We start from the raw sequence: 57,671 nt of genomic DNA, 5'->3' as shown, positions 1-57,671 counted from the left end.
TAAACATCACGACCACGGCAGAAAGCAGCGTGAAAAGCGTCAAGCCCACACCCCACGAGAGTACAACAATAATATCCATCATTTTAATATCTATCATTTTCTCCGCCCCTTCATGCGCTGTTTTGTTGAGAAGCGGTTTTTCTCCGCTTCCAGATTGCTTGCTCCAACATATCGACCTTTTCTTTCAACAGAACCGTGAAAATGATACGAACCACAAAGGCAACAGGGATGAACAAAAAAATAAACCATGATATAAGCCACATGATTAACGAGAGAGCTGCCACGACATCCCCTTCCCACTCCGCCAACTTCCACCCAAGCAACATGGGTACGAAGCGAAGAGCCGTTCTTAAAGCTGCCACAATGAAAGCAATACAAAAGATGACTTTATAATTTTTGCGTGTCAGAAACGCTTCTTCAAGCGCAAAAGACCGTAATTCTTCATCCAATGGTGCATTTTTTCCATTGCCCCTCATTTTTTACCCCTCATTTGTCTCAATTTCTAAGCCATTTTCATGAACCGAAGCTTTCGTCCTCACAATGAATGAGGGTTCAATCAATATCAAGCGCTTGTATCCCTCATCTTTTATAAAGACAATATCAGCGGTGCATTTTTTTCCATCACCTTCAAACATCATGTTTTCATCACTCACAGTGTACCCCCTATTGTCTTAAGGCTTCTCTTTTCTCCTCGATCAAATTTTCATAAAAATATCTTCTTCTATTGCACAAATTTGGGTCTATGGTTCTAAAATTCTAAGTGCTCTTTTTATTTTCAGGAAGATAAGCTGCTTTCCAAAGAAGAAGCAAACGAGTGCAAGAAAATCGTAACGAAGTTGCTTTGTCTTTATGACGATTTGAATCATCTAGCAAAACCGGCCCAAATAGATTTTTTCGATATTTTTTTTCAAAGCCCAAACTTTCATCTTCCATAAAGTTTTTATGAGAAAGCTGCCAAATGTTAACATCAGCCCTCAATACCAAAGCCCCAAGGGTGTGCAAGTAAAGAAGAAGCCACTTGAGAGATAGCACAATTTCCTTTTCCCAAGGAAGGGTGTTCTATTGAAAGCCAAGCACGCAGACAAGATCAACCTCAGTCCCAGATCAACCTCATTCATTGCCCTCATCAAAAACTTCCTCAAGTACACAGCATAAATGCCTTACGCTTACCTCTTCCTCAAGAAATTTCAATCCCTTTGCCTTAAAATCTACCCCTTTGCCTCAATGCCTCGTTGTCAATCTGGCCCCCCCCAAAATGATAAAGCCCTAAAATGATAAGGATTAATCATTTGGCAAGCCGCCGCATGAATACCAGCGCCTCTCACAATTCCATAACCAAATTGCACAAAACCTTTTTCATCCAGAGAGAGAAACTGTCCTTCACGGTCTCGTAAATAAATAGATGTCCCTCTTTTCTTTCAATTTTCTCCCTCCACCCCAAGCTCTTTAAAAGCACTGTTACACTTTCTATGGAGCAAAACGTGTGCTTTTGGCTCACCTTCTCTATGCGTCTTGCCTCTCCACCTGCAAAAAATGGGCTTTTCTTCCCCAAACACCAGAATATCTTTTGCTTTAAGTATAGATTTTTCGCTCTCAATATCGCTTGGTAAGACACATTTTTATGCTTGATAAAAAGAAAATAAGTTACAAGATTTTCTCTCTTTAAGAGAACAGAAACAGCAAGTGAAACCCAAGAGCAGCCTCTCTTCACTTTCCCCTCAGCACTCAAGCAAGAATCCTACTCAAGCAAGAGCCTCAATTCTTTTCAAAACACGACACAAATATAAAAAGGCATAAAACGAGAAGTGTCCCCCATGCTCCTTAATGAACAAGTCAAAAGCAAGGCTCAACAAAAGCCTCTCTTCACTTTTTCCCCTCGCTCACATCGTATAATATGACGGGAGCTCCTTTCTGCTCAACCTCTTCTTCTAATTGCCGTATCATTTTGTTCAACTGACGGGTCACGATAAAACGCATAATAAAAACAATCGGTAAGAATAAAAAAGTACAGGCAAGCAGCCATGCCAGTGGCTCGAATACGACAAGAGAAACAAAGTCCTGCCCTCTCCATATCTTAACGACAACAGTTATAACTATTGGAGCAGTCGCCATGACCGTAGAAAGATAGAATATTTTTTTATAGTCTTGCCAAACAAGAGAAAGCTGCTTTTTATCAAACATTCTGCTGCTTTTATTTTGGGGAGTTCTGTTTTAAGGCGATATCGCGTTCATTCAGCACGCATTTCAGTTCCTTTTTCACGCGACAATAAAGCCGCGCACGCTTGATAAACAGGTAATAAATGACAACGATTGGCGCCCATATTAAAACATTTAAGAGCGTAAAACACAGGAAAGAAATGGCTATTAATGTTATAAGACTACTCGTCATTTTGTCCCCCTTCCACATTCTGCATACGCATTGCCTGATCGCGTTGTTGTATCGCTTCTTCCAATTGTGGAAGTATTTTGTTCAATTTTCTCGTTAATTTTATGCACATGATCCCAATGATCGGAAAAAAGAGAAGAACCCCTAACCATAGAAGGCCATAAATAATGCGACCTATTGAAAACCGCGGTACTATAAAACTGACCATACTATCCTTCCACCATACCAAATGTACGATAGAGAAAGCAAATTGCAAAACGGTAAAGAGGATAAAAATAAAAAGAATTATTTTACATTCTTTTGAATAAAGAGGCAGAGATTCTTTAAAGTTAAGAAAGCGTATTTTCGCATCAAGTGTCTTATGCGCGAGATTGTGTCTTTTCATTTCTCCCAGATCGTTGCGCAACTGTTGTATGGCTTGCTTTTGTTGCGTCGTACTCTTTTTCACGTCTTGAGCGAGTTTAAAAGACAACTTCATATGCTTGATCAACAGGTAAGGAAGCCTGATCATAACCATAAACATTAAAATGGCAATGATAATGAACCCTAAAAAAGCCAAATGTTGTAGTATTATAATGCTCACTTTTTTCCCCTATCACATTGATGTGAAATTATCATTTTCATTCTCTTCTCAAACAAATGTTTCTAATCTCTTTGCTGTTTTTTTCACGCCATAATGAAGGAAACTATGGAGAATTAAAATAACAGGCAAAGTGATAGCACTACAGACCAAAATAAACAAAAACGGCAGCGCAATAATCAATAACAAAAAAAACAACGGATCATTGTGTGAAACAGTCGCATATCGTGCAATAAAGGACAAAAAAAGCGTAGCCCATATAAAAAGCGCAACTGCAATGAAAGCCATCCAAGAGATTATTTTATAGTCCTTTTTTGAGAGAAGCAAAGATTCTTGAAAAGAAAAGGCACTGAACTGTGTTGCAAGAACTGTATTCTGTCCTCTACCCTCTGCCTGATTATGCCTCAAATTCTGCGCTGTACCCTTTTTTAATTTCCTTCGCATCTTACATAACAGTACTGCCCGTTTTATCAAAGAATAATAAATGGACAAGATGATCTTCACGGTAGAAAAGAGTATCATGCTCCACGCAGAATAAATAACGATAACTATCCCTAAGGAGATCAATAATGTAGTTATTAAAAGAGGCATTATAGAAGTGATCACTTTTCCCCCCTATCATATTTTGTTGAGAGATTGGTTGTCTAGCTGTTGCTGCTCTGGCAATGTTTCCCACAGCTTCATCATTTCCTTCGCATCCCGTTTAGAAATGGCGTTAAAAATAGAAAAGAGCGGAAACAACACGAAAAGGACGCCAAAAATTATTTGCGGTAAGAGACATAAAAAAGCCCAAACACCATTCCACCCGAAGTTACGAAGAAATTCGATCGCAGGAATCTGTATAAAACTCTGACTCATTTCTTGAAAATCTTCTTGTTTCATTTTTCCCAGTGCTTGGAGCTGTTCTTTGGACATAATGTGAAAAAACTCCAAAGGATTCATATAGGCAGACGCGGAAAAAAGCACAAACAAGAGGATAGCCAAACAACAAATGATGATATAATCGCCTGTTGAAAGCATCATCCATTTTTTGAAAGCTTCTGATTGATCCAACACTGGCTGCGATACAAAAGCCTTATCTCCCTTATGGGCAGATTGGTGTTGTGATTTATCTTCGATCATACGGATACTCCCCCACTTCTAAAATTCCCACTCTTCAATATTTGATAGCACGCCACCAGCGCGGTAAATTCGCTTAGCACCCTTCTCAGAGTAATGCAAGCACTATAATCTCCCTTCTAAATATTTTATTCATTGCCCTATACGCGCTTATACATGCGCGCTTACAAGCCAAAACACCCCTTTTCCCAAGGAAGGGTGTTCTATTGAAAGCCAAGCACGCGGCCAAGATCAACCTCAGTCCCAAATCAACCTTAGTCATTGGCTCTTCTCAAGCTTTCTCGAGTGCACAACGTAATCACTGGACGGCTTACCTTTTCCTCAAAAATTTCCAATCCCTTTGCCTTAAAGCCTCGTTGTCAATCTGGCAAAGCCCTAAAATGATAAGGATTAATTATTTGGCACGCCGCCGCATGAATACCAGCGCCTCTCACAATTCCATAATTAAATTGCACAAAATCTTTTTCATCCAGAGAGAGAAACTGTCCTTCACGGTCTCGTAAATAAATAGATGTCCCTCTTCTCTTTCAATTTTCCCCCTCCACCCCAAGGTCTTTAAAAGCATTGTTGCCCTTTCTCTATAGAGTAAAACGTCTTGATCAAGAGGACTGGCAAAATGTGTGATGCTACGGACTTTCTTCTTCACAAGCGTAAAAATGGAAGTGTGCAATAGATTTTATATTATTCAAACTTTATATGGATTTCATTGGGGACTTTATCGTTATACCCTTCATGAGCACCCTTGAAAAATGGGCAAAAGAGAGCCCTAAGACATGGCTCTTTAAAAAGCAACACAAAACAAAGTCAAACAAGCAATCGATTATCCAGTATGAAAAACGTGCGACAAACAACCTTAATCCTCATTTGAAAGCTTCTTAATCAAAAAGGCTTCATTTTAAAAATTCTTCATTAAAGATGAAATATCTCACAGCCCCTACATTCATCAAGGCATCTCCTATAAAAGCATCTTTTTATAAAGGCATTTTCCACTTATAAAAACAGCTTCTTTCGATAATGCATTCCGTCCTTTAAACGACATCCCCTCGTCTTATGATGAGATCCATTAAAACGGAGATTTTTATACGCTATAAAGGATACACCAAACAAAATAGCGAGATCATTCACAGTTTATTTTAAGCCGATAAACGATATTTTATTTGAAAATATAGGGCATCTTATGCTATTATAATAGAATGTAGAGGTTTGCTTTTTGCCGCTCTCTGCCACTCAACAGAAGACAATATATCTCCTATAAAGGATAAAAGTATGCTTAACAGCGTGATGTATATCAAATATCTTGGGAAAGCGCCCAACAACAAAAAAATAAGAGAACCCAAATAAAAAGCTTCCAACTTAAGAAAACAATGACCTTTCAAAAGTGGAATTGAAAAATTTCCACAAAGCGCTCGTGAAAAAAGAGACAAATAATCCCATTAGAAAAAACTTCCTATTAGAAAGACGATGACATGCCCTTGAAATCCATTGTTATTTTTTCATTCACATTTGACAAAAATTTTCCTTCAATCTCTCAAGAACAGTTAAGAAATATTTAAAAAGCAAATAATCCGCTAGCAATAAAAAAATAAGCATGACAGGGGCGGAAGATAAGACTGATAGGGATAAGATAAAAAAGGTAAGAAACCACCTTAAAGATGATTTTTTCGCCCCACACCGTTGCTTTTCTTTGCATTTAAAACGCCTTTAGTATCGTTTGTTTTTTGATCTGCAACGGCTGATATTTCCCAGTATTTGCTCACTCCCCCAGTATTTTCCTCTTTTTAAGTATTTTCCCCCTCTTAAGTATTTGCTCCCCCCAATATTTGCGCCAAGTGCTTTTTACATCACTGTCCCCCATCAACAGACAGTTTCTTTTTCATTCAAATGGTTAAGTTCATGAAAATACGTAAAAAACGCAGTAGATCGAAAATAACAGGAAAGCGAGAGCCCAATAGCTGTATTTCACGTGCCCAAAATTCCAGCGAATCTGCGCTTCAATCTGCGATTGAAATGCGTGCAAAACACTTTGGTTTAAGCTTCGAAGAAGCAAAAAATCCGCTTGTCGGAACCTATATTGGGCGTCTTTGTTTGCTTGGCTATAAAGAGGCTTCATCAGGCATCAGTAAAGAGCAATATGACACGGCGCAACAATACTTGCAAATTAGAAACGACTATTTATGTGCAAAAGGTTTACCAAACGGTTATTATGATGGTTTTACGCACAGCGCATCAGATGAGAAAGCAAAAAAGCAATGGGTCCAAAGAGCAACCGAACACTATGAAGCTATGCAAGAAGCGATTAAAGAAGCACAATATCTACATCGTCAACACAACTTTCATGCGGCATTACACTATCTTGTTATAGAAGATCAACCGCTGCCTAATCTTGTTGGTTCGTTGCGTATTATTCTTGATGCCCTTTATAAACATTTTGACAGTTCTACCCAAAAGAGCCTTGGCTAAAACACCCATCATTTCCTCCTCCTCACAGGATAAAGATTCTCCCCCTCCTTTTATAACATGCCTCTTTATAACCAGCGCCTTTATAAAGTCCCCCTTTGGCAAGTGACACTTGAGATCCACTGAGCATGCCCTTTCATAAAATTTCATGGGTTAACAAGCTTAAAGCGCACAACAAACAAGCTTAAAAATATCCACCACGCCCTTTAAAAAAATACTTCAACTGTCAAAGAGACTTAACCTTATATCTACCCATACCTCACTTAATCCATGCCTCAAAGGACAATATTTCACAGCATATTCACGGCATGGACAGGATAAATATTGCCCCCTCTTTAAAACAGCAACATTCTTCCCTCTACCCCCATTGTAACAAACCACCCTCATCATACACTTCACCCAATATCGCGACATCCTTAGCTCTTCAGACAATTCATTATCGTCATTTTACGTCTTTTCTTGTACAATTCTATATGGCTCTTCTGATCTTATGACGGACAAGAGCTATGGCTTTTATTTCAGCATAATCTGGGTTTCTCATTCAAGATAAATAACGATAAAATATCCACTATAAATAAATAGCTTATCATTAAAACAACCCGTTGATTTTTGACACAATTAAAAGCATCATCCCTTAAACGAAAGAAAAAGCCCCTACCAACAATCTCCTCCCTCATCAACAACTGCACCGATAACCCTCCCCCCCATCACATCACCACTAATACGACAGCCAGCATAGCCCCAATTCACCCGCACAAATCGCCAACACCTAAAGCTTTGCCCCGCAAACACCATCCAGCCACCGCCTTCCCAATTTCATCAATAAAATACCACGGATTTCAAAACCACAATTCTCCCTTCATCTTGTCCCCTCCTTTCTCAAAGGAGAAAAAGCATTTACTCAATAAATCTTTATACAGAAATCTTTAGAGACCCCAACAGCCACTCGAAGGGCCATCACCCTCTAAGCACCCACGAGCCCCCCACCTCGTCATCCCCCTCGGAACACCCCCTGCGCAATACCTAAAGCTTTGCCCCCGCAATACCTTCCAACCACCGCCTTCCCAATTCCATCAATAAAATACCACGGATTTCAAAACCACAATTCTCCCTTCATCTTGTCCCCTCCTTTCTCAAAGGAGAAAATGTTTTTTGCCACATCAAAAACTTTTCCATTAAAACAAGATATTTTGCTGCATAGCCAATGAATGAGCTTTTTTCTGTAGATTTTTCCCGCGATAAAGGAGGAAAAATAATCGTTTTGCGGTTGACAGAATCTGAAAAATCGTATTTAATGACGGGTGCGGTAAGGGGTTTTCTGTGTCCAGATTTCATCATAAAATTTTCGCATTATTATAGGCTATTATAAGTTATTATAGACTGTTATAAAACAGTGTGTCTTGCGACAATGTTTAAAACTTTACGGTTTGAAGGTATCTTTCGTCTTTTTCTGACTGTTTTCTTTTGCATCACCAACAACTCTATAATTTTGAGATTTTCAAAACAAGCCGTATTCACGGGCTCCCAATAGAACGCCCTAATAATCCCCCCATAAAATACCAATATAATACATCACAGCAATGATGAGCAATACACGCATAAAAATATGAAAACGGCATCATTATGCTCTCATCGCCTCACCTTTCAAGATGCAAAGGCTTGTTTTTCAAAACATTGTTTAGCCAAAATTGAAGAAGATAATACCACCTATCGATCATCAACATAGAGGCTAAGATTATGAAGCCACAAGATTCTCCCCCACCTCATTCCTCACAAACACCAGAAGGAGCAAGCGCACCTGAAGGAGCGCATGCAAATGCATCATTAGACACTCTTACTGCACATTTAGAACGGCTTAACATTGAAAAAATAAAAAACACCCCTTTCAACCGTGCCGAGTTAAAAGATATTGTTGCTGGTTTAGAACAGCATAATGCCGATGGCAGTTGGATCAAAAATTATTATGATATTTTAGATCTTTACATGATGCCAGCCTTGGTCGATCAAGCAAATCGTAAATATCCAGAGATGAATCTCAAACTTACAAGCCCCCCTGACGGCTTTGCCCTTGCACTCAAAGAAACGCTCGAAAAGGGCATAAAATCTTCTAGGCTGATCGTTAACGCACAAGATAGGGGAATTCATTTTGCGGTTGTCGATCATCAAACCATTGATAATAAAACATCTTTGATCTTTTTTGAACCGACCTTACTGCGTGACACGCTTCCCGCATTACTTGCATTAAGGACGCGACAATCCATTGAACATCACCAATTGCCTAATATTCATTTTGCCATGGTAGAAATGGATATTCAACGAAGCTCCTCTGAATGTGGGATGTTCAGCTTAAGCCTTGCCAAAAAGCTTTATCTCGAAGCTCAAAAATTAGAAAGACTACACAAAGATAATATTAAGGGTGTGTTATGTGAACCAGACACGCCTTTACCTGCTGAAAAATTAGATCCATATCTTCCAGCTCGTTTATACAAACACGTGCAAGGCAGAAGACGTCTTGGGGAATATCTAAAAGCCAATCCAGACGCGGCACATGAAAAAGTAAACAAAAAAGGCGAAACCCTAAACGAGAGGTTTGAGAGAAGCCTGGTGACAACAGAGACAAAAACTGTTTCTGTTTCACAACACAGAAAAAGAGCCACAGAATACAAATCTCTAATGATGTAATAAGCGTTTTGGCCATAGCCATATTCCACATCCACAAAGAATGAAGCTCTGTAGCTTTACGGTAAGGCATAAATTGCTGTTAGCAAATCTTCTTTTCCCTTTGAAAGAGGTAAAGATGCAAACAGTAAGCGACGTGATCTCTTAAAAGATAAAAAGATACCTTACCTTTGACTCTGAAAAGCGTGGGGTTTTATCTTTCGTAATTTAAATAAAGATGATTTCATCTCTTTGTTTTTTCTAGCTAAAAATCTTTCCTGCAAACATTGTTTAGCCAGAATTGAAGAAGATAATATCACCTATCGATTATCAATATGGAGGCTAATAGTATGAAGCCACAAGATTCTTCCCTCCCTCATTCCTCACAAACACCAGAAGAGGCAAGTGCACCTGAAAGGGCGCATGCAAATGCATCGTTAGACACTCTTACTGCACATTTAGAACAATCCAGTAGTGAAAAAGGCAAAAATATCCCATTCAATCGTGAAGAATTAAAAGATATTGTTGCCCGTTTAGAGGATGATATCTCAACGGGTCGTTGGTTCACAGCTGATTATGCAAGTACAGACCTTAAGCTAATGCCAGCCTTGGTAGATCAGGCAAATCGTAAATATCCCGACATGCGTCTTCAATTGGCAGCGTCATCTCACGACTTTGCCCTTGCACTCAAAGAAGCCATCGAAAACGGCGTTCAATCTTCTAGATTTATCATTCACACAAAGGATAGGGGAATTCATTTTGCGCTCATTGATCATCAAACCATAGAGGACAAAACATCGGTGATATTTTTTGAACCTACAACATTTAACAATATGAAACCAGCAGTACTCGCATTAAGGACGCAATTGGCCCTTAAAGCGCATGAATTGCCCAACTGTTCTTTTGCCATGGCAGAAATGGACATTCAACGCAGTTCCTCTGAATGTGGAATGTTTTGTTTAGCGCTCGCTAAAAAGCTTCATACCGAATCTGCTAAATTAGAAAGACTGCACAAAGATAATATTAAAGGTGTCTTATGTGAACCAGACACGCCTTTACCTGCTGAAAAATTGGATCCATATCTTCCGACCACTTTTTACAAACACGTGCAAGGAAGAAGACGTCTTGGGGAATATCTAAAAGCCAATCCAGACGCGGCACATGAAAAAGTAAACAAAAAAGGCGAAACCCTAAACGAGAGGTTTGAGAGAAGCCTGGTGACAACAGAGACAAAAACTGTTTCTGTTTCACAACACAGAAAAAGAGCCACAGAATACAAATCTCTAATGATGTAATAAGCGTTTTGGCCATAGCCATATTCCACATCCACAAAGAATGAAGCTCTGTAGCTTTACGGTAAGGCATAAATTGCTGTTAGCAAATCTTCTTTTCCCTTTGAAAGAGGTAAAGATGCAAACAGTAAGCAACGTGATCTCTTAAAAGATAAAAAGATACCTTACCTTTGACTCTGAAAAGCGTGGGATTTTGTCTTTCGTAACAAATTTTTTTAAATAAAGATGATTTCATCTCTTTGTTTTTTTTAGTTAAAAATCTTTCCTGCAAACATTGTTTAGCCAGAATTGAAGAAATAATATCATTTATCGATTATCAATATGGAGGCTAAGATTATGAAGCCACAAGATTCTTCCCTCCCTCATTCCTCACAAACACCAGAAGGAGCAAGTGCAAATGAATCTTTAGAAGACCTTATTGCACGTTTAATGCAAAGTTCCATCCAAACAGAAGAAGAACATGTTGCACCGAGTTCTGACGAATTAAAAGATATTATTACAGGCTTAGAAGATGATCTCGTCACCGGCCGTTGGATTAACGCTTATTATGAAAACACAGATATTAGATTGATGCCGGCTCTCGTAGAAAAAGCAAACAGCAAATATCCAGAAATGAATCTCAAATTGGCTCTTACAGCAGAAGAGTTTTCGCACGCCCTAAAAGAAGTCGTTGAGAGCGGCGCAAATTCTGCCCGATTTATAGTCAATTCGGGAAGCAAAATCCACTTTGCAGTCCTTGATTATCAAAAAGTTGATGACAAAATCTCTTTGATTATGCTTGAACCTACAACATTTCAGAATATCACGGCTTGCAAACTAGGGATAAAAATAAATCAAACCCTTCAATGTCTTCAACTGCCTCCTTATTCTTTTACCACGGCAGAAATGGATATTCAGCGAAGCTCTTCTGAATGCGGGATGTTCAGCTTAAGCCTTGCCAAAAAGCTTCATCTTGAATCTGATAAATTAGCAAGACTGCACAAAGATAATGTTAAGGGTGTATTATGTGAACCCAATTCATCTGTATATGCTGAAAAGTTAGATTCCTATCTTCCAACCACTTTTTATAAACACACACAAGGAAGAAGACGTCTAGAACACTATTTAAAAGCCAATCCCGATGCTGAACATGAAACAGTCAACAAAAAAGGTGAAACTCTGAGAGAGAGATTTGAAAAAAACTTAAGAGAAACAGAGGGAAAAACTGTTTCCGTTTCTTCCCACCAAAAAAGGCTCACTGAATACAAATCTTTAACGATGTAATTGAGGCTTTTTCCATATTCCTATTCATCAAAGAACGAAGAGAGGCTGCTTTACGGCTAAGATTTCTCTAAGCAAACCAGCTTTTGCGTTCATAAAACAAAAATAGCAAACAACTTTCCTCTTAAAGAAAAAACACCTTTGTCCTATAAAAACCAGCCCCTCTTAAAATTGTATCAAAATTCTACAGCTCTTGTTAGCCTAAAGCTCTGTGTAACAATGAGACTCTTTGGATAAGCAAAACGTTTGATACATAAAATATTTAATGCTTTCGTCTTCAGTAAAAGCATATGTCTTGTTTTTCTGAGAGTATCCACTTCGTATCTCAAACACCCCCACATCAATGCCATACGACCAAACAACCGCAATAGACCACACTTATCGTGCATCAACCAAACAACCGCCCGTACCCCAAGAAGGCTCCATCAAAAACACCAGGACAAGCTCTTAAAATCTACAACCTCTCTTAACGGAAAACACCAGCCCAACCATTATTCCACTTGACCAACCATTACCCCACTTGGCCAACCATTCCCCATTCCCTAAGATGTCACAACCAACCTTTTGATTTCATAAAAGTTTCACATCTCTTCTGTTTTTGAAGCGTGAAAAAATTCATTTTTAATCTGTCAACCAGCCTCACGTTACCGTGAGGCTTTATTTTATGGAGAAGCAAATGAGAAAAATATCAGCAGCAGGGCTTGCACTCATTAAACAATGGGAAGGATTGCGTTTACATGCCCATAAAGATGCCATCGGGGTGTGGACAATTGGCTATGGTCATACCAGCACGGCTGGCAAACCGTTCGTTCACAAGGGCATGATCATTACTGAAAAACAAGCAGAAGAAGTTCTTTCTCAAGATTTAAGACAATTTGAAAATACCGTTGAAAAACATGTGACGGTTTCTTTAACGGATGAACAATTCGCCGCGCTCGTATCGTTTTGCTATAATATAGGAACATCGGCTTTTTGTAATTCGACCCTGCTCAAAAAACTCAATAATGGCGAATATGAAGCCGTCCCTGCTGAGTTACAAAAGTGGACTAAAGCAGGAGGAAAACGTCTTCACGGTTTAGTGCACCGTCGTGCAGCAGAATCGGGATTATGGGCAAAAGGAGCTTATGTTTCTCCCAACTACCAAACTGTAGAAACGCAAGCTCCAATGGGATTTTTCAAAGCAGAAGCGCTTACACCGATTATTGGTTCTTTTTCTGGACTTGGGGGCTTATTGGCAGGCAATGGTCCCATCCAATGGGCATTAGCAACCATTATGGTTTTAGCCGCCTGCGTTGGCATTTTCTTTGTGGCAAAACGGTTTCGGGAGCAGAGCTTATGATGTGGTGGTTGAAAAAAAATCTGATGATAACAGGAGCGGCTCTGACCGCTTTTTTTATCGCTTTAGCAAAAGCTTTCACTCTTGGAAAGAAAGTTGAACAACAAAAGCAAATAGAAAAAACGCTAAAGTCATCAACAACACGGCTAGAGGTGGAAAATGAAATTAATCAAAAAAGTGATGCTGATGTACGCGCTTCTCTTACTCACTGGTTGCGCGATAAAAACAATCAATGAGCCTTTTTCTTGCGTTGGTTGGATGCCCATTTATTTAGACAAAAAAGATCTCAATATCATCAGTTCAAATCTCGCAAGAGATATTTTAAAGCATAACAAACAAGGGGAAGGCTTGTGTGGGTGGAAACATGGCTAGAAAAAAAACAGAAAAACAAACAGAGCTTACAGAAAAGGAAAAAGAAATCCTACAAGAAATCATCACAACGTATAAAAGTGTAAAAATGATGTCACGCTATACGAAGTGGATTATATTCATCATTTTCTTATTAGCACTTGATTTTTCACGGATCATAGATGTGCTGGGAAGTATTTTTACACAAAAATCGAATATTCAGCTCTAAAATAAATAAAAAACGTGAGACGTGTTAAATCTTTTAAAAAGATAAAAAGCCATTCGTTATTTTTTGAAAACATGGAGATTTTATTAATGATTTTTTCATGTCTCACGAGAATTTTTTACACGCCTCATAAACGTCGTGCTCTTCACAAACGCTTTCATGAAATGAATTTAGGGGTATGAAGAGAGATTTTTAACCAACGCGTAAATCAGCAACTTTGGTAACATAAGAAAAGGATCATACCAACATACATTTTTTTAATAATCTATTGATATCAAAATGATTTTATACTCTTCATAAATAGCATTGCCAAGAATTTGTATTAAAAGATATTTCTTTTAAAGAAGTGCATAAACAAGCAATGTAATGGTAGCCTTACATAAAGCCTCTCATCTTTACGTTGAATAAAAAAGCAAGCCGGCTCCTCCCACCCTCTCAATTCCCACCCCCAATTCCCTTATGTCCTATGCATAAAGGTCAAGTTGAAGAGAATATATGGAAAATCCTTGGCTCGAAAATATGAAAAGAAAGCATGAGGCTACAACAGAATTTCGCGTGCCTTTATCATCAGAAGCATTAAAAATTCTAACACAAGCGCGCCTATTGTCTCGTCATGATTTTTTCGGCTACCTGTCATGGTCCCCTTAGCTCAAAAATTGCTCCCCACTTAAGAATTTTCTGTCACAATATAGGCAACAAACAGAACTTGAGTATAACAACATGGGTTTGGCTCCAGTTTAGGTGATGAGCTTACCGAAAAAAAGATGAGAGCAAGGCGAAAAATTAGCTTTTATCTTTAAGCTTCTCAAATGGAGCAGTCTCCTCATTCCAAAAACTACCCAAACAGAAAAATGCTTGTCCCAGTATATAAAAGCCCTTTAACAGAGCAAACCCTTATTTTCTTCATACAAAAGCTTGAAATACCAGCATCTTATTCATAAAAAACAAACCAGCCCCATCATGCTCTTTTCAACTCTGTCTTTCCAACGCTCAATAGGTACTAACTCTTAACTACTGACTCTTCTTAACTACTGACTTTTAATGATTATGTTGGTTCATAAAAACCGTAGTGACCTCTCACCCTATGAAGCACAAACACAGGATTTTTTAACGGGGCATGCATAAACCTGAAATGAAAAAACAGAACTGTATTAGGAATAAATTATTATAAATCAAAGAGTTATATTTTTATTAGCACAATATTTTCAAAGGAAACCACGATCCCCGCACAATAGAAACATTTCATAAAAACAAGAGAAAAAGCCAAGAACCGAGAATGAGATTCATTCACAATAACGGTAGATCAACCAGAGGAGAATAGAACAATCCTATAAGATAAAGAAACTGTCATAAAAGGAAAAACTGTATGAAACGTGAAAAAGCATAAAAAAAACGGGCACAGAAGACCCGTTTCTTTATTATTTCTATGGAAAAGAGCTTAGAAATCCATTCCACCCATTCCGCCCATTCCACCAGCAGGCATCGGAGGCATTGGTGTATCTTTCTTTGGAACTTCAGCAACCATTGCTTCTGTTGTGATCAGAAGGCTCGCAATTGAAGCCGCATTCTGAAGAGCAGAACGCACAACTTTCACAGGATCAACAATTCCCAAAGCAATCAAATCACCGAATTCACCAGTTGCGGTATTGTAACCATAAGTGTCAGCATTATTTTCCAGCACTTTGCCCACAATAATAGCAGCTTCTTCACCAGCATTGCTTGCAATCTGGCGCGCTGGTGCTTGTAGAGCACGACGAACGATACTAATACCAGCTTCTTGGTCAGGATTACTTCCCTTAACGGTCAACGCATTTGCTGCACGCAACAATGCGGTACCACCACCAGCAACAATACCTTCTTCAACAGCAGCACGTGTTGCATTCAAAGCATCATCAACACGGTCTTTCTTTTCTTTCACTTCAACTTCTGTTGCACCACCCACACGGATAACAGCAACACCACCAGCGAGTTTAGCAAGTCTTTCTTGCAATTTTTCACGGTCATAGTCAGAAGTTGTTTCTTCAATCTGAGCCTTGATTTGATTGACGCGAGCAGTAATTTCGCTCTTTTGTCCAGCACCATCAATAATGGTGGTGTTTTCTTTAGAAATATTCACTTTCTTTGCACGTCCAAGCATATCCAAAGTGACATTTTCAAGTTTAATGCCCACATCTTCAGAAATAACCTGTCCGGATGTCAAGATAGCGATATCCTCTAACATTGCTTTACGACGGTCACCAAATCCAGGAGCTTTTACAGCAGCAATTTTCAAACCACCACGCAATTTGTTGACAACGAGCGTTGCCAAAGCTTCACCTTCCACATCTTCAGCGATAATGAGAAGTGGTTTTCCAGACTGAACAACAGCTTCAAGCACAGGAAGAAGAGATTGCAAATTAGACAATTTCTTTTCGTGAATGAGAATGTAAGGATCATCAAGATCAGCGACCATTTTCTCAGCATTTGTGACAAAATAAGGGGAAAGATACCCACGGTCAAATTGCATTCCTTCAACGACTTCTAATTCCGTTTCAGCAGTTTTAGCTTCTTCCACAGTAATGACGCCTTCATTGCCCACTTTTTCCATAGCATCAGCGATCATTTTACCGATTTCAGCAGCGCCATTAGCGGAAATTGTTCCCACCTGTGCAATTTCTGCTGAAGTTTGGATTTTTTTTGCTTTTTTGAAGAGGTTTGCCACCACTTCTTCAACAGCAGCATCAATCCCACGTTTAAGATCCATTGGGTTCATGCCCGCAGCAACAGCTTTAACACCTTCTTGCACAATAGCTTGTCCTAAAACAGTTGCTGTTGTTGTTCCATCACCAGCAATATCATTGGTTTTAGAAGCAACTTCGCGCAACATTTGTGCACCCATATTTTCGAACTTATCTTCCAGTTCGATTTCCTTTGCAACGGATACACCATCTTTTGTGATGCGAGGCGCACCGAATGATTTATCAATCACCACATTGCGACCTTTAGGGCCGAGTGTCACCTTAACAGCATTAGCAAGGATGTCGACACCGCGCAACAAACGCTCACGCGCTTCACGGCCAAATTTGACTTCTTTAGCAGCCATTTAATTTCTCCTTGGAGTTTTCTCAAAATAGTACACAATGAAAAATTAAGCGCTTCAATTAGCCCATAATTCCCATAATGTCAGATTCTTTCATAATGAGGAGGTCTTCCCCATTAATCTTGACTTCAGTTCCAGACCATTTTCCAAACAAAATACGATCTCCTGTTTTGACTTCTAAAGGCACGCGCTTTCCGTTATCATCGAGAGCGCCATTGCCAACAGCAATCACTTCGCCTTCTTGGGGTTTTTCTTTTGCTGTATCAGGGATGATAATCCCACCAGCCGTTTTATTTTCAGATTCAACCCGACGGACAACGACACGGTCGTGAAGTGGGCGGAATTGTATATTAGCCATGTTTTAAATCCTTAAAACTGAACATAATTGCATTAATCTTAAAAGTTCTTGCTAGCACTCTCAAACTACGAGTGCTAGCATGTGTTAGATATAAAATCGGCATCTCTCAATGTCAAGAATAGCCATAAAAATAATTTCTCTAAATGAAGCTTCAAAGTCTTGCCTCTTATTGCACTTTCGCGTTATCTATCTTTTTTGAGAACCCGTGAACAAAAAAGGATCTTATCATGGTTGAAACACGTCAGGAAACGGATAGCTTTGGAACGATTTCGGTACGTCAAGATCGTTATTGGGGCGCACAAACTGAACGTTCTCTGCATAATTTTAATATTGGCAGTGAAAAGCAGCCTCTTGCCATCATCTATGCTTTAGTCCTTATCAAAAAAGCAGCAGCGATTGTAAATATGGGCAAAGGAAAACTACCAGAAAATATTGGAAAAGCAATTATTGCCGCCGCTGATGAAGTGCTTGCTGGCGATTTTGATACACATTTCCCACTATCCGTCTGGCAAACAGGTTCTGGCACACAAAGCAATATGAATGTCAATGAAGTCATTGCTAATCGTGCTAGTAAGATTTTGGGAGGAAAACTTGGAAGCAAAAAACCAGTTCATCCCAATGACCATGTCAATATGAGCCAATCATCGAACGATTCCTTTCCCACGGCGCTTCACATTGCCACCACGTTGCAAACACGCCAACACTTACTGCCAATCCTTGAAGCTCTTATTGCGACATTAAAACAAAAAGAGCAAGAATTTGCAGATATCATTAAAATCGGCCGCACCCATACGCAAGATGCAACCCCTTTAACCTTAGGGCAAGAATTTTCAGGCTATCGTGCCGCATTAGAAGCCAATCTTCAGCGTATTGAAAATGCTCTAACCGATGTCCAAATGCTTGCTCAAGGTGGTACGGCTGTTGGCACAGGGCTGAATGCGCCAAAAGGTTTTGACGTTGCTTTTGCGCAAACAATGAGCACTCTCACAGGAATAACATTCCAAACTGCCAGCAATAAATTTGAAGCACTTGCCCATCATGGCGCCCTTGCGCATTTCCACGGAAGCTTGAATGCTCTCGCTGCTGATCTGTTTAAAATTGCCAATGACATTCGGTTTTTAGGCTCTGGTCCACGTTCCGGTTTAGGGGAACTCAGTCTTCCTGAAAATGAACCCGGATCTTCTATTATGCCCGGCAAAGTCAACCCCACGCAATGTGAAGCCTTAACCATGGTTGCATGCCAAGTTTTTGGTAATCACACCAGCGTAACCTTTGCCGCAAGCCAAGGACATTTTGAACTCAACGTTTATAAACCTGTTATTGGCTATAACGTTTTACAATCAATTACCCTTCTTGGTGATTGCATGCGTTCTTTTGATATGCATTGCATTCAAGGATTACGGGCCAATCGTGTTCATATTCACTCGCTCATGGAGCGCTCACTCATGTTAGTCACAGCTCTTGCACCAGAAATTGGCTACGAAAAAGCTGCTGAAATTGCCAAAGCAGCGCATAAAAATGATACAACTTTGCGCACCGAAGCATTAAAAGCAGGCGTTTTTGTAGAGGATTATGACCGATTAGTTGATCCCAAAAAGATGATTTCTCCCCAATAAACAACCCACTAAAAAAGATGCAAACATCTTAAAACAAATCTTTTTGTCAAAAGATCGGGGTGTTTACACCCCGATGATGACCGATAACAATTACCCACAGCGTTCATTTTAGGCTCTGATCCGCATTTATGCTATGGGTGGTTTTGTTGCTTATATTGTACTTAAAAGGCACAACGGTTTTGGAAAGGAATGGATAATCATGGCTCAACACCCAATGGCTATACTGGCAGAAAGTGATTTAAATGGATATGACCTTAAGGTGTTTTTCATTCTAGCTTCGCGTCTTGATTTTGAAAATCTATTAGCTAACAGCCAAACAGAATTAGCTCAAAAAAAATCGGTATTAATAGACATAATTTCAATCGAAGTATAAAAAGATTAATGAATTCATCGACGCTTTACAATGTTATCATTATTGATAACATTGGGTAGATAACTCTTATCTCAATGAGATAATGTGTTTATTTATAATGATAATCTAGCGTTATCCATATTGAATGAGAATCCTAAATACCGTAAGATTTTCTCATTTTAAATCGGTCTCATGTTACATCAATCAAAATCACTGACTTGCACATCACAAACGCAATGAATGTATGAATAGAAATTGTATCCGATAAGGACAAAAACACCTCTAATGAACCACCTCAAGTGCCAAGGACTGTCACAACGGACAAAGGGGTCTGTCACAACATTGTGGAGAGGACTGTCACAACACCCCACGAACTGGCAAATATAGTAATGGTACCGGCTTGCTCCTTTATGAAGCGTAAAAGAGATGCTCAATAGATTTATTATTATACCATTCACAATCGCTGTCATGAAATGGGTTTAGGAACATTGAGAAATGTCTCTTTTATGAAGCGTGAAGATGGGGGTGCTCAAAAGAGGAACAGCTGTTGGAACAAAATTCAATGCACCGAAAGGTTTTGACCTTTGCTGAAACAATCAGCTCTCTAACGGAAATATCCTTGGCAACTCGCAAGAAATTGGAGGCATTTGCCCATTATGGCGCCCTCACCCATTTCCACAAAAATCTGAGTGCACGCGCTAATCTGTTTAAAATTGCCAACGACTTTAAGTTTTTAGGCTCTCATCCACGTTCCGGCTTTAAGCGAACGAAAAGAAGAATTTATCGTTTACATGGTGCATGAGAAAACTCATAAAACTTTAAATTCTCGCACTTTTCTCCTTCTTATTCTTCGTATTCCATTCAATCAATCAAAACTATTCGCTTGGATTGTCATAAGCAAAAGTGGCATATAGATAAAAAAAGAAATAAAGTCGCTCATCCTCTCAAGTGCTCAAAAGGCTATCGCAATACAAAGCTACACAATATCAGAAACGAGCAACGAATATGATGGTGCCAATATGCATTTTTTACGATCAATTGAATATGTAAGCACATTGATGTCAATCATAATGGATAATACGTTTAATAACAAAAAGTGTTTTAATATGTATAAAATAATGTTTTTTAAATAAGTAAAAAGCTTATTTACTATACTATAATTTTTTCTAAAACACAGAGAATATTGAAAGAGTATAAAAAAAATCCTGAAAAACGCGGGATAATAGTACGAAAACAAGTTTTAAGAACGCTTTAATATGGTTAATTATAGATTTTATACGTATTTTAGTTTTCATAATGATATTAACTATAGATTTTTTTAACCAATTTATATATAATACGATTTGTATCTGAAATAAATTGGGGACGTTTTTATGAAAACAAAATGTTTAGTTGCACTATCTATTTTCACCTTCATTACCGCTTCAACAGCGCAAGCAGCAGATACGGTAATCTTTAAGCAATCAGAACCGAAGGTTTCATTGCAAGATGTTTCATCGTCACGTATTTCACCGGTTACTGTTTCTGCGCCTTTTTCTTGGTCTGGTTTTTATTTTGGAGGACAAATTGGATATTTTTCCAATAAAAATACTCTAAATTACGCACAAGAAGCTAGGGAAGGAAAATGGGCTTGGGTTGATAGAGATTTATCACCGAAACTATCAGGATTGAGAGCAGGTTTGTATGCAGGTTCTAATATTGATCTGGGAGATCTTGTTTTCGGTTTTGATACCGATATGGTCTGGTCTGGAAGGAAAAGCACCCAAACAGACAATGGAAAGAAAATTCTAGATGAATCAAACTCCATTAACATTGCCTTTAAAAAAGCTGGGATTCCTATCATAAAACCTGCAGCTCAGGGTGAAACGATATCCAACTATGGTGACATTGTTGTTAGCAGTGTAACATTGAAAGAAACGTGGTCTGGTGCCACGCGTGCGCGTATTGGTTTTGCTTCTCATCGTCTTATGCCTTATATTGCAGGGGGTATAGCCTATACACAGATGCAATATATCATGTCACTTTTATCAAAATCGCAAGAAGATTCGACAATTTTTGCTTCTGGCAATGTGTTAGATGAGACAAAAACAATGTTTGGTTACACTGTTGGTGGTGGTTTTGATCTTGCAATGACAGATAATATCATCATGCGTACAGAATATCGTTATTCAGATTTTTTTAAAAAGAAATTTGCAAACGATAACCTTAAAATCTCTTCTCAAACGCATGATGTTCGCTTTGGTATCGCTTATAAATTCTAAGTTTTGTAGAAAAATTGAACGATTAAAAAACCCTGTTAAAAACGGGGTTTTTTAATGCCCCTTTCCCCCTAAAAAGACGTAGATTCTAAAAACCTGTACTAAACTTTAAACAAATAGTCACGAAACAATAAAGCCTCTCCCTCTCTTAAAGCAAGCTCCTATCCTCTCTCCCCCTTTCATGTAATACATTTGGAATATAAAAGCTTTACCATCATACCATTGGGCGCCATCGTAAATAAATGAGAGCCGTTATTTAAGAGATATTTCTTTAAAATAAATATGGATATTGTGCATCAATTGCAGTTTTATAAGATAATGTTGACTTGGCCTCCCCGCTCTTAAAGGATAAAGATTCTGAAAACCCATTTTAAACACCCATTTTTAAACACCATGTCCGTTTATAAAAACACAAAAACCCTTGGGGACTCTTGGGGGATTTTAGCGGGTTTCTTTGGGCTCCTCCGCATGGAATGCCTTTAAACCTAAAGCAAGACAAACACATTTAAGAATATCCAACACACACCGAAAAAATACTGTAACGTTTCAAGGAAGTATGCCCTATATTACCACACTTCAAACAACAGTATTTTACCGCTATTGTATGCCAGAGTGGAAAGAGGATATTGCGGTTCTCTGTTTATGTAATTTCTGTAACGGGAAGACAGCTTCATTTAGGGAGCACATGAAGTTTTCAAGGTAAAAACCAATTTCCAATCTTACCATTTCCCTCTGCTTTACAACTTTCAAAAGCCTCTAAAGCACTGTCTTTTAAAGAGAGGAGATTACGCATTACCTCATGCTGGTGTTTCTCACGGATCTTTTTTGGATCACACCCCTCATGTCATACGACAACGCTTCAAACCAAACACACTCAAATTCAAGACACTTTGGTTGCCAATTCACATGCGTGTTTTAAAGAAACAGCTCTCAAAACCCTCAAGCCCATTTTGCGACAGCACCTACAAGAATATAAAATCTATAGAGCACCATCTCTACACTTCATAAAAGTGCAAGCAGGCACCCCCCCATCCATCATACACTTTACCTCCAATGATGCCCTTGAAACGGCATAAGAGGCATTTTTATTCATTTTTTGTAAAATTTCACTCCACGCGAGCTCATCTAGCTTGTAACGTACGAGCGACATGATTTTAGTTGATTTACTATAAGCAGACTTGAAATGAAAGAATCCTACGGTGTTCAATGTTTTTCATTCAACATGCAAAACATTGAACACGGTCTATAAATCCCACGTTTTATAACCCCCCATGTTTTATAAATCCCACGTTCTATAAAACAACGTGATGCGCCGTAACAGGATAAAGGAAAATATTTATGAAGTGGTGCGGGTGGTCGGACTCGAACCGACACTCCTCTCGGAACCAGATTTTGAGTCTGGCGCGTCTACCAGTTCCACCACACCCGCACACTGCTATAAAAGACAGGACTATAAAAGACAGACTTGTCGATTATTCCTTTGCACTATATGAAGAAGAACAGATTCGTCAACAGAAGACTTCTCATTTTTTAAGAATTCATATCATTTTCTTATCTATTTTATGAAATACTTTCTTTATTGGATTTCTCTACCGGATTTATAGCAATCTCATTTGTAAAGTCTTTACCTCTTAAATTTATAAAAAGCCTCATGATATTAAACAAATTAAAGCTTTGGACGATTTCTTTAGCAAATCGGCGTACAGCACCACATTGGCTTGGTTTCATTGCCTTTATTGAAAGTTCTGTTTTTCCAATTCCCATAGATGTTTTATATATTCCGATGCTGCTTATCCATCAAAAGCGGGTTTATCGCTATGCTTTGATTGCGACGATCTGTTCTGTATTAGGAGGCATTGCCGGTTGGTTTATCGGACATTTTGCCTATGATACCCTTGCCAAACCCATTTTAGAAATTTATGGTAAGGTTGAAAGTTTTGAATCTCTGAAAAATAGTGCAACCCTGCAATTTCTAATCATTTTACTGATAACATCAGGTTTTTTTCATCTTCCCCCCATCAAGATTGTCACAATTTTGGCCGGTGTTATGAGTGTGCGTCTTGAACTTTTCATACTTATTTGTATTTTTTCTAGAGGCGCTCGTTTTTATCTTCTCGCGTGGCTGATTAAACATTTTGGGCAAAAAGCAATGAATTTTCTAGTACAGCATTTCAAATGGATTGTTCTCATTGGTTGTGTTAGCCTCCTTTTAATTTATGGGATTTTCATAGCTTTTTTAAACAAAAAGCTTTTATAAGGAACAGACTTAATGGCATGCGTTTTGTCTTCTCACCCACTTTTACACAAACACCTTCATGTTGAACCCAGCAGAAAAGAACAAAGTTTATGGGCTTTTTTTCTCGCTTTTTGCTTGTCTGCCACAATAGGGATTGCCCTTGGTTTTGAATATTTCGGAGGATATCTTCCTTGCGATTTATGTCTCATAGAGCGTTTTCCCTATTATGGTGCCATACCATTTTTGCTCTTAGCAGGTTTTGGAGCATGTTTTTTTCGCATAACTGCTTGGATACAACTTTTATTTTTGTGTGTTTTTGTCTTAATGTGCATCAGCCTTGTTTTAGCCGTTTATCATGCGGGTGTTGAATATGGCTTTTGGACAGCTCCCCTCAGTTGTGGTTTAAGCGCAGTCAGAAAAACCTCAGACATTAACCAGCTGCTCAGCCAATTAAACAACATTCATCCTCCTTCTTGTTCTGAAGCATCCGCACGCTTTCTTTTTCTTTCATTTGCCGGTTGGAATGTCGTCTCAAGCCTATTTTTCTCCCTTATAAGCCTCTATATTACTTCAAAAGGGCTTCTTTCAGTCCATAAAAAACTCTAACCATAAAATAGAAACGAAACCGCGTGCACTCGTTCTCTCTAATCGCTTCCCCCTAACCAACAACCCTCCAGTCACCAATCCCCACCCAAAACCACCCACCGCCAAACCAACCCACCAACACCAACGAGTCACCAACATCCCTCCTCTAGCGTTGTACTCAAAAGACAAAAATGAGCAGATACATCCATTTTATGGTTTCACCTCTCTGTACTTATAAGCAACATTTTGATAAAAACTCGTGATAGAAAAGCCGTAAAATAATAAGTGAGGGGACCAATAAATATAAATGGTCTGCTATGGCTGAAGATAAGAACACAGAGCCTTCTACCCTATCACCTATTTCCTTAGATATAACCAAACTTGAAGAACCATGTGTTATGATGGAACATGATCATAATGCATGGCGTGAGCATATAAAAGAAAGAGATTTAAATGCGCCTTACGAAAAACCACCTCATATAAAACCACGAATCAAATCGGCACCACGCATCAGACAAGTTTTTTGGTGTGATTTTCCTCATGATTCGATACTCCCTGAATTTTGGAAAAAGCGGCCTGTTTTAGTGCTTTCTAAGAATGCAAAATTATATGGAAATGTGACAGTTTTACCTTTTTCAACGAAATCACAACCCAATAATCCCGCTGCGTATCCAATACAATCTCCTATAGAGAATAAAAAAGCATGGATTATCTGCAATTATGTCACAACAGTTTCTGTAAGTCGTTTAAGTTGCTCACGTACCGTTCCAAGATTATCCTGCGAAGATTTTCATAAAGTTGTAGCTCTGATGCTCAAATATTTACCGCATTTACAGTATTGACTTTTGAGAAAAATAAGTGTATCTATATCAGCATACACGGCATCAGTAATGGTGGCCGCTTCCCCGCAAGGGGAGATAGGAACGAAGGAGTGGGAAACCGCTCCTTTCGTCATTTTTGGTATTTTTTTGAAAACTGCCATTTTTTGCAACCTTCCCTAGAACATATCCAATATCCCTCCTCCACCGTTGTTGTTTTGAAATATCTGCGATTTGGGATAAGCAGAAGACAATATCCACACCTTGGATCCGGTAAAGTTTCCCACGGAGATTACCGAGATGTTGTACATACTTATCATTTCATTGCACAAAAAATCGTTCTGCCGTTGCTTAAACTTTATATGATTTTCCGCAATGGGAATATCTTTCCAAGATTGAAAAAAGCTTCGCTTTATATGACCACACCTCAAACGATCGTATTTTACGAGATAACAAAGAAAATTCTGTAGTAAAACAGAAATCAACACCCAACCGATTTCTATCTCTTCACCAATAACAATTGTTTATTGCCCTAACCGCATTATTTCACCTGTCACACGACCTAACATAGCTTTGCAGATAGACTTTCTTCCTCTTCTCCTAGAAACGATCTATGTTAAGCTATTTTGGGATTTACTGCTGAATTGCTTATGCTTGCACTTTGAATACCTTTTTCTCATTATACAAAAGGTAGATAAAAAAATAATTTCGTTTATCAGCTTTATTTTAAAGACACACCTATTTTTTACAGGATACGTTTTCCTTTCTATCAACCCTATCGCATTTAATACACTTGTCGTTTCTAAACATGAACAACCAAGCATCACAATGGAGCAATAGACTCTCATCACTTTCATGGGCACTTGCATTGACAAGAGATAAACAAGAGTATTGATCATCACACACGGAGCAAAAATCTATAGCGACTATGCCATAGACTTTCGCCACGCACGGGTTATTCTTAAAGCATATTTATGATGAGATAATCATTTATGACATCCTTTTTGTTGTGCCAAAGAACAGGTTTTGCTAACTAGTTTTACTATTGTGCAAATTTCTTAAGAAAAACTCTCACTCGCTCATAGATGACAAGATTTCTTTACCCAAGAAATGCACGATGCTCAACTTCGACTATTTGACAGTGATCATTTCAAATTTTAACCAACACGACAATACACCTACTCTAAACGATTTATGTACCACCTCATCCGCAACACATTGCCAAATATCCGTACATTTCCTCGAAAAATTTTCACACTTTTACGCATAGTAAAAAAAAGATTAACTTTAATCATGTTGCACTCCATTTTAATTGATTTGGATTTTAAAATGCCCAAAAAAATCAAACAAAAATAGAGAGGTAAGTTACGAAAACTACAGGGTAAATTTTACTGCCCCAAAATGTCTATTTTTCCCCGCCTGAACAGTCAGAGAAACACTATAAAAATTATTTTCATTGAAAAACAATTACTTATAATCTAGGGAAGAAAAGTAAAAATCTCCCCCAGAAAAAGAGATTATCTTCAGAATTATCAAAAAAAAACAGCACAATTTTAGTGATCTTTTTATTTTTTTTCTTTTGATAAAAGAGAGCTGGCAGGTGTCTTAGGCGCCCCTCCGGTAGGTTCCCAATTCGCAACAGCCGCTAATTCCTCAATAACATCCTTTTTTAACTTACCATTTTTCTTATTGTGTAAATCATATTGATCAGCATTCTGTTGCAACCATTTTGCAAGCGTTCCTTTAACAGTTTTACCACCCTCAACCTCACTCACCGCTTCCCATGCCGCAACAATAGCAGCAAGCTTTGGAGCATAACGTGGATGCGTTGGATCTTGAAACGCATATTTTTGGTCCTTAGTCTCAGCAGAATCATCCTCAGGGAAAAAAAATGGAGGGTACAGACCACGCGATGAAAGCCATTCTTTTAAATCATCAACGCGAACATATGAGGAATCTGCATCTATAAAATCCGAAAAATTATAGTACGACCATTCTATCTCTAATCGATTGCTTTTTCCCGCTTGAACGATAGCATGATAGGCTGCACGGAAATTAGCAGTTTTCTCTGATGATACGGAAAGGTTATCTTCGTAAATATCACTTTTTTCTGGTTCTAATTTGTTGACAAACAAATACTTTCCTGGATTTAATCCAACTATTAAAAGCGCTGCCTGCAGTATTGTTAGTTTTTCAGAAAGCCGCCAAAATTTCAAACCATCACTATTTTCCATATATGCTCCCTTTTTTTCTGCACAATTTCGCTCTTTTTTAAAAACATCAAAAACGTTTGTTAACGCGTAGAGATTATGCACTTTTCATATTTCAACTCATCCCATACTTTAAATAAAAACACAGCACCCACACCCCTCCTTGTGATACACAAGAAAATGATTTGAATTGCTTCAATATAAGAAGTTTTGAAGTGAGAGGAAACCTACTGAATTTTGGGCTTTCATACAAGATATCAGGCAAGTTACAAGGCGATAAATGCCCCTTCATAAAGCATAAATTTTTATGCGTGATCAAACAATTTGATATGATAATATCTCTTTCATTTATGCACTCCCACCCTTAAACCTGCCCCTGCAATTACAGCACAAAAGATAATTCATTACATCAAATCCACCTAAATGCAAAAGCTGTAACAACGCTCAATGCGCGTAAATATCATAAGAATACTGTCTTACACCTCCACAAGCAGAATGAGTGGCGTAAAACTGTACAATAAAATGCCATGCCTATAATGAACCGTTCTAAAGACTGTCGCAACACTGGGAGCTAAGGTGTATGATGATGCCGGCTTGCTCTTTTATAAAGCGTAAAGATTAAGAAGACTCAATGGAGTTTATATTATTTCATGGAAATTTTGCGGCTCTACCCTTCTATACTCTTCACGGGGACCACCCTCGCGAAATGGGCTTTTGTCCCTTGAAAAAGGTCTCTTTTAAAGAATCATCTCAAATTCCAAGAACTGTTACAGTCTTTTGAACGCATCAAATGAATGATAGAGTCGTCCTATTTTTTTCCATATATTCACAATACATTGAAATGCTCCATTCAAACATCCCTTTAGCAAAATAAAGCACATTGTCTCTTAAATTTTTTCACGCAATTATTTCTTTCATGCGCCCCTCTCGTCTCCATTTGATAAATTTCCTTGTACTTTCTCAGCATCCCATCACCTTTTTTCTCAGTGCAACCTTTTTGTAATTTGTCAGTTTTTAACTTTTAGATTGACTTTCGGTTTATTTTTCTTATGTTTTAGAATTATTCTAAAGTGCAGAGGAACAGAAAATGTTGAGATCGTTTTTTTCATTTGTACAACGTAAAGCTCTGTCCTTTCGTTCAGCACAAAACGTGATACTTAAAGCGCTCAAAATAAAAGAGCAACATGCGGCGCTCTATTTAAAATATGCAAAAGCTCTAGAACCTTATTCCTCTAAGGAAGCCGCGGTTTTTACCGCCATGGGGCTTCAAGAGCTTAAAAATTATAAGCAACTTTTGTGCCTTTCTTGCCATAATCGTGCAAACACTATCGGTTCATTATGTGACAAAACTTCTCTTGTGAAAGGCAAGAACCGCCATCCCTCCCAAAAAACAACAGCGGCAAATCACACCATAAAAAAAACTTCGAAAACGCAAAGACAAACACTTTTGACTTGGATTCAACCAGGTCTTGCAGGATTAATGGATGGCTCTGTCTCCACCCTTGCCCCCATTTTTGCCGCAGCTTTTGCCACGGGAGACACGCATCAAACTTTTTTGATAGGGCTCTCAGCTTCAATTGGTGCGGGACTTTCAATGGGTTTCACAGAAGCAGCCCATGATGACGGAAAATTATCAGGGCGTGGTTCGCCATTAAAAAGAGGTCTTGCCAGCGGCATTATGACAACATTAGGAGGACTAGGCCATACTCTTCCCTATTTGATCAGCTCTTTTTATGTAGCGACAATTATTGCTTTTATCATTGTTTTTTTCGAACTCGGCGCCATCGTCTGGATTCAGAACAAATACATGTCCACTCCCTTTTGGCGCGCCTCTTTACAGGTCATCATTGGTGGTGCTCTGGTTTTTGCCACGGGTATTCTTATCGGTAGTATCTAAAAATCTTATCTGTAACCATAATTTAGATCTCAAATAAGCGCATGCCCCTAGGCATAAGCCATCCTTGATGATGCCATTATTGAAAAATGCCATTGATAATGTTAGGTGGTGTTGTGGAATATTTTAAGTCAGTAAGAGATGATAAGCAAGCTCTGGGGACAACCTATATCCACACACCTTTATCGACTTGGTTTTATAGATATCTTTTGTTAAAGTATCATTTTCTTCTAGACCTCATATTTTGGAAATGCCTCAATCATGTCGCACACTGAAACCAACGCCCCTCTAAACAATCATCCTGTCTCTTCTCAATCTTCACATGCCCAGACTTTATTTGTTCAGCGTCTTGCACACGGACAAGGTTTAGAACTTCCTTGCTACGCGACAGCGGGTTCTGCGGGTCTTGATCTACGGGCAGCAATTGGAGAAGAAGAAACGCTTGTTCTTGCCCCTGGGCAGCGGGCACTTATTCCAACAGGTCTCATTTTTCATTTATCACTTGGGTTTGAAGCACAAATACGTCCACGCTCTGGCTTAGCCTTAAAACACGGCATCACATGCCTCAACACTCCAGGAACAATTGATAGTGACTACCGTGGTGAAGTCAAAGTCCTTCTTATCAATTTAGGACAAGAAGACTTTTCCATCCAACGGGGCATGCGCATTGCCCAAACAGTCATCGCCCCCGTATCCCAAGTTAATGTTTGCACCATTGAACCAGAGCAAAATACCCAAAGCCATATAGAGAGCCGTGGAACAGGAGGTTTTGGTTCAACGGGACACACTTAAGAAGCTCTGAAAAATCGCTACTCTCAAAATAACACACATACTTATTCCAACCACTCTTTCACTGGAAATTCTTTGAGCTTTTAAAATGCAGAGGAAATGCGCATTTGCTTTCAAAGTTTTTTCACTAAACGCACCTCTAAACAAGCATCTCTCAATTACGTCTCGTGCGCTATACAAAACTTCATTATCACCAGATACCCCTCCCCCATAACAAAAACATTGGCATTAAACATTGAGAGCTCACACACCGCTGGTAATGTCGACAATCTATACATCATATTGATTTATAATAATAATGAATTGTCTTGCAACTTAAATGAGAAATCTCAATACTGTAAGATTGTTTCATGGCAAGCCTATTTATATTAAATCAATCAAAAGCATGTTTCTCACATTCCAAACGTGGCTAGCATGCAGATAAAAACTGAAAAAATGCCTACAATAAATAGCACTATCACAACATTGGAAAAAAATATAAATACGATAATGGTGCTCGCTTGCTCTTTTGTTAAGCATAAAGATGGTGATGTTTGATAGGTTTTTTATTATGTTACGGGGGCTTTAACGTTGTACCATTTATGAACACCGCCGCAAAAAAGGCTTTAAGATGTATTAAGACACACAACAATCGCCCTTGGCTATTTTTCTTGATCGCACCTCTTGCGGCAAGATGAGTAGAGCTTAATCCTAAAAAAAACGATTCAATATATGAACCCCCTGCATAATATCAAACCCATGCGTATTTGGTTTAATAAATCCACGGAACCCTCATCAATTTCACTCTACGACTTTGAGTAATATGCTTTGCTTCCTGCAACAAAGGCTGTTTTTTTATCACTAATCAGAGACATCGGCTGGAATATTAGCGTTTCCCGCAGGGCTCGTTGTTACGGCATCCACACGCCCCACAACGTTACCACCCGCTCCATCGACAGCAGCATCCGCTACCCCTGTTGTTTTATTATTGATCTCACCTCTTGAGACAAGATTGGTAGAGTTTTGCAATCCTACAAGACCGATTTTATTATATCCAGCCATGCGTATTTGATTTAATAAATCGATGACAGTACCATAATCAATTTCGCTATCCGCTTTGATTAAAATTTTTGCCTCTAAATTTTGCGTAGTTTCCCTCAACAAAGCTTCTCTCAAAGCTGCTTGTTCTACAAGATGATCACCAATGTAAAGAGAACGATCTTTTTGCAACGTAACATAAAGAGGTTCATCAGACTGAACCACTGAAGGTGCTTGAGTTATAGAAGGAAGCTGAACGGAAATGACAGACGTTGCCAAAGGCGCTGCAACCATAAAAACAATAAGCAACACCAATACAACATCAATAAAAGGGGTCACATTGATTTCACTTTGCAACCCACTCTCGTCTATATCCCAATCATTATTAAGGCTTGCTTTCATTTTTTATGACTTTTCTGTTGTCTTTGTCTATCAAGTTCACGGCTCAAGAGCCTTTCAAGAGCAGCAGCGATATCGCCTAAATCACTGCGATAACCACTCAAAGCACGCATAAGGCTATTATACATAACAACGGCGGGAATAGCCACAAAAAGCCCAACAGCCGTTGCGAATAAAGCTTCAGCAATTCCAGGCGCCACCACATCAAGTCGCGTTGTTTGAGACTGAGCAATCCCAATAAAAGAGTTCATAATTCCCCAAACAGTTGCAAAAAGACCAACAAAAGGAGCAATTGCGCCAATAGTTGCAAGAACAGCACTTCCACATGCAACACGGCGTGTAGCAGCCAGCAAGCAGCGTGACAAAAGTGAATGAACCCTTTCTTTTAAACCTTCATGAACATCGCGAACCCTAGCATCACGAACATCGCGGGAAACATCTTCATATTGATTGCTCTCCTCATAAAAGAGAATATCTTCAATCGTTTGTGCCCTTTCCCCTGTACTGGTTTTTTCACCAGAGCTTTCGTTTATCCCTTCAGGAGCAGAAAAATGAACCTGTTGTGCAGAAAGATACACCTCTTTAAGGACTTCTTTGAGAAAAAATACACCAGCCCCTTTGCTTTCTTTCAAGCTAGCTGCCAAACGCGTAAGAGTCTGAGCATTTAGAACCAATTGAAGTTCATGACGTACTCTTCGTTTTACCAAAGTGATCTCAACAATTTTCACAAAAGCAATTGTCCAAGACACAAGTGAAGCAAGTAACAAAATAATGATAACCGCTTTCACCACCCAATCAGCAGCCATAAACATAGAAAGAGGAGAAAAATCATGCGTTGTCACTACAGCAGACATATTATCTAAAGGTACTGTTTCAGATTCCATTTTTATCTCACATTCTTGTGCTCTTATCTTTATTTATGAGCTGGGTCGTCACCCCGCATAGCATCACTGTTCCAAAATGCCACGACCCTTTTAACGTCACTTGTGTATTCCTCTTAAGAAAGAAAACTTGATAAATCAAGTATAGTTTTATTCCACAAGCTCTCTCTTAATTCTAAAGAAATCACTCAAGAAATTTTTCTCTAACAATTCAACAAGTTTATCTTACTCAATCAATTTATTGCATAAATTAGGCAAAATGATAAAGTTACAAGAAATATCGCATATAATATTTTCATTTATAAGAATAATTTATCATCATTCCTGTTAAATGAATTCCTCATATCGCAAAGCTTCTTTCATTTCAGCGGCTCTTTTAAATCCAACAAAATATTTGCTTACATGAAACAAGCAGCAAAAATATCATAAAATCCTCGGAGAAAAGGATATGCACTTCTCTAACAACCAGTGCACTAAAGTACCTTCTATCCAAATAAAAATATACCTTTTTTAAAAAAAGAACGATCGCAATATCTTAAACTGACCAAAAGTATAATGGGAGAGCGCGTGTTGCCCCCAAATACATAGAGAACAAAGAGCCACAATATCATTTCTTTTTCTTTGCTTCAAAAACATAAAAATGACATTATTTCTGCCGCAAACTCACAATAACCATGTTTTTTACCTGTCACAAGCCTAAAAAATAAACCTCAACACGCTTTTAAAAAACTTTTATAAAAACTGTGCCATGAGAAACTGAAGAATGGTGCTAAATTCTTGCAAAAGCATAAGACAATTCTCAACAGATGCGACCCTTTACAGACAGAGCATATCGTATAGGAAAGATTTATTTTATCAAAAACAGTTTTAAATTCGACAAAATGAAAGGAACCAAAAAAAGCTTTTGGCGTTACTCAAGCAGTGAAAATTTTCACTCCAATGCAAATGATCACTATGAACACACCAATACAAATATAATGAATCAAGAGGGAAAAATACCATGGCCCATAATAAAACAACACAGCACGATAAATCAGCCGTAGAAAAAGACCAACAAAAAGACCTACAAGGACAATTAGAAAAGTTACGCACTGAAATTTCAGGGATTACCTCAACCCTAACAGATCTTGGTGCAAACAAATTCAACGCCGCCAAAGACAAAGCAGAAAAACTATATCACTCAGCGAAAGAAAGTGGTGAAGACATGATGTCTCAAGCAAAAGATAAAATCAGTGATCTTGAACAAACCATGAATCAATGCGTTCGCAAAAATCCTGGCAAAAGCGTTTTGTTTGCCGCAGGGGTTGGTTTTATTCTTTCTCAATTACTACGTCGTTAAGCAATGCATAAGTTTATCGCTCCTCTTTTAAACCATCTTGTCGGTGGAGGGCTTAAAAGCACAGTCAAGCAAGTACGCCTTCAAGCAATTTTCTATGGGTTTATTGGCATTTCATTCTTCATGTCTTTGCTTTTTTTATGTACCATCGGTTTTATTGCGTTATGTTCTGTTATGAAGCCTCTTGCCGCCGCTAGTATCATGTTTTTAATTTGTCTTTCTCTTGCGGGATTAGGTCTTATTATCAGTCGCATTCTCAAAACTTATCAACGCTATGACCAACAAAAAAAGACAGAAGAACAACGCCATAAACTCATGACAGATGCGACCGTTTCCAGCCTTGCAGCTCTCAGTCAACATCTCCCTTTTGCCAAATTGAGTGTTCCCATACTCGGACTTGCAACTTATTTTCTGTGGAAAAAAGATAAAAAAGACCGCTTTTCAGAGTAAAATATGTAAAACTGTCATTCTAAATCCCCCCCCTCAATGTGCTTTCTTTTATAACAAAAGAAAGCACATTTTTTCCTCATAGTTTCTTTAGCTTCTTCAAGTTCCTGAAAAGAAATCCCCTTCATTTTGGTTAAAATTTCCATAGAACCGCTACACTCTCTTTCAGATTGCAACCCATGTTTCATGAACATAGCAACATGAGGCAAAGCTTGCATTAAAAGTTCTGGTTTGATTTGAAGCAATTGGTTGTTTTTTGAAGGCAAGGTATTTTCAGTTTTACCTTTTCTCTATTTTTTCATAAGCCTTTTTTCATGACCAAAGGTCACATCAGTAGTTTGCATGTGTTCATATTTTCTGAACACTCATGTTTGTTACAATGACTATTTTGTTTAGGGGAAGGAAACGCGCTCTCCCATAGCGCTGTAGTGAGCAACCTATATGCGTAAGCGAGCTTTAAACACAACAAATTTCCATAACGAACGTTGTCCACCAAGGAGTGCGTGGATTATAATTAACTTTTTTCTGATAAGATTTGCAGTAGAATATTGTCTTGATTTTTAAATAGCGCTTAAGAGGACGCTTTATCAATAATGGTCAATGGGATTATAGCTCCCATGATCTCTTCGCCAATCTTCTGGTTGTTGAAATTGGCTCGACCATAAACCGTTTTGTGCTTTTTGAGCAGCAGATTGTAGAATTTTATAGTCTGCTGGGGATGGAAAATGATGCTGATCTTTTGTCAACACCATCAACCCTTCTGCCAGCCCCAAACGTGCCAGATCAACCCCATCTACAAAACATTGTGCATAATGAACCTGTTGAATGACACGTGCTTGCCGACAAGTAACATTTTTATCGATTGTTTTTGAGACAAGCCAAGCAGTAACAAAAGCACCACATGGCCACTTAACTCCGTTGCGTAAGGCAAATTGCCTCATTTCACAGCTTTCCACACCATATAAGCGGATATCACGGATGATCTTTTTTCTCCACCCATCATCCACGAGCGTAATCATTTTAAAGGTCACACCACTTGTGACCTGTATAGCGCCGGAATAGACCGGCACATTTTCTTCATAAAATTGTGATGCGATTGGTTCTGAATGCAACACCACATTTTGTTGGCTTGCGTCTTGTTGGTTTGCATAATCTATCAATTGTGACTTCGGCTTTTGAACGGGGTTTTCTATTGTCTTTTCTGATCCTTTTAAAAAAGAATTTTGAGTAAGTTGTTCATTATTTTTAATTAAATAAAAGTATCCTAAAATAATAATACAAATTAAGACAATATATTTAGGCGCTGCTCGAAGATGTTTTAAAAGTATCATTTTGAATATTACTATATTTTTTGTTTATTAAATAATAAAAGATTAAATATTATTAATTTATCGATAGAAAAATTTATTTTTTTCATTTATATGATTCCCGATTAATATTTTGAATATTAATTTTTCTATCAACTTAAACATAAAGCGGGGAATTTTTCATGAAAAACATGAATAATTTGTTCAGTTGTGAACATACCTTACAAAAAACTACTCTATCCAACACACAAAAGAAATGGTTAACAGCAGCATTGATGCTGTTTATTGCCTTCATCGCACTGAGTGAGCCAGCATTTGCCGCAGGTGACTTTGGAAAAGTTGAAACTGCTCTTGATCAATTAGTCAAAGCTTTAACAAGAAACATTGCAAAATCGATTGCAACCATTGCGGTTGCTGGTATTGGGCTTGCATGGATTGCTGGTTATGTTGAAATGCGTAAAGCTTTTTTCGTTTGTGTTGGCATCGGCATTGTTTTTGGTGCATCGCAAATCGCATCAATGTTTATGTCTTAATTCGCTTAACTTTAGCCTTTCAAAGCCATGAAAGAGCACGACAAGCTAACAGAAGATACGTTATTTCTTGCTTGCACGCGCCCTGCAATGATTGCGGGCGTGACGGTGGAAGCTATGGGATTAAATGGGATAGGAACGATGATATTGTTCATTATGGCAGGCAATATTTTTTTTCTAACCTTTGGTGTGATGCTGCATTTCATATTCAAGGAAATCCTAAAGCATGACCATAACAAATTTCGTATTCTTCTGACATGGCAAAAGACATCTATTTTTGCCAGAAATTCGAGTCTATGGGGTGGGGGAAGTATTTCTCCATTACGATTAATTCGTAATTATGAGGAATTATAATGAATAGAACAGAGCGCAAACGTGAAAAGCAGCCAGAGGCGATCATTCCTTATGTGCGCCATGTCAATAAACACATCATTGCGCTGGATTCACGCGCTCTCATGAGCGTTATTAAACTTGAAGGGATTAACTTTGAGACAGCGGATATTATTGATCTGAATGTGCTTCACGAACAACTCAATAATCTTTTTAAAAACATAGCGGATGAACGGATAGCGCTTTATAGCCATATTATCAGAAAGCGTGAAACGATTTATCCGGATGGGACTTTCAGATCGGCATTTGCCAAGCAATTAGATGATAAATATCGCGAGCGGATGGTTTCACAGGAGCTTTATCGCAATGATCTTTATCTTTCGATTTTGTGGAATCCACACGTTGATCAAACGGATAAATTAGTGGAATTTTTCAAACGTTTAGGCAAAGCCAAGCAAGAAAAGACAGAAGTTGATGCAGAGTCCATTCGCAAGCTTGAAGATATTACCACAGATCTTATTCAAAATTTAGAGCGTTATGGTGCAAAAAGACTGAGCCTTTATGAACATGAAGGTAATATTTATTCGCAGCAAAGTGAGTTTATCCACCAATTGGTGGGAGGTCGTCGTGAACGGATCCCTCTCACATGGGGGACGATAGCTTCGACTGTTTACTCAGACCGTCTCATTTTTGGGAAAGAGATCATAGAAATACGCACCGAGGCGGCACAGCGGTTTGCGGGCATGTTTGGTTGGAAAGAATATCCAGCAAAAACCAGGGTAGGCATGGCGGATGGTTTGCTCACCCTTCCCTTTGAGTTTATTTTCACCCAATCTTTTGTTTTCAAGAGCAAAAACATTGCCAAGCAAATTATGGGGCGCAAACAAAACCAAATGGTCAATGCAGGAGACCGTGCGGGCTCACAAATTATGGAACTGGATGATGCGCTTGATGATCTTGAATCCAATCGTTTTGTTTTAGGGGAACATCATTTATCATTGGCAGTTTTTGCTGATACGCCGCAAGAATTAGCGGATAATCTTGCAAAAGCGCGTTCTCGTCTTACAGATGGTGGGGCTGTGATTGCGCGGGAAGATTTAGGGTTAGCGGCGGCTTGGTGGGCACAATTGCCTGGCAATTATGCTTATCGCACCCGCTCTGGTGCAATAACAAGCCGCAATTATGCAGCGCTTTCTCCATTTCATTCTTTTCCGGTTGGAAAAATAGATGGCAATGTGTGGGGACCAGCGGTAGCCTTGATGAAAACCTCTGCTGGTTCACCGTTTTATTTTAACTTTCACTTTGGTGATTTAGGCAATACGTTTGTTTGTGGTCCCTCTGGTTCTGGGAAAACGGTTATTGTCAATTTTCTTTTAGCGCAACTTCAAAAGCATGATCCCAATATGGTCTTTTTTGACAAAGATCGGGGTGCAGAACTTTTTGTCAGAGCGGGTGGCGGCACTTATATGCCCTTGAAGAATGGTAGACCGACAGGCATAGCACCGCTAAAAGGCTTAGACTATAACAATCCAGCAGATAGAGTTTTTTTACGCCAATGGATTATAAAGCTTGTTTCGTCTGAAGATCAAAAGATCAGTGAATCAGAAAGACAAGACATTACGGCGGCTGTTGACCAGCTTGCCTTGTTGCCAAAAGAACAACGGACGATCTCTGCCTTACAAATGTTTTTTGACACCACGCATAGGGAGGGGATAGCGGGTCGTTTAGAAAGATGGTGTAAAGGCAATGCCTTAGGGTGGGTTTTTGACAATCCTGATGACGACATTGGCATTGATGCAAAATTTATTGGTTATGACATGACGGATTTTTTAGACAATAATGAAATTCGTCCACCATTGATGATGTATCTTTTTCATAGAATTTTATCTCTGATTGATGGGCGTCGTATTATCATTGTCATTGATGAATTTTGGAAAGCCTTAGAGGATGATTCCTTTAAAGCCTTTGCGCAAGACAGGCTGAAAACTATCCGTAAACAAAATGGTTTGATGTTATTTGCAACGCAATCTCCCAAAGATGCGATCAATTCGACCATTGCCCACACCATTATAGAGCAATGCCCCACACAAATTTATTTTCCTAATCAAAAGGGCAATCATGGGGATTATGTAGAAGGGTTTAAATTATCAGACAGAGAATTTAACCTGATACAATCAGAATTAAGCCGTGAGTCACGGCGTTTTCTCATCAAACAAGGACAAAGTTCAGTTGTAGCAGAACTAAATTTACGCGGCTTTGATGATGAAATAGCCATTTTAAGTGGCACCACCAAGAATATTGAACTCCTAGAGACCATTATGGATGAAGTTGGACAATCTCCAGAAAAATGGCTTCCTATTTTTCAAGAAAGGTCAAAGCAATGAAAAAACTTTTATTGGCAACAGCCGTCTATGCAGCTTCATTTGGCTTTCAAACAAATGCCTTTGCCATCGTGGTATTTGATCCCACAGCTGTTGGACAAATAATGAAACAAGTCCAGCAAGGCACACAACAGCTTGGCAAATTGCAAGAACAAATTCAACAAGGCAAACAACAGCTTGACCAATTAAAGAGCCAACTCGATCAAGCGAAACAGTTATATAACTCCTTAAATGTCAAGCCTGACATTTCGGGATTGAAAGAGATGTTTAACAAGCAAGGGAGCAGTGGCGCCCTCCCTTCTGACTTTAACCACTTTCAACAATCGATGGGCAGCGGTGGCGGCGGCGGCGGCGGCAGCAAAAACACGCAAAAATGGCAAGAAGAACTTAAATACAAAGAGCCCGCGGGGGGCGCAGGATCAAAAGAAGCAGTAGATGCTTTTTACGCACAGGAAGTGAAAAAAGCCGAACAGCGCGTAGTAGGAGAAGCAGCCAAAGGACAAGACGTCTACGAAGAAGCCAGTGAAACACAAAAAAACATTACCAAGCTCCTTGACGAACTTGGAAGTACTAAAGATGCGGGTAAAATTCAAGGCATTCAAGCACAATTATCAGCGGTACAAGCAGACCTCCAAGCAAAAATACTCCAAATGCAAGCCGCCATGATGATTCAACAAGCAGAAGAAAAAGCGGCAGAACAACGTGGCTACGAAGAATTTACAGCACGATATAAAGATTTTGCCAAAAAACTCCGTGGTCAATAAACGGGAGAAAAGAGGGGCTTAAATATGAACAAGATCATCATAACAACATTGCTACTTTGCACAGGGCTGATCACCACTGGATGTGAAAAAACCCATAGCGTAGAAGAATTTAAAAAAGATAAAAAATTATTTGAAGAATGGGCTGTGAGATGTGGATGGTCAGGAACTTCAAAAAATTGTGAAAATGTAAGAGTAGCCGATCACGAACTTGCGGCAGAACGCAGGAAAAAGGCTGAAGAAGAAAACCGTAAACGTAGAGAAGAATGGGAAAAAAAGCAAAAAGAAGAAGAAGCTAAAAGAAAAGCTGAACGTGAAAAATGGGAAGCCGAAGCTGGAAAACGGGCAGCTGAATATGAAAAACGGAGAGCTGAAAATGAAGCTAAAGGACGCGCTTATCTTGAAAAACTACAGCGAGAAATAGACGAGAATCTCCGTAAATTATCTGAAGCTGAAGAAAAAGCCGAAAGAGAAGCAGAAGAGCGCGCTAAAGCTAAACAACAACAGGACAATAAATAATGAATAAAGTTCTCATAACAACATTGCTACTTTGTACAGGGCTCATCACAGCTGGATGTGAAAAAACCTATAGCGTCGCAGAATTTAAAAAAGATAAAAAATTATTTGAAGAATGGGCTGTGAGATGTGGATGGTCAGGAACTTCAAAAAATTGTGAAAATGTAAGAGTAGCCGATCACGAACTTGCGGCAGAACGCAGGAAAAAGGCTGAAGAAGAAAACCGTAAACGTAGAGAAGAATGGGAAAAAAAGCAAAAAGAAGAAGAAGCTAAAAGAAAAGCTGAACGTGAAAAATGGGAAGCCGAAGCTGGAAAACGGGCAGCTGAATATGAAAAACGGAGAGCTGAAAATGAAGCTAAAGGACGCGCTTATCTTGAAAAACTACAGCGAGAAATAGACGAGAATCTCCGTAAATTATCTGAAGCTGAAGAAAAAGCCGAAAGAGAAGCAGAAGAGCGCGCTAAAGCAAAACAACAACAGGACAGTCATTAATCATGAATAAAGTTCTCATAACAACATTGCTACTTTGCACTGGGCTCATCACAGCTGGTTGTGAAAAAACCTACAGCGTAGAAGAATTTAAAAAAGATGAAAAATTACGCCTAGAGTGGGATGCTAAATGTGGATTTGCAGGAACTTCAAAAAATTGTGAAAACATGCGGTTAGCATTTTTAGAACTTCAAAAAGAATATGAAGCAAAAGCAGCAGAAAGAGAGCGTCAAGCGGAAGAGAACCTTCATGAAGCATTAAAAAAAGCTAGAGCTAAAATAATGTCCGATCTTGAAAAAAGAGAAGCTGAATATCAAAAAAGGCAAGCTGAAGAAGAACAAAAAGCAAAAGAACAAGCCGAAAGAGAAGCAGAAGAGCGCGCTAAAGCTAAACAACAACAGGACAATAAATAATGAATAAAGTTCTCATAACAACATTGCTACTTTGCACAGGGCTCATCACAGCTGGATGTGAAAAAACCTATAGCGTAGCAGAATTTAAAAAAGATAAAAATTACGCCTAGAATGGGATGCTAGATGTGGATTTGCAGGGACTTCAAAAAATTGTGAAAACATGCGGTTAGCATTTTTAGAACTTCAGAAAGAATATGAAGCAAAAGCAGCAGAAAGAAGTCGTAAAATTGCAGAAGAAAATCGTAAAAGAGAAGAAGAAGATATAGCTGAAATGAGAGCCAGACTTAAAAAAATGGAAGCTAATACTCAAAAAAAATTAGCTGAACAAAGAGCAAAACGACGTGCTGAGGAAGAACAAGAAGCAAAAGAGCGCGCGGCAGAAGAACAACAAAATAACCATTAAGACATAATGAAGAGCGGAGCATCTAAATGGCAATAATAACGAAAGGCGTATTTACTGACATAGATGATATGTTGATGGATCCCCTTGCAGAGGCAATGGATAGCGCCACTACACATCGCTATTGCGCTTTAGCTGCTCAACTTAAAGAACCTTACAGACTATACAATAGATTTATGGCAACATTATGTCTGTGCCCTAGATTTATCATCACTGGTTGTAAAACAACCGATAACACAAGCATAATTTAAAGATTGTGCTCAAACCTCAAAAACTGAAAGAAAAAAGGGGAAATATCTATGAATAAAGTTCTCATAACAACATTGCTACTTTGCACAGGGCTCATCACCGCTGGCTGTGAAAAAACTTACAGCGTCGCAGAATTTAAAAAAAATCCAACGTTGATGGAAGAGTGGATTGCTAAATGTGGATTAGCAGGAACTTCAAAAAATTGTGAAACTCTAAGATTAGCACAACTTGAACTTGAAAAGGAATATGAAGCAAAGGCTGAAGAAAGAGCGCGTAAAGATCAAGAAAAATTTGATAAAGCTATGGAAAAGGCTAGAGCTCAAATGGAAGCCGATCTTGAAAAAATGGAGGCTGAGACTAAAAAATTGCAAGCCGAACAAGAAGCGAAAGAACGTGCTGAAGAAGAACGAAGAGCGAAAAAACAAAATAACGATTAAATTATAAAAACACATAATGAAGAGCGGAGCATCTAAATGGCAATAGAAACCAACGGTGTATTTACTTGGATAGATAATACTGTAATGCATTCCCTTACAAAAATAATGGATAGCACCATTACACATCGCTATTGCGCTTTAGCTGCTCAACTTAAAGAGCTTTGTACACTCTATAATAGATTTATGGCAACATTATGTCTGTGCCCTAGATTTATCATCACTGGTTATAAAAACCGATAACACAAGCAGAATTTAAAGATTGTGCTCAAACCTTGTAAAACTGAAAGAAAGAAGGGGAAATATCTATGAATAAAGTTCTCATAACAACATTGCTGCTTTGCACTGGAATTATCGCTGCTGGATGTGAAAAAACCTATAGCGTTGCAGAATTTAAAAAAGATAAAAATTTACGCGATGAATGGAGACGTAAGTGTGGATGGACAGGAGATTCACAAAATTGTAAAAATTTAGACAAAGCAATAGAAGAAGTACGTCAAGAAAATTTTGATAACTATCTAAATAAATATCGTAAAAATGACGATAAACAAAAAATGAAAGAACAATCTGAAAAGAAAGAAGACAGTAATTAAAGCATAAAAATTCGACTTTGTATGGAACGCGAACCCGTATGATAAGAAGCGGAGAAAAACAATGGCAGCGTATGATATATTTACCATGATAGACAACGGGTTGATCGAGCCCCTCACAAAGGTAATGGATGACACCATTAGAAATCTCTCATCATCTTTATCTACTCCGCTTAAAGCGTCTTGTACAATCTATATTATATTTATAGGGTACAATATCATCTATGGGCGTTCTTCCATGCCCTTATGGGAGTTTATAGCAACAGTTTTCAAACTTGGCATTATTGTTGCACTTGCCACAAACGCCACCCATTATAATACTTGGGTTAGGGATATATTCTTCAACGATCTGCCGAATGCCATTGCAAATGTCACCCAAGGAGCACATTCAGATAAAAATGTATGGGATAATATGATACAAACTGCTGCTGGACACGTTTTTGATGCTGCCAACAGAGAACATACATTTACATTTGCTGTCTATTGGCTTGCTGGTCTTTTCTGCTTAGGAGTTTCTGCTCTCTTTTGTGGCGTCGGTTTTTTCGTCTCAGTATATGCTAAAATTGGTTTGTTTCTTGTCCTATCAGTAGGTCCACTCTTCATAAGTCTCTATATGTTTTCCTCAACCAGAAGATTTACAGAAGCATGGTTAAATCAAACAGTAAATTTCATCATACTTCAGGTATTAATAGTCATAATCGGTGGTTTATATGTCGATCTTGCAACAAAACTCCTTTCAGATAGTCCTAGAGATATGATCGTTGCTTTAGTGCAATTTTTAGGTATCAGCAGTTGTGGTATTCTTATCTTTTACAAATTGCCAGAAATCGCATCGGCTTTAGCTTCTGGTGGAGCTGCTCTTACAGGATCAACGAAAGCAGGCGTCGACGCAGTAAAAGCTCCTTTCAAAGCTATGAAGAAGCGTATGGATAAGATGGAACAGAAAGCAATGGCAATATTAGGCCTAATAAAATGAAAGGAAATGGAAGAATGTTAAAAAAAATTGGGGTAATCTTGCCATTTCTCTTTCTCAGTGGCTGTATGTCTTCACCAAACACACTGAAGTCACTCCCAAAGTGTGATGGATATTCTAAACGTCCACTCAACAGATCAATGTGGAATTGGGAAGGGAAAAAACCCACGCCCACACCCATTATCATCAGTAACAACACCCCCTCACCCCTAAAAGAAGGGAAGCTGGAAACGCTTCTGGCACAAAAATTAACGGATGAAGAAATAAAATCCTACAAAGATTGCGGAAAAAAGGCATGAAAGAAAAAGACATAGAACAATACATTGCTGAAGCACGCTCGTTTGATCAAGATCGCATGCTCGCCTCACGCCGCACCACCCGCGTCTCTCTTGCCATTGCCGGCATCGCGGTTGCTGTTGCAATAATGTCTTCTCTCGCGGTCATCACCCTCACACCCCTTAAAACCGTGGAACCTTTTGTCATCCGTGTGGACAATTCAACCGGCATCACTGAAGTTGTGGAAGCCTTAAAAGAAGGTCCCACCAATGTCGACGAAGCAATCACACGCTACTTTGCTGCAAAATATGTCCGCTCCCGTGAAGGCTTCACCACAGAAGAAACACAACACAACTTCCAAACCGTCTCCCTCCTCTCTTCTTCTGAAGAACAGGAAAGATTTGCCAGCTGGTATGGAGCAAGAAATCCCCAAAGTCCTCAAATTCTCTATAAACACGCCGCCGTTACAATAACAATAAAATCAATCTCCTTTATCAATGACGATGTCGCCCAAGTGCGTTACTACAGAACCATTCATGACAACGACAACAACAAAGAATTCATCACCCACTGGGTTGCAACACTTACCTTTGAATACATCAATGCCCCTATCTCTGTCCAAAACCGTTTGATAAATCCTCTAGGGTTTATTGTTAGTGAATATAGAACCGATCCGGAAGTGGTCAACTGATCATGACAAAAAAAATTCTTTTTCTCATTCTTAACATCGCTATTACCCTTTCTTTAACGCCTAGCCATGCCAGTATTTTTCCCACCCGCGCGCCAAGCGATAGCCGCATTCGCTTTATCAACTATGATGCCTATAATGTCACAAAAATTATTGGCTCCATACGCTCATCGGTACAAATAGAATTTTCTCCCAATGAAGAAATTGCCCATGTGGCAATTGGCAACAGCGTTGCATGGGAAGTCGCCCCCGCTGGCAATATTCTTTTCCTTAAAGCGCGGGAAGTCCAACCCATTACCAATCTCCAAGTCGTCACCACAAAGCTTGATGGCTCAAAGCGCTCTTATCAATTTGAACTCATGGTCAAAGATGGAGAAATTTCCTCTGGACAAGAAACATATTTCCTTGTGAAATTTCGCTATCCCCAAGAAGAAGCAGAACAAAGAAGACTCGCAGCCCTTATGCGACAAGAAAAACAACAAGCCCAGCGTATTGATAATGTCTTCAACGCTTCTGAAACCTACGGACCTCGCAATTGGGCTTACACCGCTCAAGGCTCTATCACTCTCGAACCCTCCTCTGTTTATGACAATGGCAAAACAACAACATTTACATTTCCAGACAACCAAGAAATCCCTGCCATTTACATTGTCAGCAATGACGGTACAGAATCGCTGGTTCCCAAAACCACAAGAGGCAACATGGTGATTGTCCATGCCATTAGCGCACGCTTCACCCTAAGACAGGGAAGAAACGTCCTATGCGTCTTTAACGAAGCCTACCAACCCAAAGGCGTTAATCCAGAAACCGGAACCACCTCACCATCTGTTGAACGTAAAATTGCATCAGATCTTTAAATAAGCGGGAATTGAAGGGGACAACACATGAGTGATAAACCAATCATCGAAGATCGCGGATCTATTGGGGATGGCAAAAACAATAGCGCCAAAAGCGCTGGCAAAAAAATAGTTGTCGCAATAGCCTGTATAGGAATCTGCGGCTATGTGCTCTGGAACATCTTATCCTCCCCCACAGAACAAAAAGACACCGCAAAAGCTCATAAAAAACAAGAAAAAAGCTTTCACAATTCCCTCGCCCCTTTAGAGCTTGCGCCCTCTGACCCGCGTGCCAACATAGCACCAATAACCTTACCACCCCCACAACCACTCGCACAAGAACCCAAAAAAGATGACCCACTACTTGATGCCGCAAGACGCGCCCCTGTTTTAGCTTTTGCCAAAGGTTCTAAATCTCAATTAAAAGACATCGTCAACACGACTCTCAACCCCTTTGACAAATTCCATGCCCTTGAAAATCTCGCGAATGCGCAAAATTCTCCTGCCCTTCAAGACACACAAAATTTTGCAACCCTATTAAAGCCTACCAAAACAGAAGAAGCAAAAGCAAAAGCAAAACTCATCGGCAATAGAAACTTTATCATCGCCATGGGAACCTCTATTCCCTGTATCTTAGAAACCGCATTAAACAGTGAGCAACCAGGCTTTGCAAGCTGCATCATCAACCGTGATATCCTCTCTGACAATGGGCGCGTTGTTTTGCTTGATAAAGGAACCCAAGTGATTGGCGAATACCGCGGAGGGATAAAACAAGGTCAATCTCGCCTCTTTGTACTCTGGACAAGAGCAAAAACCCCAACCGGTGTCATCATCGACCTTGCCTCACCCGCAACCGACAGTTTAGGCAGAGCCGGTTTTGATGGCAACATCAACACCCATTGGTGGGAACGCTTTGGCTCTTCCCTTTTACTCACCGTTATTGATGGTGCCACAACAGTTTTAACAAATAAAATAGTAGGCAATTCCAATAAAGAAGGTTCAAACAACTCTGGAGGTGGCGGTTTTGAAGGCGCAAACAACACTGGAAAAGAGTCCGCCAGTATTGCTCTTGAAAATCAAATCAATATTCCTCCTACCTTAGAAAAATTTCAAGGCGAACTCGTCAACATTTTCGTAGCAAAAGATCTCGATTTTTCCTCTGTCTATAAACTAGTCGTAAAGAGCAAAAGAAATCGCTCTACTCCCAGCTATTCCTTTTTTCATTAAGCCAATAAAGTCACATTATGCCATCAGCAAAAAATGCAGAACGCGCCTCCATCGTTTTAACAAAATTAAAGATCTTAGATGACTTCCTCAATAATGACAATTTATTTGAAATTGTTATCAATCGCCCTGGCGAAGTAATCGTTGAGGGTCCCAATGGTTGGCAAACCCACATCTTAAAAGAGCTAACCTACAGCGAACTAGAAGGGATTGCAAAAGTTGTTGCTGCCTACACAACACAAAAAATCAGTGTAGAAAACCCCGTTCTCTCCGCAACACTGCCAAACAACGAACGCATACAAATTGTTATGCCTCCAGCTGTTGCAGCCAATACCATTAGCATGACCATTCGTAAACCTTCATCACGCACTTTTTCTCTTGAAAGTTTACATGAAAACAATCTGTTTTCTGTCGCCCAAAACACCAGTTTCACACCTACGCAACAAATGACAGAACGGTTATCCGAACTCTCTGATACAGACAAAGAGCTAACAGATCTCTTTATCGCCAAAGATTTTTGCACCTTTTTAGAAAGAGCCGTTATTACACAACAAAATATCTTAATATCGGGCAAAACCGGTTCCGGGAAAACAACCCTCTCCAAAGCTTTGATTGCAAAAATCCCTGACTATGAACGAATTCTCACCATTGAAGACACGCCAGAACTTGTCGTTCCGCACGCCAACAAAGTGCAGCTCTTTTATTCAAAAGATAACCAAGGCTTAGCAAAAGCAGGCGCAAAAGAACTGCTTGAATCTGGCTTACGCATGCGCCCCGACAGAATCCTTCTACAAGAGCTGCGTGATGGTACAGCCTTTTACTACATCCGTAATGTCAATTCTGGTCACCCCGGCTCCATTACCACCGTCCACGCCTCAACAGCACTTGCAGCCTTTGAGCAAATGACCCTTTTAGTCAAAGAAAGTGACGGTGGTGGTAATTTAGCACGCGATGATATCCGCGGCTTATTAATCTCGATGATAGATGTCATCATCCAATGCAAACGCCTCGAAGGAAAATTTCGTGTAACAGAAATTTATTACGACCCTTTCAAACGCCGTGATGCTTTTTAAAAACTGTCGAAATCACTTAAATAAATCATTCATATCTTTCGCGAAATATACATCTTATCCTTTTGCACTCTTTTCAAAAGTTTTAAGCGTTTCCGCATTAGAAATAGACATATCAAACGGCAATCCTCTTTCATCAACAACTTTTGTCAAAGCAATCCGGATAAATCAGACACCGTAAGTCCTAAACTTGCTAATATTTCACCAGCTTCTTTTTTAATGTCCTATCTATGCGGGCTCGTACAACGTCTTTTGTCACACTCATATTACACACCCTTCTTTTGATTACCTCTCTTTTACCATATGGCTTAATAGGGCTTATACAGCATAAGGTTTTATTCTTGCCCTTACCGTATCATATCTATTGATCTTGCACGCGCTATTGCGTTGATTTTCTCCTGTTGTCTCTGTTGCAAAAACTTAACTGCCATTTGAAACTCTTTTATGTGTTCTTTATTATAAGACTGTTCTTTGGGGATTGCTTTTGATAAATCAAAACCATATTTATGAATGCCATCCTGTCCAAAACGTTTATCTAAAGCACTTTGTAGCTTTAAAAACTCTTGATTAACCTGCTCTGGTATCTTTGAATAACTATCACGACCAGCTTCAACATTTTTCATAAAAGTCACTGCTTCTTGTGAAAGCGAAGGTACTTCAACTTTCAATCGCTCACGCTCCCGTACAACCCTATTTACATGTGTCTCATAAGAATTCTTATAAAAGGCTTGAAGCTTTTTAATAGAAGAAAGTGCACGAGGAACATGAGAAAGCGCTTCTTTTCGTTCTTTTCCTGTAGATTTGAGTTTATCGATTAAACGATCTGACCCACGCAGTTCACCCGCTCTATCAGGTTCCCTTTCCAAAATATCAGGCAATTTATCGCCTTTACCTGCTAAAATCGTCTGCTCAATCTTGAGTGCGGCAGCTTGCGGATCTTTATAAATAGATGCTAAATGACTGTTTAACTCCTTAAACATATTAACATAAGATTTTTCATTCCTAAGAGCGCTAAGCGCTTTCTGTTCTAAATTAGAATTATCTATATAAGCCGCAAGGTATGGCTCTCGTTCTGTTGCTTTTGCAACAACATTCAAATCATTTTGTAATTGTTCAAGTTCTTCTTTTTGACGTTTAGCAAAACTTGTCTTTTCTCTATCCCAAGGAGTTTCAATCTTCTCTTTTTGTTGTTCCAAGCACTCTTTATTAAGATCAACGCCAAAAGCAATATTTTTGCCAATACCTTGAGAAACATCATCCCTTTTATTTTCTGTAAACTTGGTAAGGTTCTTATAGATGAGTGCAGACAGATATTCTGAATTACCAAAATGTGCTTCAATTGACGCACGTGTCATTTCTTGTCGCTCAATACCCTTCCAGTTGATATGATAACCAGCTTCACGAGCCAGTTGCACCATAAATTCACGCTGAGTACGCCCATTCCCCTCTCGAAACGGATGCAACGCATTCAACTCGCCCATGTAATATCCAGCCCTTTGGCTAAAGTCATAAGCGCCAAGACCACGCAGATACTGTTCTTTTGCAAGCTTTTGTGTAATCTTCGGTGCATAACTTTCAATCTGATTATAACTAGCAAATATACTATTACCTTTGGCAATATCCACTAAACGAATTTGTCCCGCCCATTCATATATGTCGCCAAACAGTCTTCTATGGATCTCTTTCATGTAATCCAGATCAAACTTACCACCAATAGGAGTATGTACAAATTCGAAAGATTTTACATAAGTAATAGTAGATTCTACACGCTGCAGTGTGGCTTTGTCTTTAATACCAAGCCGATTATACATCACACCAGTTTCAGGATCAGTATAAGAATCGCCGCTCCCCTTATACTTCTCCACGTCTTACACGCTCCATATAATCTGTGATGATATCACTTGTTTCGAGCTCTCCAATAATAACACGTTCCATTTGCTCAACGACTTTTGGATCTGGCTCTAATCCCTCTAAACGTTGGCTTGCCAATGCATTTTCAGCATAAATGCGACGCAGCTTAATTTCCTCTTCACTCAACATATAAAACCCTCATTTGCTTACATTTATTATAGCCAAACAGACTATAGAAACAAGATTTTATTCCTTGTCTTACCCGCAATTACATCTTTTGACCTTGTACGCTCATACGCATGATTTAGCTCTTGTATACGTCTCTGTTGCAAAAACTTAACTGCCATTTGAAGCTCTTTTATGCAATCTTGATCATGAGACTGTTGTTAAGGAATTTTTTTGATAGATCATAATTTGTTTGCATAACAAGCCAAGCACGTGCTGTGCTTACACCAAACATTTCAAGCCTAATAGCAAGATTAGCACTCATAGCGGCTTTTTCATTTAAAACTCTAGAAAGTGCTACACGAGATATACCAAGCCACTCTGCTGCTTCATTAAAGGATAAACCAAGCTCTTTGATCACATCTTCACGCAATAATTCACCGGGATGTGAAGGATTCTTCATCATTGTTTAGATCTCCTTTTTGATGATAATCTAGATAATCAACCATTTCGACATCTATGCTATCAAAGCGAAATATTACGCGACAATTTCCATTTACAGTAATTGACCAATAATCCTTGAAATCACCCTTTAGCAGATGTAATCAAAAGGATGGATAACTCAAAATCTTTTGGCGATACATCTACTTCAAGAGCACTTAGAATACGCTTTAATTTTTGAGCATGGGCGGTTCTAATCCCTTCAGTCGTACCAGTATTATAGAAGGCTTCAATCCTTTTATGTTTAAATCTTAAAATGATAAATGAATATAGAGTGTACCTCTCCAAGATACAAAAAATGTTCATTATTTTTACATCACATAGCTTTTTTTACTTTATAAACATTAGAACTATCGTGAAAAAAATTGATCATTCCCATCTCTTTCTCATTATTCTACTAATTATTGGAAAAGTATAAGTTCATAATTAGGAGGAGCTAAACGTAATAGGAGCGTATCATATCTCCAATTGGCAGCGGCACTTAGAAACATCAAGATGATATAACCACAATGACCATTGCTGTTTGATGTTCATGGGGCGCTGCACCCGCTGGATATCCAGTAAAAAGAATGAATAATACTAATAAACTCTCCCCCCTACAAACTCTGTTAAACTAATAACCGGTTTACGAATAAGTAAAAGAAAAAGGAAAATCAAAAAAAGGCATATTTTTCATATCTTACGAAATATAGAGAAATCTATACGCATTGTATTTATTAGAATTGGACTTTTCCCTTTTTTATTTAATTTGTTCGTAGATAGAGTATCCATTACCGTTATTACATCACTGAGTTAATAATCATACCTTTTGTAATTGCCAAAATCCCACATTATAATAATATCTTTATCAAAAGATGATCTGATAATTTTCTCAAAAAATTCAAGATTCCTCAAGTGCAGTACCCATGCGTACATCATGATGAATAATAACATCCATCAACTCTGTCACAACAGTGTCCAATACTTCTCGTGCATCGCCTTCAGCCATAAGGCGGATAACCGGTTCCGTTCCAGAAGCGCGGATCACCAGCCGTGCCTCTTTTCCCAACCGCTTCTCTGCTTGATTAATAGCCGTTTTGACGGGATTTTTTTTCAGGACATTTTTATTTTTAATCGTTACATTTTTTAAAATTTGCGGTACAGGTTCAAACCGTTTACACAATTGGCTCATAGGGCTTTGACTTTCCTTCATACAGGCTAAAATCTGCAATGCAGCCACCAAACCATCACCCGTTGTACCAAAATCACTGAGCACGATATGGCCAGAAGCCTCACCACCAACATTATATCCCTTTTGGCGCATGGCATCGACAACATAACGATCTCCAACTTTTGTCCTTACAAGGTGCAATCCTTTGCTATTCAAGAAACGCTCTAGTCCAAGATTTGACATAATCGTTGTGACAACACCATTGCACCGTAATCGTCCCATTTTATGCCAATTTTCAGCAATTACAGCAATCAACTGATCTCCATCAACCGTTTGTGCTTTTTCATCAACAATGAGAACACGATCTCCATCTCCATCAAGAGCAATCCCCACATCAGCACGCACTTCATGCACTTTTCGTTTTAAAGAGCTTAAATCGGTTGATCCACATTTTTGATTAATATTGGTCCCATTGGGCTCATCATGAATAGCAAAAACCTCAGCCCCCAATTCCCATAAAGCACGGGGAGCCGCTTTATAAGCAGCCCCATTGGCACAATCCACAACAATACGCACAGTATCTAAGCGAACATCACGCGGCAAAGTTCGTTTGGCATATTCAATATAACGATAAATATCTCCCTCAACCCGTTTTGCATAACCAATTTCGGCAGAACTTGCTAAAGACTTTGAAAGATCTGTATCGATCAATTGTTCAATTTTCGCTTCCATATCATCTGAAAGTTTAAAACCATCAGGACCAAAAAGTTTAATTCCATTATCATAGAACGGATTATGAGAAGCAGAAATCATCACCCCAAGATCTGCGCGCAAAGAGCGGCAAAGCATTGCAACAGCAGGTGTTGGCACTGGACCCAATAAAAAAGCTTCCATCCCCGCAGCAGTCAATCCTGAAACCAAAGCGTTTTCCAACATATAGCCAGATAATCGTGTATCCTTGCCAATCACCACACGATGAGATTGATGTTGTGAGCGAAATAAAACCCCTACCGCCATCCCCACCTTCATGGCAAAATCGGGTGTCATAGGAAATGAATTGGCTTTCCCCCGAATTCCATCTGTACCAAAATATTTTTGCACCATGCCTCTTTCCTTTAATATATAATTCTTCCCTTGGCTTTTCCTTAAAACCCTAACAAGCCCCCTTGGTACAATAGTCCTCCTCTCCCCGTATAAAATCAGATCATTGATCTTAAACCTTCATGCATTTAGACAATCAAGCCCCCTATTCACCATCTACACATCTAAACCACTCTCAAGCAATTATGTTTACACCCTTACACATAAAAGCAATATTATCTCCTCAAAATGCTCTATACATCCCTTTAACACAACCAACGGATAATCTCACACACTTGCTAAATCCGTAAAGAAACCCAGCACCAAACCTCATACCCTACCAAATCAGCAAGGAAATCTATCGCCTAACCTTACAACCCCTACCACATTAGAAAAGCAACAGTCCACCTCGCCTTGTAGCATGCTAAAGCCGTCATCATACAACGGCTTTGCTTAATTTTTTGCTTCCATATTTTGCAAATATTACAAGAAAAGCGCAAACAAAACTTGCGCCTTTCTCAAAGAATTTAGAAGTTTTCCTAAAACATCGTCACTCAAGCGATATTAAACAGTTCTTATTTTTCTTTATCATGTCCCGCAGTATTGGACTTCTTTTCAGCATTACTTTTAGAGCGGTTGACTGATTTTGTGGTACCTTTTGTGCTTTGCGCTTTTTTCTCAGTCTCATCCGATTGCACTTCTTTAGACTGAGCCTCCTTAGGCTCAACATTACCGGATTTTGCTGTTTTTTTCCCAACAGCTACCTCTGCTTTACCTGCCTTGCCTTTATCGGTCTCTTCTTTATGAGGCACTGTTTTAGGGGCTGCTTCAGCATCTTTTTCATCTACCACTGTTATCTCTGCTCTGACCGTTCCAGTTTTTGGAACAGAAGACCCCCGGGGCGCAGCACCCTCATCTTTCTGTGTGCGTGAAGGAAGCTTTCCTGCAATAACTTCGTTAATTTCAGCTCCCGTTAAAGTCTCATATTCCAACAAACCTTGTGCCAAAGCAAACCATTCTTTTCTTTTTGTTTTCAAAATGTTTGTCGCATTTTTATAGGCATCATCAATAAGCTTACGCACTTCCATATCAATCATGCGCGCTGTTTCTTCAGAAACATTTTGTGTTCGCGCAACAGAATGACCCAAAAAGACTTCATCTTGGTTATCGCCATAAGCTACATTTCCAAGCAGATCAGAAAATCCCCACCGTGTGATCATCGCGCGTGCTAATTTCGTCGCTTGCTCAATATCAGAAGAAGCACCGGAGGTGATATTTTCCTTTCCAAACTTTAATTCTTCAGCCACACGTCCACCCATCATAATGGCCAGACGAGAAATCATCCAGCGATAACTCATAGAATAGCGATCGCCTTCAGGCAATTGCATCACCATTCCCAATGCTCTTCCCCTTGGAACGATTGTTGCTTTGTGGACAGGATCAGCAACCGGCACATTAAGAGCCACAATAGCATGTCCTGCTTCATGATAAGCAGTGAGTTCTTTTTCCTCTTGTGTCATAGCGGTTGAACGACGTTCAGCCCCCATCATCACCTTATCTTTGGCATCTTCGAATTCTTGCATCGTGACAACTCTTTTATTACGGCTTGCAGCCATAAGAGCAGCTTCATTGACTAGATTCATCAGGTCCGCACCTGAAAATCCTGGTGTTCCCCTTGCCAAAATTTTCAAATCAACGTTAGGCGCTAAAGGCACGTTGCGCACATGCACTTTCAAGATTTGTTCACGCCCAGAAACATCAGGGTTTGGCACAACAACTTGCCGATCAAAACGCCCTGGTCTCAATAAAGCAGGATCAAGCACATCGGGACGGTTTGTTGCGGCAATAAGAATAATACTTTCATTGGGCTCAAACCCATCCATTTCGACAAGCAACTGGTTTAAGGTCTGTTCACGTTCATCGTTTCCACCGCCAAGACCAGCCCCCCGATGGCGCCCAACAGCATCGATTTCATCAATAAAGATAATACAAGGTGCATTTTTTTTAGCCTGTTCGAACATATCGCGCACACGGCTTGCCCCAACACCAACAAACATTTCAACAAAATCAGACCCTGAAATGGTAAAGAATGGCACATTGGCTTCACCGGCCACAGAGCGTGCTAGCAAAGTTTTACCGGTTCCTGGAGGACCAACAAGCAAAACACCGCGTGGGATACGCCCCCCTAAGCGTTGAAATTTTTGTGGTTCGCGTAAAAATTCAACAATTTCTTGAAGATCTTGCTTTGCTTCTTCAACGCCAGCAACATCTTTAAAGGTAATACGCCCTTGCGCTTCATTAAGCAATCTTGCTTTCGATTTCCCAAATCCCATTGCACCACGTGACCCATTTTGCATTTGCCGCATAAAAAAGACCCACGCCCCCACGATAATAATAACAGGCAATAAGGAAAAGAGGAGATTGAGGAAAATGCTATTTCCAGAGCTTTCAGGAATAGCTTTAACATTAACGTTTTTGCTTTCCAATTTTTGTATCAAACCTGGATCGCGAGGAGCATAGGTTGAAATAGCTCTATGTTCAATGGTTTTTCCTGTTAATTTTTGACCTTGAATGGTCACAGATTTCAACTCATTATTCTCAACTTTTTGCAAAAATTCAGAATAGGAGACTTCTCCACCACCAGAACGTTGGCTATCTCCATTAAAGAGAGAAAACGACACAATCAAAATCAAGGCAATAACTCCCCAAATAAGGAGAGAGCGGTAATTGGAATTCATATTCAGCCCACTTAATCAAATATAGATTTCAAACAGTTCCCCTTAACATATAACCTTGTCAGCCCCTTGCCAAGGGATGAGAAGCTGTTTATTTTCTTTTAAAGTAATTTTCCTTTATCTTTTCACCTCAATATTAAAAAAAGGTTCCACAACATTCACCAAGGCAGCATCTTCTCGTGAGGAAAGCCAATCGAAAGGTGCCATAATCCGCTTGACGATAACATGTTTATGAACAACTGCTTGAGAAATCAACTCTGGAATATCATACCCTTTATGATTTGAAATCATCAGCAGCGATTGTAAAGAGGGAAAATGAGGCTTTTCAAGCTCAAAATCGCTATTTTTTAATAAAAATTTCAGCTGTTCTAAATTTGCGGCTCCAACCTTTATAGCCTCATATCCATGATTTGTGATATGATAGCGCCTATCCCATATAAAAGTTTTATCTGGCTCAACGATAGCCTCTTTCATATTTCGCCCTTCACGCCACAAAGAAATTCCCTGCTTGTTATATTCAATAACAGAGCCCGCATAAGTAAAACGCTTCTTTTCTGGAGAATCGAGACAGAGTTTTTGAACAAGTATGCTTAATTTCTGATTGGGGAGTAAATAAAATCCCCCTCCCATCAGCACAGCAAAGAGCCCCACCACGAAAGGAAAACTGGAATGTTTCTGTAAAAATAGCGCAGGCTTTGCTATGAAACAACGCCCATGTTGGACAGTAATATCCAGCGCTAAGATCAAATCAGCAATATTTTTTGCTTGTTGACGACGCTGCAATGCGGCTTCATTTATTTTTTGAGCAATATAAGCCAATTTTTGTGGAGAAAGAGATTGACGCACGCGCACACGTTCAAAATTGCGATCTTCATTGGTTGGATCATCAATCCATGTTTGTCCTTGTAAGCGTAAATAATTCCGTAATGTTTGGCGTTTTACACCAAGGAGTGGCCGAATCAAACGCACTTTTCTATGCAACAACGCCTCACGCGGAATACAAGATAAACCACGTTCATAGAGGGGACCATAGTTTTTTTCGGAAATATTTTTTCTTGTTTTTCTGGTATGATCCTCATCACGCATAGCAACAGCTTCACCGCGCAAAATACCAGCAAAACCGCCCGCAGAAACTCCATCACGCATGGCAACAGCTTCACTATATAAAGCACCTCTATTCTTTTGGAGACGTTGATACCGCATTTGATAAGTTTCAACCTGATCATTGAGTGTATGCCCCGTCATAATAAGTGATGCGCCTTGTTTTTGTGCTTCTTTAACCAAGAGATCATAGCGTGCAACACGCGCGCTGGAAGCAATATGCGTCTTTGGCTTTTCGCCTTCCCATCGCACAGTGATATGTTGAATATCATGGACACGACAAATTTTCGCAACAGTTTCTGCCTCACGCATCGATTCTTTACGCAATTGATGATCAACCGTGACAACAATCATTTCTGGAGGAAATGCGAGAGTTTCCAAATGCTCTTTGACCAAAAACATCAAAGCCAAAGAATCACTTCCCCCTGAGACGGCAAGAATCAACTTCTGACATTGAATAAAATCCGATGTTTTAAAGAGATTTCTTGCCAGTCTAACGCACACCAAAAACGACCTCGCTGTTTATTTTGCAGGTTTACAAAAAACAGATGCTAATGTTTGTTGACGTTTTGATTTTTTCACAAAATGAGCACAATCGTCTTTATTTGGCTCAAGAGCGATCATACTTCTTGCTAATTTCAGCAAAATCTCGGAGGTATAGAGCTTCTTTTTATCTGCATACCATGCGGTAAGATAAACTTGTGCTGCTTCATGATAGCGTTTTTGCCCCAACAAAGATTCGGCCAACCAAAATAAAGCGTCATCACTCAAAGAATCTTTTTTGTAACGATTTTGAAAAGCGCAAAAGCTTTTTTCAGCATCAACATAGTTGGCAGAACGAATAAAATCATACCCTTCCTTATACAAAGCTTTAGAAGAAGAAAGATTGTCACTCTGATGTGCTTCAATTGGAGCACCTACTTCATACGCTTTGTTAAAAGGTTGACTGTTTTCATGGTCATGGCTCTCCACCTTAGCTTCCACAGCAGCAACCTTTGTCTGATCACCTGTACTATGGTCCTGCTCCATCTCTTCTTTTACAGTCTGAGATTTTTCATCTACAGCAGACTTTTCAAAAGAACAAGAATAAACAGAAGAGGCTTCTGTATCAAAAAGCTCGTGAAACTGCTTGTTAATATTTTTTAGACTGTTATGCTCAAGCACCATTCGTATCTTATGCAAAAGCTTATCTAAATCATAATCTTTAAATAAAGCCTGTTGATTCTCTAAAATAATCCCTTGGTGCTCCGCAACACTAGTAGCTTTTTCCACCGCGCTAGATGCTGCTTTATCAGCTGCTTCAGGTGCTTTCTTCACAGCATCGACAGCCTTATTAACAGCGTCAGTGGCTTTTTCCACCGCGCTAGATGCTGCTTTATCGGCTGCTTCAGGTGCTTCCTTCACAGCATCAACAGCCTTATTAACAGCGTCAGTGGCTTTTTCCGCCGCGCTAGATGCTGCTTTATCAGCTGCTTCAGGTGCTTTCTTCACAGCATCAACAGCCTTATTAACAGCGTCAGTGGCTTTTTCCACCGCGCTAGATGCTGCTTTATCGGCTGCTTCAGGTGCTTTCTTCATAGCATCGACAGCCTTATTAACAGCGTTAGTGGCTTTTTCCGCTGCATCAGATGCTGCTTTATCGGCTGCTTCAGGTGCTTTCTTCATAGCATCGACAGCCTTAT

58 protein-coding genes, 1 tRNA gene and 3 pseudogenes (1 of these 62 running past the window's edge) are annotated in these 57,671 nt (G+C 39.2%); 36 read left to right on the top strand and 26 right to left on the bottom strand.

Translation table 11 applies throughout. The features are described from left to right. From ACFIO5_RS02460 to ACFIO5_RS02425, 8 genes are all read right to left on the bottom strand, one after another. Window positions 1–82, bottom strand: partial view of a DUF6990 domain-containing protein gene (locus ACFIO5_RS02460; protein ID WP_375705092.1) — the 5' end (the start) only. The gene continues 1,055 nt to the left of window position 1, outside the view; 82 of the gene's 1,137 nt are visible here — the first part of the coding sequence; its start codon is at window positions 80–82; its stop codon lies off the left edge, out of view. Between the two features lie 28 nt (window positions 83–110). Further along, window positions 111–476 carry a hypothetical protein gene (locus ACFIO5_RS02455; protein WP_375671796.1) on the bottom strand — a complete coding sequence of 122 codons (366 nt, stop codon included), beginning with the start codon at window positions 474–476 and terminating at the stop codon, window positions 111–113. A 3-nt stretch (window positions 477–479) separates the two neighbouring features. After that, window positions 480–653 carry a hypothetical protein gene (locus ACFIO5_RS02450; RefSeq protein ID WP_375607086.1) on the bottom strand — a complete coding sequence of 58 codons (174 nt, stop codon included), beginning with the start codon at window positions 651–653 and terminating at the stop codon, window positions 480–482. A 1,210-nt stretch (window positions 654–1,863) separates the two neighbouring features. Beyond that, complete coding sequence (locus ACFIO5_RS02445; protein WP_375633366.1) at window positions 1,864–2,181, bottom strand: hypothetical protein; 318 nt, start codon at window positions 2,179–2,181, stop codon at window positions 1,864–1,866. Window positions 2,182–2,191: 10 nt separating this feature from the next. Then, window positions 2,192–2,389: a hypothetical protein gene (locus tag ACFIO5_RS02440; RefSeq protein ID WP_375634502.1), complete on the bottom strand. Its 198-nt coding sequence runs from the start codon at window positions 2,387–2,389 to the stop codon at window positions 2,192–2,194. Next, window positions 2,379–2,969 (bottom strand): hypothetical protein, encoded by a 591-nt coding sequence (locus ACFIO5_RS02435; RefSeq protein ID WP_375684078.1) that lies wholly within the window; start codon window positions 2,967–2,969, stop codon window positions 2,379–2,381. The genes ACFIO5_RS02440 and ACFIO5_RS02435 overlap by 11 nt, the downstream gene beginning before the upstream one ends. Before the next feature lie 48 nt (window positions 2,970–3,017). Continuing rightward, window positions 3,018–3,374, bottom strand: coding sequence for a hypothetical protein (locus ACFIO5_RS02430; protein ID WP_375636892.1), 357 nt, complete (start codon window positions 3,372–3,374; stop codon window positions 3,018–3,020). A 210-nt stretch (window positions 3,375–3,584) separates the two neighbouring features. Next, window positions 3,585–4,088, bottom strand: a complete 504-nt coding sequence (locus ACFIO5_RS02425; RefSeq protein WP_375684077.1) for a hypothetical protein — start codon at window positions 4,086–4,088, stop codon at window positions 3,585–3,587. A 1,890-nt stretch (window positions 4,089–5,978) separates the two neighbouring features. Here ACFIO5_RS02425 and ACFIO5_RS02420 point away from each other — a divergent pair. After that, window positions 5,979–6,545 carry a hypothetical protein gene (locus tag ACFIO5_RS02420; RefSeq protein WP_375636890.1) on the top strand — a complete coding sequence of 189 codons (567 nt, stop codon included), beginning with the start codon at window positions 5,979–5,981 and terminating at the stop codon, window positions 6,543–6,545. Between the two features lie 651 nt (window positions 6,546–7,196). On the opposite strand, the gene ACFIO5_RS02415 is transcribed toward ACFIO5_RS02420, so the two are convergent. Continuing rightward, the gene (locus ACFIO5_RS02415) at window positions 7,197–7,337 is read right to left on the bottom strand and encodes a hypothetical protein (RefSeq protein ID WP_375633371.1); all 141 of its coding nucleotides are present in this window, start codon (window positions 7,335–7,337) and stop codon (window positions 7,197–7,199) included. 318 nt (window positions 7,338–7,655) lie between these two features. After that, window positions 7,656–7,880 (bottom strand): hypothetical protein, encoded by a 225-nt coding sequence (locus ACFIO5_RS02410; RefSeq protein ID WP_375633372.1) that lies wholly within the window; start codon window positions 7,878–7,880, stop codon window positions 7,656–7,658. 399 nt (window positions 7,881–8,279) lie between these two features. On the opposite strand from ACFIO5_RS02410, the gene ACFIO5_RS02405 reads away from it, so the two are divergent. The 8 genes from ACFIO5_RS02405 to ACFIO5_RS02370 all read left to right on the top strand — a co-directional run bounded on the left by ACFIO5_RS02405 (window position 8,280) and on the right by ACFIO5_RS02370 (window position 14,310). Then, the gene (locus tag ACFIO5_RS02405) at window positions 8,280–9,224 is read left to right on the top strand and encodes a YopJ/AvrA family T3SS effector serine/threonine acetyltransferase (RefSeq protein ID WP_375676707.1); all 945 of its coding nucleotides are present in this window, start codon (window positions 8,280–8,282) and stop codon (window positions 9,222–9,224) included. Window positions 9,225–9,550: 326 nt separating this feature from the next. Further along, complete coding sequence (locus ACFIO5_RS02400) at window positions 9,551–10,495, top strand: YopJ/AvrA family T3SS effector serine/threonine acetyltransferase (protein WP_375676708.1); 945 nt, start codon at window positions 9,551–9,553, stop codon at window positions 10,493–10,495. A gap of 333 nt (window positions 10,496–10,828) precedes the next feature. Then, window positions 10,829–11,755 (top strand): YopJ/AvrA family T3SS effector serine/threonine acetyltransferase, encoded by a 927-nt coding sequence (locus tag ACFIO5_RS02395; protein ID WP_375677004.1) that lies wholly within the window; start codon window positions 10,829–10,831, stop codon window positions 11,753–11,755. A 673-nt stretch (window positions 11,756–12,428) separates the two neighbouring features. Beyond that, entirely contained in the window at window positions 12,429–13,091 is a 663-nt protein-coding gene (gene bgtA, locus ACFIO5_RS02390) for a gene transfer agent endolysin BgtA (RefSeq protein ID WP_375617920.1), read from the top strand. Continuing rightward, window positions 13,088–13,324 (top strand): hypothetical protein, encoded by a 237-nt coding sequence (locus ACFIO5_RS02385; RefSeq protein WP_375606489.1) that lies wholly within the window; start codon window positions 13,088–13,090, stop codon window positions 13,322–13,324. Before bgtA ends, ACFIO5_RS02385 begins: the two co-directional genes overlap by 4 nt. Further along, window positions 13,248–13,460 (top strand): hypothetical protein, encoded by a 213-nt coding sequence (locus ACFIO5_RS02380; RefSeq protein ID WP_273790903.1) that lies wholly within the window; start codon window positions 13,248–13,250, stop codon window positions 13,458–13,460. Before ACFIO5_RS02385 ends, ACFIO5_RS02380 begins: the two co-directional genes overlap by 77 nt. Further along, window positions 13,453–13,665 carry a hypothetical protein gene (locus ACFIO5_RS02375; protein ID WP_375617918.1) on the top strand — a complete coding sequence of 71 codons (213 nt, stop codon included), beginning with the start codon at window positions 13,453–13,455 and terminating at the stop codon, window positions 13,663–13,665. The genes ACFIO5_RS02380 and ACFIO5_RS02375 overlap by 8 nt, the downstream gene beginning before the upstream one ends. Window positions 13,666–14,157: 492 nt before the next feature. Then, entirely contained in the window at window positions 14,158–14,310 is a 153-nt protein-coding gene (locus ACFIO5_RS02370; RefSeq protein WP_375606492.1) for a hypothetical protein, read from the top strand. Window positions 14,311–15,100: 790 nt separating this feature from the next. Here ACFIO5_RS02370 and groL read toward each other — a convergent pair. After that, complete coding sequence (gene groL / locus ACFIO5_RS02365; RefSeq protein ID WP_273790908.1) at window positions 15,101–16,744, bottom strand: chaperonin GroEL; 1,644 nt, start codon at window positions 16,742–16,744, stop codon at window positions 15,101–15,103. Window positions 16,745–16,802: 58 nt separating this feature from the next. Then, on the bottom strand, window positions 16,803–17,099 hold the full coding sequence (gene groES, locus ACFIO5_RS02360; protein WP_005774667.1) for a co-chaperone GroES: 297 nt from the start codon (window positions 17,097–17,099) through the stop codon (window positions 16,803–16,805). 227 nt (window positions 17,100–17,326) lie between these two features. On the opposite strand from groES, the gene fumC reads away from it, so the two are divergent. The 4 genes and pseudogenes from fumC (at window position 17,327) to ACFIO5_RS02340 (ending at window position 21,328) form a co-directional block, all read left to right on the top strand. After that, window positions 17,327–18,715: a class II fumarate hydratase gene (gene fumC, locus ACFIO5_RS02355; protein ID WP_375671785.1), complete on the top strand. Its 1,389-nt coding sequence runs from the start codon at window positions 17,327–17,329 to the stop codon at window positions 18,713–18,715. A 199-nt stretch (window positions 18,716–18,914) separates the two neighbouring features. Beyond that, window positions 18,915–19,088, top strand: coding sequence for a hypothetical protein (locus ACFIO5_RS02350; protein ID WP_375705072.1), 174 nt, complete (start codon window positions 18,915–18,917; stop codon window positions 19,086–19,088). 516 nt (window positions 19,089–19,604) lie between these two features. Next, window positions 19,605–19,824: pseudogene (locus tag ACFIO5_RS02345) on the top strand (lyase family protein); the annotation flags it as partial. Between the two features lie 616 nt (window positions 19,825–20,440). Then, window positions 20,441–21,328 (top strand): outer membrane protein, encoded by an 888-nt coding sequence (locus ACFIO5_RS02340; protein ID WP_375634495.1) that lies wholly within the window; start codon window positions 20,441–20,443, stop codon window positions 21,326–21,328. Between the two features lie 1,341 nt (window positions 21,329–22,669). Here ACFIO5_RS02340 and ACFIO5_RS02335 read toward each other — a convergent pair. Then, window positions 22,670–22,754: transfer RNA gene (locus ACFIO5_RS02335), tRNA-Leu, on the bottom strand. A gap of 222 nt (window positions 22,755–22,976) precedes the next feature. Between ACFIO5_RS02335 and ACFIO5_RS02330 the strand changes: the two genes are divergently transcribed. Together ACFIO5_RS02330 and ACFIO5_RS02325 are read left to right on the top strand one after the other, a co-directional pair. After that, complete coding sequence (locus tag ACFIO5_RS02330; RefSeq protein WP_375633390.1) at window positions 22,977–23,582, top strand: YqaA family protein; 606 nt, start codon at window positions 22,977–22,979, stop codon at window positions 23,580–23,582. A gap of 12 nt (window positions 23,583–23,594) precedes the next feature. Continuing rightward, window positions 23,595–24,167 carry a disulfide bond formation protein B gene (locus tag ACFIO5_RS02325; protein ID WP_375634494.1) on the top strand — a complete coding sequence of 191 codons (573 nt, stop codon included), beginning with the start codon at window positions 23,595–23,597 and terminating at the stop codon, window positions 24,165–24,167. Here the strand turns inward: ACFIO5_RS02325 and ACFIO5_RS02320 are convergent. Then, a complete protein-coding gene (locus ACFIO5_RS02320) occupies window positions 24,147–24,299 on the bottom strand; it encodes a hypothetical protein (protein ID WP_375697103.1) in 153 nt (50 codons plus the stop codon). The two genes, ACFIO5_RS02325 and ACFIO5_RS02320, sit on opposite strands and share 21 nt — an antisense overlap. Before the next feature lie 164 nt (window positions 24,300–24,463). On the opposite strand from ACFIO5_RS02320, the gene ACFIO5_RS02315 reads away from it, so the two are divergent. After that, on the top strand, window positions 24,464–24,988 hold the full coding sequence (locus ACFIO5_RS02315) for a type II toxin-antitoxin system PemK/MazF family toxin (protein ID WP_273790913.1): 525 nt from the start codon (window positions 24,464–24,466) through the stop codon (window positions 24,986–24,988). A 1,541-nt stretch (window positions 24,989–26,529) separates the two neighbouring features. Here ACFIO5_RS02315 and ACFIO5_RS02310 read toward each other — a convergent pair. Continuing rightward, window positions 26,530–27,198 carry a hypothetical protein gene (locus tag ACFIO5_RS02310; protein WP_375617908.1) on the bottom strand — a complete coding sequence of 223 codons (669 nt, stop codon included), beginning with the start codon at window positions 27,196–27,198 and terminating at the stop codon, window positions 26,530–26,532. A 1,063-nt stretch (window positions 27,199–28,261) separates the two neighbouring features. Here ACFIO5_RS02310 and ACFIO5_RS02305 point away from each other — a divergent pair. After that, a complete protein-coding gene (locus tag ACFIO5_RS02305) occupies window positions 28,262–29,071 on the top strand; it encodes a VIT1/CCC1 transporter family protein (protein WP_375634492.1) in 810 nt (269 codons plus the stop codon). Between the two features lie 258 nt (window positions 29,072–29,329). Continuing rightward, window positions 29,330–29,860 carry a dUTP diphosphatase gene (gene dut / locus ACFIO5_RS02300; protein WP_375633393.1) on the top strand — a complete coding sequence of 177 codons (531 nt, stop codon included), beginning with the start codon at window positions 29,330–29,332 and terminating at the stop codon, window positions 29,858–29,860. 837 nt (window positions 29,861–30,697) lie between these two features. Here the strand turns inward: dut and ACFIO5_RS02295 are convergent. Both ACFIO5_RS02295 and ACFIO5_RS02290 read right to left on the bottom strand, forming a co-directional pair. Continuing rightward, window positions 30,698–31,276 (bottom strand): biopolymer transporter ExbD, encoded by a 579-nt coding sequence (locus ACFIO5_RS02295; protein ID WP_375633394.1) that lies wholly within the window; start codon window positions 31,274–31,276, stop codon window positions 30,698–30,700. After that, window positions 31,273–32,157 (bottom strand): MotA/TolQ/ExbB proton channel family protein, encoded by an 885-nt coding sequence (locus ACFIO5_RS02290; protein WP_375617904.1) that lies wholly within the window; start codon window positions 32,155–32,157, stop codon window positions 31,273–31,275. Before ACFIO5_RS02290 ends, ACFIO5_RS02295 begins: the two co-directional genes overlap by 4 nt. 997 nt (window positions 32,158–33,154) lie before the next feature. Here ACFIO5_RS02290 and ACFIO5_RS02285 point away from each other — a divergent pair. Both ACFIO5_RS02285 and ACFIO5_RS02280 read left to right on the top strand, forming a co-directional pair. Continuing rightward, window positions 33,155–33,493 carry an ElaB/YgaM/YqjD family protein gene (locus ACFIO5_RS02285; protein WP_375628058.1) on the top strand — a complete coding sequence of 113 codons (339 nt, stop codon included), beginning with the start codon at window positions 33,155–33,157 and terminating at the stop codon, window positions 33,491–33,493. A gap of 3 nt (window positions 33,494–33,496) precedes the next feature. Beyond that, the gene (locus ACFIO5_RS02280) at window positions 33,497–33,940 is read left to right on the top strand and encodes a hypothetical protein (protein ID WP_375617902.1); all 444 of its coding nucleotides are present in this window, start codon (window positions 33,497–33,499) and stop codon (window positions 33,938–33,940) included. A gap of 584 nt (window positions 33,941–34,524) precedes the next feature. Here ACFIO5_RS02280 and ACFIO5_RS02275 read toward each other — a convergent pair. Next, window positions 34,525–35,268, bottom strand: a complete 744-nt coding sequence (locus ACFIO5_RS02275; protein WP_375683958.1) for a nuclease — start codon at window positions 35,266–35,268, stop codon at window positions 34,525–34,527. 158 nt (window positions 35,269–35,426) lie between these two features. Between ACFIO5_RS02275 and ACFIO5_RS02270 the strand changes: the two genes are divergently transcribed. The 16 genes and pseudogenes from ACFIO5_RS02270 to virB11 all read left to right on the top strand — a co-directional run bounded on the left by ACFIO5_RS02270 (window position 35,427) and on the right by virB11 (window position 47,409). Beyond that, window positions 35,427–35,777 carry a TrbC/VirB2 family protein gene (locus ACFIO5_RS02270; RefSeq protein ID WP_375705071.1) on the top strand — a complete coding sequence of 117 codons (351 nt, stop codon included), beginning with the start codon at window positions 35,427–35,429 and terminating at the stop codon, window positions 35,775–35,777. 27 nt (window positions 35,778–35,804) lie between these two features. Beyond that, the gene (locus tag ACFIO5_RS02265; protein WP_375628050.1) at window positions 35,805–36,128 is read left to right on the top strand and encodes a VirB3 family type IV secretion system protein; all 324 of its coding nucleotides are present in this window, start codon (window positions 35,805–35,807) and stop codon (window positions 36,126–36,128) included. After that, complete coding sequence (locus ACFIO5_RS02260; RefSeq protein ID WP_375705070.1) at window positions 36,128–38,488, top strand: VirB4 family type IV secretion/conjugal transfer ATPase; 2,361 nt, start codon at window positions 36,128–36,130, stop codon at window positions 38,486–38,488. Before ACFIO5_RS02265 ends, ACFIO5_RS02260 begins: the two co-directional genes overlap by 1 nt. Then, window positions 38,485–39,249: a type IV secretion system protein gene (locus ACFIO5_RS02255; RefSeq protein WP_375705069.1), complete on the top strand. Its 765-nt coding sequence runs from the start codon at window positions 38,485–38,487 to the stop codon at window positions 39,247–39,249. The genes ACFIO5_RS02260 and ACFIO5_RS02255 overlap by 4 nt, the downstream gene beginning before the upstream one ends. 24 nt (window positions 39,250–39,273) lie before the next feature. Next, window positions 39,274–39,579, top strand: a pseudogene (locus ACFIO5_RS02250) (EexN family lipoprotein); the annotation flags it as partial. A gap of 185 nt (window positions 39,580–39,764) precedes the next feature. Next, window positions 39,765–40,256: an EexN family lipoprotein gene (locus ACFIO5_RS02245; protein ID WP_375634439.1), complete on the top strand. Its 492-nt coding sequence runs from the start codon at window positions 39,765–39,767 to the stop codon at window positions 40,254–40,256. A gap of 2 nt (window positions 40,257–40,258) precedes the next feature. Continuing rightward, on the top strand, window positions 40,259–40,666 hold the full coding sequence (locus ACFIO5_RS02240) for an EexN family lipoprotein (RefSeq protein ID WP_375631996.1): 408 nt from the start codon (window positions 40,259–40,261) through the stop codon (window positions 40,664–40,666). Then, window positions 40,666–41,069 (top strand): annotated as a pseudogene (locus tag ACFIO5_RS02235) (EexN family lipoprotein). Before ACFIO5_RS02240 ends, ACFIO5_RS02235 begins: the two are co-directional and overlap by 1 nt. A gap of 296 nt (window positions 41,070–41,365) precedes the next feature. After that, complete coding sequence (locus ACFIO5_RS02230; protein ID WP_375628033.1) at window positions 41,366–41,752, top strand: EexN family lipoprotein; 387 nt, start codon at window positions 41,366–41,368, stop codon at window positions 41,750–41,752. A 305-nt stretch (window positions 41,753–42,057) separates the two neighbouring features. Then, window positions 42,058–42,342 (top strand): EexN family lipoprotein, encoded by a 285-nt coding sequence (locus ACFIO5_RS02225; RefSeq protein WP_375634438.1) that lies wholly within the window; start codon window positions 42,058–42,060, stop codon window positions 42,340–42,342. Window positions 42,343–42,403: 61 nt separating this feature from the next. Then, on the top strand, window positions 42,404–43,315 hold the full coding sequence (locus tag ACFIO5_RS02220) for a TrbL/VirB6 family protein (RefSeq protein ID WP_375634437.1): 912 nt from the start codon (window positions 42,404–42,406) through the stop codon (window positions 43,313–43,315). A gap of 14 nt (window positions 43,316–43,329) precedes the next feature. Then, a complete protein-coding gene (locus ACFIO5_RS02215) occupies window positions 43,330–43,611 on the top strand; it encodes a type IV secretion protein VblB7 (RefSeq protein ID WP_375634436.1) in 282 nt (93 codons plus the stop codon). Continuing rightward, the gene (locus ACFIO5_RS02210) at window positions 43,608–44,279 is read left to right on the top strand and encodes a VirB8 family type IV secretion system protein (protein WP_375620969.1); all 672 of its coding nucleotides are present in this window, start codon (window positions 43,608–43,610) and stop codon (window positions 44,277–44,279) included. Before ACFIO5_RS02215 ends, ACFIO5_RS02210 begins: the two co-directional genes overlap by 4 nt. A gap of 2 nt (window positions 44,280–44,281) precedes the next feature. Then, window positions 44,282–45,133, top strand: coding sequence for a P-type conjugative transfer protein VirB9 (virB9, locus tag ACFIO5_RS02205; RefSeq protein WP_375634435.1), 852 nt, complete (start codon window positions 44,282–44,284; stop codon window positions 45,131–45,133). 27 nt (window positions 45,134–45,160) lie between these two features. Next, a complete protein-coding gene (gene virB10, locus ACFIO5_RS02200) occupies window positions 45,161–46,339 on the top strand; it encodes a type IV secretion system protein VirB10 (protein ID WP_375634434.1) in 1,179 nt (392 codons plus the stop codon). A 17-nt stretch (window positions 46,340–46,356) separates the two neighbouring features. After that, on the top strand, window positions 46,357–47,409 hold the full coding sequence (gene virB11, locus ACFIO5_RS02195; RefSeq protein ID WP_375633411.1) for a P-type DNA transfer ATPase VirB11: 1,053 nt from the start codon (window positions 46,357–46,359) through the stop codon (window positions 47,407–47,409). A gap of 344 nt (window positions 47,410–47,753) precedes the next feature. On the opposite strand, the gene vbhT is transcribed toward virB11, so the two are convergent. From vbhT to ACFIO5_RS02155, 8 genes are all read right to left on the bottom strand, one after another. Further along, window positions 47,754–49,271, bottom strand: coding sequence for a type II toxin-antitoxin system protein adenylyltransferase VbhT (vbhT, locus tag ACFIO5_RS02190; protein ID WP_375680750.1), 1,518 nt, complete (start codon window positions 49,269–49,271; stop codon window positions 47,754–47,756). After that, complete coding sequence (locus ACFIO5_RS02185; protein WP_375637007.1) at window positions 49,258–49,446, bottom strand: antitoxin VbhA family protein; 189 nt, start codon at window positions 49,444–49,446, stop codon at window positions 49,258–49,260. The genes vbhT and ACFIO5_RS02185 overlap by 14 nt, the downstream gene beginning before the upstream one ends. 169 nt (window positions 49,447–49,615) lie before the next feature. Further along, window positions 49,616–49,888 (bottom strand): HigA family addiction module antitoxin, encoded by a 273-nt coding sequence (locus ACFIO5_RS02180; protein ID WP_375634432.1) that lies wholly within the window; start codon window positions 49,886–49,888, stop codon window positions 49,616–49,618. Beyond that, window positions 49,860–49,988 carry a hypothetical protein gene (locus ACFIO5_RS02175; RefSeq protein WP_375634445.1) on the bottom strand — a complete coding sequence of 43 codons (129 nt, stop codon included), beginning with the start codon at window positions 49,986–49,988 and terminating at the stop codon, window positions 49,860–49,862. The genes ACFIO5_RS02180 and ACFIO5_RS02175 overlap by 29 nt, the downstream gene beginning before the upstream one ends. 815 nt (window positions 49,989–50,803) lie before the next feature. Then, window positions 50,804–52,177, bottom strand: a complete 1,374-nt coding sequence (gene glmM / locus ACFIO5_RS02170; RefSeq protein WP_375705068.1) for a phosphoglucosamine mutase — start codon at window positions 52,175–52,177, stop codon at window positions 50,804–50,806. A gap of 551 nt (window positions 52,178–52,728) precedes the next feature. Then, entirely contained in the window at window positions 52,729–54,891 is a 2,163-nt protein-coding gene (gene ftsH, locus ACFIO5_RS02165; RefSeq protein ID WP_375637006.1) for an ATP-dependent zinc metalloprotease FtsH, read from the bottom strand. 114 nt (window positions 54,892–55,005) lie between these two features. After that, window positions 55,006–56,493: a tRNA lysidine(34) synthetase TilS gene (gene tilS / locus ACFIO5_RS02160; RefSeq protein WP_375634430.1), complete on the bottom strand. Its 1,488-nt coding sequence runs from the start codon at window positions 56,491–56,493 to the stop codon at window positions 55,006–55,008. An 18-nt stretch (window positions 56,494–56,511) separates the two neighbouring features. Further along, window positions 56,512–57,671, bottom strand: a 1,160-nt coding sequence (locus ACFIO5_RS02155) for a tol-pal system YbgF family protein (protein ID WP_522729870.1), incomplete at its 5' end; no start/stop codon positions are given.

The sequence above is a fragment of the Bartonella sp. AA86SXKL genome (genome assembly GCF_042196885.1).
This window is presented reverse-complemented; position numbering and strand designations above follow the sequence as displayed.

What these genes read in the sequence shown, in the direction of transcription:
- ACFIO5_RS02325 (WP_375634494.1), top strand. Translation starts at nt 23,595, where the DNA reads ATGGCATGCGTTTTGTCTTCTCACCCACTTTTACACAAACACCTTCAT.
- fumC (WP_375671785.1), top strand. Translation starts at nt 17,327, where the DNA reads ATGGTTGAAACACGTCAGGAAACGGATAGCTTTGGAACGATTTCGGTA.
- bgtA (WP_375617920.1), top strand. Translation starts at nt 12,429, where the DNA reads ATGAGAAAAATATCAGCAGCAGGGCTTGCACTCATTAAACAATGGGAA.
- ACFIO5_RS02370 (WP_375606492.1), top strand. Translation starts at nt 14,158, where the DNA reads ATGGAAAATCCTTGGCTCGAAAATATGAAAAGAAAGCATGAGGCTACA.
- virB9 (WP_375634435.1), top strand. Translation starts at nt 44,282, where the DNA reads ATGACAAAAAAAATTCTTTTTCTCATTCTTAACATCGCTATTACCCTT.
- ACFIO5_RS02290 (WP_375617904.1), bottom strand. Translation starts at nt 32,157, where the DNA reads ATGGAATCTGAAACAGTACCTTTAGATAATATGTCTGCTGTAGTGACA.
- groL (WP_273790908.1), bottom strand. Translation starts at nt 16,744, where the DNA reads ATGGCTGCTAAAGAAGTCAAATTTGGCCGTGAAGCGCGTGAGCGTTTG.
- ACFIO5_RS02305 (WP_375634492.1), top strand. Translation starts at nt 28,262, where the DNA reads ATGTTGAGATCGTTTTTTTCATTTGTACAACGTAAAGCTCTGTCCTTT.
- ACFIO5_RS02455 (WP_375671796.1), bottom strand. Translation starts at nt 476, where the DNA reads ATGAGGGGCAATGGAAAAAATGCACCATTGGATGAAGAATTACGGTCT.
- ACFIO5_RS02425 (WP_375684077.1), bottom strand. Translation starts at nt 4,088, where the DNA reads ATGATCGAAGATAAATCACAACACCAATCTGCCCATAAGGGAGATAAG.
- ftsH (WP_375637006.1), bottom strand. Translation starts at nt 54,891, where the DNA reads ATGAATTCCAATTACCGCTCTCTCCTTATTTGGGGAGTTATTGCCTTG.
- ACFIO5_RS02385 (WP_375606489.1), top strand. Translation starts at nt 13,088, where the DNA reads ATGATGTGGTGGTTGAAAAAAAATCTGATGATAACAGGAGCGGCTCTG.
- ACFIO5_RS02220 (WP_375634437.1), top strand. Translation starts at nt 42,404, where the DNA reads ATGGCAGCGTATGATATATTTACCATGATAGACAACGGGTTGATCGAG.
- ACFIO5_RS02255 (WP_375705069.1), top strand. Translation starts at nt 38,485, where the DNA reads ATGAAAAAACTTTTATTGGCAACAGCCGTCTATGCAGCTTCATTTGGC.
- glmM (WP_375705068.1), bottom strand. Translation starts at nt 52,177, where the DNA reads ATGGTGCAAAAATATTTTGGTACAGATGGAATTCGGGGGAAAGCCAAT.
- ACFIO5_RS02275 (WP_375683958.1), bottom strand. Translation starts at nt 35,268, where the DNA reads ATGATACTTTTAAAACATCTTCGAGCAGCGCCTAAATATATTGTCTTA.
- ACFIO5_RS02405 (WP_375676707.1), top strand. Translation starts at nt 8,280, where the DNA reads ATGAAGCCACAAGATTCTCCCCCACCTCATTCCTCACAAACACCAGAA.
- ACFIO5_RS02270 (WP_375705071.1), top strand. Translation starts at nt 35,427, where the DNA reads ATGAAAAACATGAATAATTTGTTCAGTTGTGAACATACCTTACAAAAA.
- ACFIO5_RS02330 (WP_375633390.1), top strand. Translation starts at nt 22,977, where the DNA reads ATGATATTAAACAAATTAAAGCTTTGGACGATTTCTTTAGCAAATCGG.
- ACFIO5_RS02260 (WP_375705070.1), top strand. Translation starts at nt 36,128, where the DNA reads ATGAATAGAACAGAGCGCAAACGTGAAAAGCAGCCAGAGGCGATCATT.
- groES (WP_005774667.1), bottom strand. Translation starts at nt 17,099, where the DNA reads ATGGCTAATATACAATTCCGCCCACTTCACGACCGTGTCGTTGTCCGT.
- ACFIO5_RS02400 (WP_375676708.1), top strand. Translation starts at nt 9,551, where the DNA reads ATGAAGCCACAAGATTCTTCCCTCCCTCATTCCTCACAAACACCAGAA.
- ACFIO5_RS02210 (WP_375620969.1), top strand. Translation starts at nt 43,608, where the DNA reads ATGAAAGAAAAAGACATAGAACAATACATTGCTGAAGCACGCTCGTTT.
- ACFIO5_RS02445 (WP_375633366.1), bottom strand. Translation starts at nt 2,181, where the DNA reads ATGTTTGATAAAAAGCAGCTTTCTCTTGTTTGGCAAGACTATAAAAAA.
- ACFIO5_RS02280 (WP_375617902.1), top strand. Translation starts at nt 33,497, where the DNA reads ATGCATAAGTTTATCGCTCCTCTTTTAAACCATCTTGTCGGTGGAGGG.
- ACFIO5_RS02215 (WP_375634436.1), top strand. Translation starts at nt 43,330, where the DNA reads ATGTTAAAAAAAATTGGGGTAATCTTGCCATTTCTCTTTCTCAGTGGC.
- ACFIO5_RS02440 (WP_375634502.1), bottom strand. Translation starts at nt 2,389, where the DNA reads ATGACGAGTAGTCTTATAACATTAATAGCCATTTCTTTCCTGTGTTTT.
- ACFIO5_RS02230 (WP_375628033.1), top strand. Translation starts at nt 41,366, where the DNA reads ATGAATAAAGTTCTCATAACAACATTGCTACTTTGCACAGGGCTCATC.
- ACFIO5_RS02340 (WP_375634495.1), top strand. Translation starts at nt 20,441, where the DNA reads ATGAAAACAAAATGTTTAGTTGCACTATCTATTTTCACCTTCATTACC.
- ACFIO5_RS02310 (WP_375617908.1), bottom strand. Translation starts at nt 27,198, where the DNA reads ATGGAAAATAGTGATGGTTTGAAATTTTGGCGGCTTTCTGAAAAACTA.
- ACFIO5_RS02410 (WP_375633372.1), bottom strand. Translation starts at nt 7,880, where the DNA reads ATGATGAAATCTGGACACAGAAAACCCCTTACCGCACCCGTCATTAAA.
- ACFIO5_RS02375 (WP_375617918.1), top strand. Translation starts at nt 13,453, where the DNA reads ATGGCTAGAAAAAAAACAGAAAAACAAACAGAGCTTACAGAAAAGGAA.
- ACFIO5_RS02415 (WP_375633371.1), bottom strand. Translation starts at nt 7,337, where the DNA reads ATGGTGTTTGCGGGGCAAAGCTTTAGGTGTTGGCGATTTGTGCGGGTG.
- ACFIO5_RS02295 (WP_375633394.1), bottom strand. Translation starts at nt 31,276, where the DNA reads ATGAAAGCAAGCCTTAATAATGATTGGGATATAGACGAGAGTGGGTTG.
- virB11 (WP_375633411.1), top strand. Translation starts at nt 46,357, where the DNA reads ATGCCATCAGCAAAAAATGCAGAACGCGCCTCCATCGTTTTAACAAAA.
- ACFIO5_RS02395 (WP_375677004.1), top strand. Translation starts at nt 10,829, where the DNA reads ATGAAGCCACAAGATTCTTCCCTCCCTCATTCCTCACAAACACCAGAA.
- ACFIO5_RS02245 (WP_375634439.1), top strand. Translation starts at nt 39,765, where the DNA reads ATGAATAAAGTTCTCATAACAACATTGCTACTTTGTACAGGGCTCATC.
- ACFIO5_RS02185 (WP_375637007.1), bottom strand. Translation starts at nt 49,446, where the DNA reads ATGTTGAGTGAAGAGGAAATTAAGCTGCGTCGCATTTATGCTGAAAAT.
- ACFIO5_RS02420 (WP_375636890.1), top strand. Translation starts at nt 5,979, where the DNA reads ATGAAAATACGTAAAAAACGCAGTAGATCGAAAATAACAGGAAAGCGA.
- ACFIO5_RS02180 (WP_375634432.1), bottom strand. Translation starts at nt 49,888, where the DNA reads ATGATGAAGAATCCTTCACATCCCGGTGAATTATTGCGTGAAGATGTG.
- ACFIO5_RS02225 (WP_375634438.1), top strand. Translation starts at nt 42,058, where the DNA reads ATGAATAAAGTTCTCATAACAACATTGCTGCTTTGCACTGGAATTATC.
- ACFIO5_RS02265 (WP_375628050.1), top strand. Translation starts at nt 35,805, where the DNA reads ATGAAAGAGCACGACAAGCTAACAGAAGATACGTTATTTCTTGCTTGC.
- ACFIO5_RS02315 (WP_273790913.1), top strand. Translation starts at nt 24,464, where the DNA reads ATGGCTGAAGATAAGAACACAGAGCCTTCTACCCTATCACCTATTTCC.
- ACFIO5_RS02380 (WP_273790903.1), top strand. Translation starts at nt 13,248, where the DNA reads ATGAAATTAATCAAAAAAGTGATGCTGATGTACGCGCTTCTCTTACTC.
- ACFIO5_RS02285 (WP_375628058.1), top strand. Translation starts at nt 33,155, where the DNA reads ATGGCCCATAATAAAACAACACAGCACGATAAATCAGCCGTAGAAAAA.
- virB10 (WP_375634434.1), top strand. Translation starts at nt 45,161, where the DNA reads ATGAGTGATAAACCAATCATCGAAGATCGCGGATCTATTGGGGATGGC.
- ACFIO5_RS02350 (WP_375705072.1), top strand. Translation starts at nt 18,915, where the DNA reads ATGGCTCAACACCCAATGGCTATACTGGCAGAAAGTGATTTAAATGGA.
- dut (WP_375633393.1), top strand. Translation starts at nt 29,330, where the DNA reads ATGTCGCACACTGAAACCAACGCCCCTCTAAACAATCATCCTGTCTCT.
- ACFIO5_RS02240 (WP_375631996.1), top strand. Translation starts at nt 40,259, where the DNA reads ATGAATAAAGTTCTCATAACAACATTGCTACTTTGCACTGGGCTCATC.